Origin of the sequence: Fluctibacter halophilus (genome assembly GCF_020687825.1) — a bacterium.
Lineage (GTDB): Bacteria > Pseudomonadota > Gammaproteobacteria > Enterobacterales > Alteromonadaceae > Fluctibacter > Fluctibacter halophilus.
In genome coordinates, this window is sequence record NZ_JAJEWP010000001.1 from 575778 (window position 1) to 633448 (window position 57671).

General features: G+C 53.3%; 52 protein-coding genes (2 of these 52 cut by a window edge). 31 read left to right on the forward strand and 21 right to left on the reverse strand.

The annotated features are described in order from the left end of the window. From LJ739_RS02685 to flhB, 9 genes are all read left to right on the forward strand, one after another. Positions 1 to 894, forward strand: partial view of a flagellar hook-length control protein FliK gene (locus LJ739_RS02685; protein ID WP_229157060.1) — the 3' end only. The gene continues 1020 nt to the left of window position 1, outside the view; the window shows 894 of its 1914 coding nt (coding positions 1021–1914); its start codon lies off the left edge, out of view; its stop codon occupies positions 892 to 894. Positions 895 to 975: 81 nt separating this feature from the next. After that, complete coding sequence (gene fliL, locus LJ739_RS02690; protein ID WP_229157061.1) at positions 976 to 1506, forward strand: flagellar basal body-associated protein FliL; 531 nt, start codon at positions 976 to 978, stop codon at positions 1504 to 1506. Between the two features lie 12 nt (positions 1507 to 1518). Beyond that, positions 1519 to 2586 carry a flagellar motor switch protein FliM gene (fliM, locus tag LJ739_RS02695; protein WP_229157062.1) on the forward strand — a complete coding sequence of 356 codons (1068 nt, stop codon included), beginning with the start codon at positions 1519 to 1521 and terminating at the stop codon, positions 2584 to 2586. A 20-nt stretch (positions 2587 to 2606) separates the two neighbouring features. Then, positions 2607 to 3041: a flagellar motor switch protein FliN gene (gene fliN / locus LJ739_RS02700; RefSeq protein WP_229157063.1), complete on the forward strand. Its 435-nt coding sequence runs from the start codon at positions 2607 to 2609 to the stop codon at positions 3039 to 3041. Next, positions 3001 to 3486: a flagellar biosynthetic protein FliO gene (gene fliO / locus LJ739_RS02705; RefSeq protein ID WP_229157064.1), complete on the forward strand. Its 486-nt coding sequence runs from the start codon at positions 3001 to 3003 to the stop codon at positions 3484 to 3486. Before fliN ends, fliO begins: the two co-directional genes overlap by 41 nt. A gap of 35 nt (positions 3487 to 3521) precedes the next feature. After that, the gene (gene fliP / locus LJ739_RS02710) at positions 3522 to 4247 is read left to right on the forward strand and encodes a flagellar type III secretion system pore protein FliP (protein ID WP_407646757.1); all 726 of its coding nucleotides are present in this window, start codon (positions 3522 to 3524) and stop codon (positions 4245 to 4247) included. 9 nt (positions 4248 to 4256) lie between these two features. Next, positions 4257 to 4526: a flagellar biosynthesis protein FliQ gene (gene fliQ, locus LJ739_RS02715; protein WP_229157065.1), complete on the forward strand. Its 270-nt coding sequence runs from the start codon at positions 4257 to 4259 to the stop codon at positions 4524 to 4526. A gap of 8 nt (positions 4527 to 4534) precedes the next feature. After that, entirely contained in the window at positions 4535 to 5317 is a 783-nt protein-coding gene (gene fliR, locus LJ739_RS02720) for a flagellar biosynthetic protein FliR (protein ID WP_229157066.1), read from the forward strand. A gap of 9 nt (positions 5318 to 5326) precedes the next feature. Next, a complete protein-coding gene (flhB, locus tag LJ739_RS02725; protein ID WP_229157067.1) occupies positions 5327 to 6454 on the forward strand; it encodes a flagellar biosynthesis protein FlhB in 1128 nt (375 codons plus the stop codon). Positions 6455 to 6461: 7 nt separating this feature from the next. Here the strand turns inward: flhB and LJ739_RS02730 are convergent, their stop codons facing one another. The 10 genes from LJ739_RS02730 to LJ739_RS02775 all read right to left on the reverse strand — a co-directional run bounded on the left by LJ739_RS02730 (position 6462) and on the right by LJ739_RS02775 (position 18552). Then, positions 6462 to 7175 (reverse strand): DUF3379 family protein, encoded by a 714-nt coding sequence (locus LJ739_RS02730; RefSeq protein WP_229157068.1) that lies wholly within the window; start codon positions 7173 to 7175, stop codon positions 6462 to 6464. Next, positions 7168 to 7725 (reverse strand): sigma-70 family RNA polymerase sigma factor, encoded by a 558-nt coding sequence (locus LJ739_RS02735; protein WP_229157069.1) that lies wholly within the window; start codon positions 7723 to 7725, stop codon positions 7168 to 7170. Before LJ739_RS02735 ends, LJ739_RS02730 begins: the two co-directional genes overlap by 8 nt. A 126-nt stretch (positions 7726 to 7851) precedes the next feature. Beyond that, positions 7852 to 9705 carry a DUF885 domain-containing protein gene (locus LJ739_RS02740; RefSeq protein ID WP_229157070.1) on the reverse strand — a complete coding sequence of 618 codons (1854 nt, stop codon included), beginning with the start codon at positions 9703 to 9705 and terminating at the stop codon, positions 7852 to 7854. Positions 9706 to 9725: 20 nt separating this feature from the next. Continuing rightward, positions 9726 to 11429 (reverse strand): BatD family protein, encoded by a 1704-nt coding sequence (locus tag LJ739_RS02745; RefSeq protein WP_229157071.1) that lies wholly within the window; start codon positions 11427 to 11429, stop codon positions 9726 to 9728. Further along, positions 11429 to 13276, reverse strand: coding sequence for a vWA domain-containing protein (locus LJ739_RS02750; protein ID WP_229157072.1), 1848 nt, complete (start codon positions 13274 to 13276; stop codon positions 11429 to 11431). Before LJ739_RS02750 ends, LJ739_RS02745 begins: the two co-directional genes overlap by 1 nt. Then, a complete protein-coding gene (locus LJ739_RS02755; protein WP_229157073.1) occupies positions 13269 to 14276 on the reverse strand; it encodes a vWA domain-containing protein in 1008 nt (335 codons plus the stop codon). Before LJ739_RS02755 ends, LJ739_RS02750 begins: the two co-directional genes overlap by 8 nt. Beyond that, positions 14269 to 14769 (reverse strand): DUF4381 domain-containing protein, encoded by a 501-nt coding sequence (locus LJ739_RS02760; RefSeq protein ID WP_229157074.1) that lies wholly within the window; start codon positions 14767 to 14769, stop codon positions 14269 to 14271. The genes LJ739_RS02755 and LJ739_RS02760 overlap by 8 nt, the downstream gene beginning before the upstream one ends. Then, the gene (locus tag LJ739_RS02765; RefSeq protein ID WP_229157075.1) at positions 14766 to 15713 is read right to left on the reverse strand and encodes a DUF58 domain-containing protein; all 948 of its coding nucleotides are present in this window, start codon (positions 15711 to 15713) and stop codon (positions 14766 to 14768) included. The genes LJ739_RS02760 and LJ739_RS02765 overlap by 4 nt, the downstream gene beginning before the upstream one ends. 12 nt (positions 15714 to 15725) lie before the next feature. Then, positions 15726 to 16682, reverse strand: coding sequence for an AAA family ATPase (locus LJ739_RS02770; RefSeq protein ID WP_229157076.1), 957 nt, complete (start codon positions 16680 to 16682; stop codon positions 15726 to 15728). 643 nt (positions 16683 to 17325) lie between these two features. Then, the gene (locus LJ739_RS02775) at positions 17326 to 18552 is read right to left on the reverse strand and encodes a threonine/serine exporter family protein (protein ID WP_229157077.1); all 1227 of its coding nucleotides are present in this window, start codon (positions 18550 to 18552) and stop codon (positions 17326 to 17328) included. Positions 18553 to 18903: 351 nt separating this feature from the next. Between LJ739_RS02775 and fadI the strand changes: the two genes are divergently transcribed. The 3 genes from fadI (at position 18904) to LJ739_RS02790 (ending at position 22747) form a co-directional block, all read left to right on the forward strand. Continuing rightward, entirely contained in the window at positions 18904 to 20214 is a 1311-nt protein-coding gene (fadI, locus tag LJ739_RS02780) for an acetyl-CoA C-acyltransferase FadI (protein WP_229157078.1), read from the forward strand. A 10-nt stretch (positions 20215 to 20224) separates the two neighbouring features. Beyond that, positions 20225 to 22363, forward strand: a complete 2139-nt coding sequence (gene fadJ, locus LJ739_RS02785) for a fatty acid oxidation complex subunit alpha FadJ (protein WP_229157079.1) — start codon at positions 20225 to 20227, stop codon at positions 22361 to 22363. A gap of 186 nt (positions 22364 to 22549) precedes the next feature. Next, complete coding sequence (locus LJ739_RS02790) at positions 22550 to 22747, forward strand: hypothetical protein (protein WP_229157080.1); 198 nt, start codon at positions 22550 to 22552, stop codon at positions 22745 to 22747. A 104-nt stretch (positions 22748 to 22851) separates the two neighbouring features. Here LJ739_RS02790 and LJ739_RS19020 read toward each other — a convergent pair whose 3' ends face one another. After that, entirely contained in the window at positions 22852 to 22986 is a 135-nt protein-coding gene (locus LJ739_RS19020) for a hypothetical protein (RefSeq protein ID WP_267494135.1), read from the reverse strand. A gap of 169 nt (positions 22987 to 23155) precedes the next feature. On the opposite strand from LJ739_RS19020, the gene LJ739_RS02795 reads away from it, so the two are divergent. After that, a complete protein-coding gene (locus LJ739_RS02795; protein ID WP_229157081.1) occupies positions 23156 to 23566 on the forward strand; it encodes a hypothetical protein in 411 nt (136 codons plus the stop codon). Here the strand turns inward: LJ739_RS02795 and LJ739_RS02800 are convergent. Both LJ739_RS02800 and LJ739_RS02805 read right to left on the reverse strand, forming a co-directional pair. Then, on the reverse strand, positions 23563 to 28011 hold the full coding sequence (locus LJ739_RS02800) for an EAL domain-containing protein (RefSeq protein ID WP_229157082.1): 4449 nt from the start codon (positions 28009 to 28011) through the stop codon (positions 23563 to 23565). The two genes, LJ739_RS02795 and LJ739_RS02800, sit on opposite strands and share 4 nt — an antisense overlap. 243 nt (positions 28012 to 28254) lie before the next feature. Continuing rightward, positions 28255 to 31014: an insulinase family protein gene (locus LJ739_RS02805; RefSeq protein WP_229157083.1), complete on the reverse strand. Its 2760-nt coding sequence runs from the start codon at positions 31012 to 31014 to the stop codon at positions 28255 to 28257. Positions 31015 to 31286: 272 nt separating this feature from the next. On the opposite strand from LJ739_RS02805, the gene sixA reads away from it, so the two are divergent. Then, on the forward strand, positions 31287 to 31766 hold the full coding sequence (sixA, locus tag LJ739_RS02810; protein ID WP_229157084.1) for a phosphohistidine phosphatase SixA: 480 nt from the start codon (positions 31287 to 31289) through the stop codon (positions 31764 to 31766). A 71-nt stretch (positions 31767 to 31837) separates the two neighbouring features. Then, entirely contained in the window at positions 31838 to 32023 is a 186-nt protein-coding gene (locus LJ739_RS02815; protein ID WP_229157085.1) for a hypothetical protein, read from the forward strand. Here the strand turns inward: LJ739_RS02815 and LJ739_RS02820 are convergent, their stop codons facing one another. Continuing rightward, positions 32024 to 33319: an HlyC/CorC family transporter gene (locus LJ739_RS02820; RefSeq protein WP_229157086.1), complete on the reverse strand. Its 1296-nt coding sequence runs from the start codon at positions 33317 to 33319 to the stop codon at positions 32024 to 32026. Positions 33320 to 33407: 88 nt separating this feature from the next. Then, positions 33408 to 34199: a cytochrome C assembly family protein gene (locus tag LJ739_RS02825; RefSeq protein ID WP_229157087.1), complete on the reverse strand. Its 792-nt coding sequence runs from the start codon at positions 34197 to 34199 to the stop codon at positions 33408 to 33410. A gap of 242 nt (positions 34200 to 34441) precedes the next feature. Here LJ739_RS02825 and ffh point away from each other — a divergent pair, with 242 nt between their 5' ends. The 8 genes from ffh (at position 34442) to LJ739_RS02865 (ending at position 40596) form a co-directional block, all read left to right on the forward strand. Beyond that, complete coding sequence (ffh, locus tag LJ739_RS02830; protein WP_229157088.1) at positions 34442 to 35821, forward strand: signal recognition particle protein; 1380 nt, start codon at positions 34442 to 34444, stop codon at positions 35819 to 35821. 129 nt (positions 35822 to 35950) lie between these two features. Beyond that, positions 35951 to 37144 carry a hypothetical protein gene (locus tag LJ739_RS02835; RefSeq protein ID WP_229157089.1) on the forward strand — a complete coding sequence of 398 codons (1194 nt, stop codon included), beginning with the start codon at positions 35951 to 35953 and terminating at the stop codon, positions 37142 to 37144. Between the two features lie 11 nt (positions 37145 to 37155). Next, entirely contained in the window at positions 37156 to 37566 is a 411-nt protein-coding gene (locus LJ739_RS02840) for a type 2 periplasmic-binding domain-containing protein (protein WP_229157090.1), read from the forward strand. Positions 37567 to 37746: 180 nt separating this feature from the next. Then, on the forward strand, positions 37747 to 37998 hold the full coding sequence (gene rpsP / locus LJ739_RS02845) for a 30S ribosomal protein S16 (protein WP_229157091.1): 252 nt from the start codon (positions 37747 to 37749) through the stop codon (positions 37996 to 37998). A 25-nt stretch (positions 37999 to 38023) separates the two neighbouring features. After that, positions 38024 to 38548 carry a ribosome maturation factor RimM gene (rimM, locus tag LJ739_RS02850; RefSeq protein WP_229157092.1) on the forward strand — a complete coding sequence of 175 codons (525 nt, stop codon included), beginning with the start codon at positions 38024 to 38026 and terminating at the stop codon, positions 38546 to 38548. Continuing rightward, positions 38548 to 39327: a tRNA (guanosine(37)-N1)-methyltransferase TrmD gene (gene trmD, locus LJ739_RS02855; RefSeq protein ID WP_229157093.1), complete on the forward strand. Its 780-nt coding sequence runs from the start codon at positions 38548 to 38550 to the stop codon at positions 39325 to 39327. The genes rimM and trmD overlap by 1 nt, the downstream gene beginning before the upstream one ends. Positions 39328 to 39346: 19 nt before the next feature. Beyond that, a complete protein-coding gene (gene rplS, locus LJ739_RS02860) occupies positions 39347 to 39706 on the forward strand; it encodes a 50S ribosomal protein L19 (protein ID WP_229157094.1) in 360 nt (119 codons plus the stop codon). A 260-nt stretch (positions 39707 to 39966) separates the two neighbouring features. Continuing rightward, complete coding sequence (locus tag LJ739_RS02865) at positions 39967 to 40596, forward strand: OmpA family protein (protein WP_229157095.1); 630 nt, start codon at positions 39967 to 39969, stop codon at positions 40594 to 40596. 42 nt (positions 40597 to 40638) lie between these two features. Here LJ739_RS02865 and LJ739_RS02870 read toward each other — a convergent pair whose 3' ends face one another. Together LJ739_RS02870 and LJ739_RS02875 are read right to left on the reverse strand one after the other, a co-directional pair. Beyond that, on the reverse strand, positions 40639 to 40863 hold the full coding sequence (locus LJ739_RS02870; RefSeq protein WP_229157096.1) for a hypothetical protein: 225 nt from the start codon (positions 40861 to 40863) through the stop codon (positions 40639 to 40641). A gap of 22 nt (positions 40864 to 40885) precedes the next feature. Beyond that, positions 40886 to 41794: a hemolysin E gene (locus LJ739_RS02875; RefSeq protein WP_229157097.1), complete on the reverse strand. Its 909-nt coding sequence runs from the start codon at positions 41792 to 41794 to the stop codon at positions 40886 to 40888. Positions 41795 to 42004: 210 nt separating this feature from the next. On the opposite strand from LJ739_RS02875, the gene LJ739_RS02880 reads away from it, so the two are divergent. Together LJ739_RS02880 and LJ739_RS19115 are read left to right on the forward strand one after the other, a co-directional pair. Then, entirely contained in the window at positions 42005 to 42808 is an 804-nt protein-coding gene (locus LJ739_RS02880) for a class I SAM-dependent methyltransferase (protein ID WP_229157098.1), read from the forward strand. Next, entirely contained in the window at positions 42805 to 43350 is a 546-nt protein-coding gene (locus LJ739_RS19115; RefSeq protein ID WP_324254893.1) for a sugar O-acetyltransferase, read from the forward strand. Before LJ739_RS02880 ends, LJ739_RS19115 begins: the two co-directional genes overlap by 4 nt. 6 nt (positions 43351 to 43356) lie before the next feature. Here LJ739_RS19115 and LJ739_RS02895 read toward each other — a convergent pair whose 3' ends face one another. Beyond that, positions 43357 to 45147 (reverse strand): patatin-like phospholipase family protein, encoded by a 1791-nt coding sequence (locus LJ739_RS02895; protein WP_229157099.1) that lies wholly within the window; start codon positions 45145 to 45147, stop codon positions 43357 to 43359. Positions 45148 to 45426: 279 nt separating this feature from the next. Between LJ739_RS02895 and LJ739_RS02900 the strand changes: the two genes are divergently transcribed. From LJ739_RS02900 to LJ739_RS02925, 6 genes are all read left to right on the forward strand, one after another. Beyond that, the gene (locus tag LJ739_RS02900) at positions 45427 to 48120 is read left to right on the forward strand and encodes a leucine-rich repeat domain-containing protein (protein ID WP_229157100.1); all 2694 of its coding nucleotides are present in this window, start codon (positions 45427 to 45429) and stop codon (positions 48118 to 48120) included. A gap of 157 nt (positions 48121 to 48277) precedes the next feature. Then, positions 48278 to 49813, forward strand: coding sequence for an AbgT family transporter (locus tag LJ739_RS02905; RefSeq protein WP_229157101.1), 1536 nt, complete (start codon positions 48278 to 48280; stop codon positions 49811 to 49813). A gap of 16 nt (positions 49814 to 49829) precedes the next feature. Further along, complete coding sequence (locus LJ739_RS02910; RefSeq protein WP_229157102.1) at positions 49830 to 50420, forward strand: DNA-J related domain-containing protein; 591 nt, start codon at positions 49830 to 49832, stop codon at positions 50418 to 50420. Between the two features lie 236 nt (positions 50421 to 50656). Beyond that, the gene (locus tag LJ739_RS02915) at positions 50657 to 51748 is read left to right on the forward strand and encodes a 3-deoxy-7-phosphoheptulonate synthase (protein WP_229157103.1); all 1092 of its coding nucleotides are present in this window, start codon (positions 50657 to 50659) and stop codon (positions 51746 to 51748) included. Between the two features lie 69 nt (positions 51749 to 51817). After that, positions 51818 to 52957, forward strand: coding sequence for a bifunctional chorismate mutase/prephenate dehydrogenase (tyrA, locus tag LJ739_RS02920; RefSeq protein ID WP_229157104.1), 1140 nt, complete (start codon positions 51818 to 51820; stop codon positions 52955 to 52957). Between the two features lie 98 nt (positions 52958 to 53055). Next, positions 53056 to 55377, forward strand: a complete 2322-nt coding sequence (locus LJ739_RS02925) for a methyl-accepting chemotaxis protein (RefSeq protein WP_229157105.1) — start codon at positions 53056 to 53058, stop codon at positions 55375 to 55377. 24 nt (positions 55378 to 55401) lie between these two features. Here the strand turns inward: LJ739_RS02925 and pheA are convergent, their stop codons facing one another. The 3 genes from pheA to yciH all read right to left on the reverse strand — a co-directional run. Next, on the reverse strand, positions 55402 to 56589 hold the full coding sequence (gene pheA / locus LJ739_RS02930) for a prephenate dehydratase (RefSeq protein WP_229157106.1): 1188 nt from the start codon (positions 56587 to 56589) through the stop codon (positions 55402 to 55404). Between the two features lie 199 nt (positions 56590 to 56788). Beyond that, positions 56789 to 57589, reverse strand: coding sequence for a response regulator (locus LJ739_RS02935; RefSeq protein WP_229157107.1), 801 nt, complete (start codon positions 57587 to 57589; stop codon positions 56789 to 56791). Positions 57590 to 57616: 27 nt separating this feature from the next. Further along, positions 57617 to 57671, reverse strand: partial view of a stress response translation initiation inhibitor YciH gene (gene yciH / locus LJ739_RS02940; RefSeq protein ID WP_229157108.1) — the 3' portion only. It continues 266 nt past the right edge of the window; the window shows 55 of its 321 coding nt (coding positions 267–321); its start codon lies beyond the right edge, outside the window — the gene reads right to left on this strand; the stop codon is at positions 57617 to 57619.

Consider the following 57671-nt stretch of genomic DNA (forward strand, 5'->3'; position numbering starts at 1 on the left):
GCACAGTTACCGAAAGAAACCCGTGACAACCTGATCACACAAGTCACCGCGATGCTGGAAAAGGGTGATACCACCAAGGTCAGCGATGAAACAGCGAAAGGACTGGCCAATGTGGTCGGGCAAATGAACGAACAGCAGCAAAAACAGTTTCTGGCCTCATTGAGCGCAGGACTGGATGAAATCAGTGCCCAGCGCAAGCAGGGCCATGAGCCGGGTATTGATCTGCAGGCATTGATTGGCGCCAGTCTGGCCAAAGCCGGCGTCGAAGGTGAGTTGGCGATTCAGCAGCAGGCCAAGGCAGTCGAAGCCCTGACCCAGGTACTTGAGCGCGCTCAGCATGCCCAACATGCGATGACACAAGGGATGGAACATGCCCTTAACGTGGTACGCCAGGAGCGTCACGCGCCGGTGTCAGCGATGGATGCACAAATGAGCGCGAGTGTAGATGCGCAGCGTCAGCAGGCGTTTGACAAAGCGGTCGCTCTGCACAAGCCCGAAGGGGCCCAACAGATGGCCGACAAGGTGCGCTGGATGGTGAATGCGCAGAACATGCAAGCGGATATTCGCCTGGACCCACCAGAGCTGGGCAGCATGAAGGTGCGTATCAATGTGAGCGGTGAATCGGCCACGGTGAATTTTGTGGTGCAGTCTCAGCAAGCCCGAGAGGTGCTGGAACAGGCAACACCGCGGCTGAAAGAATTGCTTGAAGAGCAAGGTATCCAATTAGGCCAGTCGTCGGTTGAACAAGAACAACAGGGCAATGAAGCCAATGAAGGACAGATGGCCGGTGGCGATGGATTGGGGCAGGGGGATGACGGCCTGGAAGAGGGCGCGGGTATGCGTGAACAATCCATTCCCCGGGTTCACAATGGCCTGATCGATTATTTTGTTTAGCGATTTAGACCACGCAATCCTTGGCGATTGGTCCTGACTTGAGGATAATGACGGTCTACAACGTTCTGACACGAGACAGTTATGGCTGAAGAAGAATTACAAATGGAAGAAGGTGGCGGCAAAAGCAAGAAGATGATGATCATCATCATTGTTGCTGTTGTGCTGGTCGCCGGTGGTGCTGCGGCGTTTTTCATGCTCGGTGGTGAAGAGCCGATGGCGGTTGATGCCAGCGACGGTGCCATGGCCCCCCTGGAAGATGGTGCTGCGCCAGCCGCCAGTAATGCCAAGGTGGGCACAGCCCTGTATGTGGCGATGCCCCGTCCTTTTGTGTTTAACGTGCCGGGTAGCGGCAGAGACCGGTTGGTGCAAATCAAGGTTCAGTTAATGGTCCGTGGTTCCGATAACGAAGAATCAGCCAAGATGCACATTCCAATGATTGAAGGCACCTTGTTACGGGTGTTCAGTGGTGCGAATGCCGATGATCTTGTCACCGAAGCGGGCAAAACCGCGTTGCGTGACCAATCGGTACGTGAAGTACAAAAGGCGATGCAGGAAATAGTGGGTAAGCAGGTGGTTGAGCAAGTGCTGTTTACCGGTTTTGTGATGCAATAAGCGAGAAGAACATTGAGCGATTTACTGTCCCAAGACGAAATTGACGCGCTGTTACACGGCGTCGATGAAGTCGAAGAAGAAGAAGTCGATTCCAGCGACGGCGATAGCAGCGCCCTGGAATACGACTTCTCATCGCAGGATCGTATTGTCCGGGGTCGCATGCCGACGCTGGAAATCGTCAATGAGCGTTTTGCCCGCCACATGCGGATCAGCCTGTTCAATATGATGCGTCGCTCGGCCGAGGTGTCGATCAACGGCATTCAGATGATCAAGTTCGGTGAGTACATTCACACCCTGTTTGTACCGACCAGCCTGAACATGGTGCGATTCCGTCCGCTGAAAGGGACTGGACTCATCACCATGGAAGCGCGACTGGTGTTTATCCTGGTGGATAACTTCTTCGGTGGTGACGGGCGTTACCACGCCAAGATTGAAGGCCGGGAGTTTACCCCGACCGAGCGCCGCATCATTCAGATGTTGCTGAAACTGATTTTCGAAGATTACAAAGAAGCCTGGGCACCGGTCATGGATGTGTCCTTCGAATATCTGGACTCGGAAGTCAACCCGGCCATGGCCAATATCGTCAGTCCCACGGAAGTAGTCGTGATCAGCTCGTTTCACATTGAGCTCGATGGCGGCGGTGGTGATTTCCACGTATCTCTGCCGTATTCGATGCTGGAGCCGATCCGTGAATTGCTGGATGCCGGTGTACAAAGTGACAAAGAAGACACCGATCTGCGTTGGTCTAAGGCCCTGCGTGATGAAATCATGGATGTGAATGTCAGCCTGACCACCCACATGATGGACATTGAATTGTCACTGTCCGAAATCATGGAGCTTAAAGCCGGTGATATTATTCCGATTGAAATGCCGGAACACATTACCGTACTGATTGAAGAATTACCCACGTTCCGCGCTAAGCTGGGGCGTTCGCGAGACAATGTGGCGTTGAAGATCACTGATAAGATCCCACGCCCGACTTCGGTGAAATCCGAATTACAGTTGTTAACCAAAGGCGGCCGCAGAATTGACAGTGACGCCGAACTGCAGGTCCTCGAGGAAGATCTTGATGACCTGTAAACTGACACGAGGTATCCATCATGAGTGATGAAGACGGAATGGACGATTGGGCCGCAGCGATGGCCGAACAGGCTGACGCTGAGGCTGGCGAAGACGAAGGTGGTGATAAGCCCGATCTTGGCGCCAATGAAATGGACGTCGAAGTGGCTGAGCTGGATGAGCTACAGGAAGACAAGCCCATCACCGCTGAAGAAAAGCGCAAACTTGACACGATTCTGGACATCCCCGTTACCATCTCCATGGAGGTCGGGCGTAGCCAGATCAGTATCCGAAACCTGCTGCAATTAAACCAGGGCTCCGTGGTGGAACTCGACCGGGTTGCCGGTGAACCACTGGATGTTCTGATTAATGGCACGTTGATTGCTCATGGTGAAGTAGTAGTGGTCAACGACAAGTTTGGTATTCGGTTAACCGATGTTATTAGTCAAATCGAAAGAATTAAAAAGCTCAGATAAAAATACTTCATTTAAAACATGGGGTTACGTTGCATTTGTAACCCCATTCCTTACCTCCCAAACAGCCTTTGCCGAGACAGATTCGCTGTCTAATCCGGCCTCAGTAGTGTCAATTTTCCTGTCTTTATTGCTGGTGATCGGCGTGGTTTTCATGCTGGCGTACCTTGCGCGTCGGTTTAATGTCACTCCCGGTCAGGGTGGACAGATGAAAGTGGTCGCCTCGATGATGGCTGGCACCAAGGAGCGTGTGATGGTGTTGCAGGTAGGCGATGAGCAGCACCTGATAGGCGTTACCGCACACAACATTAACCATCTTGCCAAACTTGAGACACCGCTGGCTGCAGCAACGCCTGCCGCCAGTGGCGCCCAGTTCAAAGACAAGCTGACCCAGGCATTGGCCTCAAAGATGAATCCTAATCTCACTAACGGCAAGGAGAAGCAATGATGCGTAGCGTAGGACAGTGGGGAATGTGGTTGTGCATGGCCGTCATTTTATTGACTGCCGCTGATGTCCACGCCGCACCGGGATTGCAAGCGGTCACTGTTACCACCAACCCGGATGGGTCGCAGGACTACACCATGACCTTGCAGGTGCTGGCGATCATGACAGCGCTGAGTTTGCTGCCAGCGTTCATCATGATGATGACCTCGTTCACCCGGATCATCATTGTCTTGTCGATATTGCGTCAGGCCATAGGTTTGCAGCAATCTCCCTCCAACCAGATCCTGATTGGTGTGGCGCTGTTTTTGTCCATGTTCATCATGGCGCCGGTGTTTGAAGAAATTAACGAGAAGGCCCTGCAACCCTACCTGAATGAAGAAATGACCTCGTTGGAAGCGTTTGAGCAAGCCAAACAGCCGATGCGGGCGTTTATGCTGTCCCAGACCCGGGTCAAAGATCTGGAAACCTTCGTGGAACTGGGCGATTACCAGGGCCAGTTTGATGGCCCGGAAGACGTGCCGATGAATGTGCTGATCCCGGCGTTTGTAACCAGTGAACTGAAAACCGCGTTTCAGATCGGTTTCATGCTGTTTATCCCGTTTCTGATCCTCGATTTGGTGGTGGCATCGATACTGATGGCCATGGGTATGATGATGCTGTCGCCGATGATCGTATCACTGCCGTTCAAGCTGATGCTGTTTGTGTTGGTGGATGGCTGGAACCTGATCTTCGGCACACTGGCAACCAGCTTTGGTATGGGGTAGGAGGTCCGTATGAGCCCGGAAGTCTTTGTAGAAATCCTCAAAGAAGCACTGCAAATGGTAATTTTGCTGGTTTCGGCGATCATTTTACCCAGTTTGTTTGTTGGCCTTATCGTGGCCGTGTTTCAGGCGGCGACCTCCATCAACGAGCAAACCATGAGTTTTTTACCCCGTCTTATCGTGACCCTGCTGGCCCTGAGCTGGGGTGGTCATTGGTTGGTACAGCAAATCATGGATTTCACCTTTACCATGGTCGAGCGGATCCCTGAAGTGGTGGGTTAGACCGGATCATGGAATTCGCTGCCTCCACTATCACCCAGTACCTGGCTGACTTGTTACTGCCGTTTATGCGCATTTCCGGCATGTTTGCGGCCATGGTCGGGATCAGCGCAAAAACCGTTCCCACCAAAGTGCGTGCACTTCTGACCTTGTTCCTGACTGTATTGATCATGCCGGTGGTGCCGCCGGTGCCGCTTACCGAGGTGTTTAGTCTGGCGTCGTTTGTGATGGTGATACAGCAACTGATCATCGGTCTGGCGATTGGTTTTATCTCCACCATGGTATTGAATACCTTCGTACTGGCGGGGCAGGTGGTGGCGATGCAGACCGGTCTGGGCTTTGCTTCCATTGTGGATCCGGTCAACGGTATCAACGTACCGGCGGTGGGTCAGTTCTACCTGATCCTGGCGACCTTACTGTTCTGGGCTGTGGATGGACATCTGGCGATGATCCGTATGATTGTCATGAGCTTTGATGCGTTTCCGGTCGGCGCGCCGTGGTGGCAAGGGGAGCAGTTTCAGGCCGTGGCCCACTGGGGCGGATGGATGTTCGTCGCAGCGGTGACCTTGTCTCTCGCGCCGATTGTTTCACTGCTGATCGTCAACCTGGCGTTCGGGGTAATGACCAAAGCAGCACCGCAGTTGAACATTTTCAGTATTGGTTTCTCGATTGCACAAATCATGGGCCTGGTGATCATCTGGATCACCATGGATAACTTCACTCACCATTTCGAGTTGCAGTGGCAACGGGCGTCGCAGTTTATGTGCGAGCTGTTGTACATTTGCCCGCCGTAAGGACGTTGAATGGCAGCGGATACCCACGAAAAAACAGAAGAACCCACGGCGAAACGGTTACAACAGGCCCGCGACAAAGGCCAGATTGCCCGTTCCCGTGAACTGTCGACCACACTGGTGCTGGTGTTCAGTGCCGTGGCGTTTTTGTTGTTTGGCGGGTATATCGCGGAGTCACTGTTCACGGTGATGCAGCGGGCGTTCGCTTTGTCGCGGGATGAAACCTATGACTTTACCCACATGTTTCAGGCCATGGGTTTTGCCATTTCTGAGGTGAGTCTGCCATTGCTGGGCTATCTGATGTTAACCCTGATCGGCGGTGTTTACGGCAGTATCGCGTTGGGAGGCTACAACTTTACCTGGAAAAGTGCCGAGCCAAAATTCAGCAAAATGAATCCCATCAATGGCTTCAAGCGCATGTTCGGGGTCAACGGACTGGTGGAACTGCTCAAAGCGATTGGCAAATTTGTGGTGGTGGCATTTGCTGCCTATATCTCTTTGATTTGGTTTAAAGACGAAGCCCTGCATCTCGACATGGAGTTGTATCCGCGCAATATTTTTCATGCTCTGGATTTGATTGCCTGGGCGTTTCTGATCCTGTGCCTGGCACTGATCCCCATCGCGGCCATCGATGTGCCATATCAAAGCTGGAAGCACAATGAAGAAATGAAAATGACCAAGCAGGAGGTCAAAGACGAGCGCAAGAATGCTGAAGGTGATCCGCAGGTAAAAAGCCGTATTCGCCGTTTGCAATACCAGGCCGCGGCCCGGCGTATGATGCAGGAAGTGCCCAAAGCGGACGTGGTGGTCACTAACCCGACCCACTTCTCGGTAGCGATAAAGTATGATGAAAAAGGTAATCGTGCGCCGGTTGTGATTGCCAAAGGGGGCGATGAGCTGGCCATGCATATCCGTAAAATTGCCGCCGCTCACGGCGTGCCGCTGGTGGCGTCACCGATGCTGGCCAGGGCAATCTTCCACACCACCGAGCCTGACGAGGAAATCCCGGAAAAGCTGTTTATGGCAGTGGCGCAGGTGCTGGCCTATGTGTACCAGCTCAAAGCCTTCAAAGCGGGCAAGGGCAAGCGCCCTGTGCCACTCAAAAAAGACCTGCCGATCCCGCCAGAGATGCGCTACTGATCAGTTATCAGGCGGAAAATACCAATTGGCGTTTCACCCGGTTGGCAATGTCCGCCAACTGCTGGCTTTGCTCTGCAACAATGAACAGACTGGCTTTGCCAAGCTGAATACCCTGACCGTGTAACTGCTGGTCGGCAAATGAGGCGACAAACCGGCGGGTATCTTCATTGGGGACCACAAACACCGTGACCATGCCGTGTTCACCTTCCATCACAATGTGATAGCTGCGAATACCATCAAAGTTGCAATAGTTTGCGGTATATACGTGGCCGATGTTACCCACCAACTGGGCGCCGAGCTCGCTTAAATCTTCATTCATGTCACTCAGACTGGCCTGATAGCCAGTGCGGGGGGCGTAGCTGTCCCATTCGTGGTGAACGTGTGCCAGGGCATGTTGGCCTAAATCCACCGCCTGGGTTGAGGATTGCCACAGCGTGAAGCCAACACCGGCGACGATGGCCACGGATGCGGCAAGATTGAGGTACCAGCGGTTACGTCGTTGTTGATGGGCGTGGCGGTCCATTGATTGGCGCAGCAGCAGGCGCTCAGCCAATCCGTCAGGCACCGAGACAGTCGCTGCCCGTTGCAGTTTGGCCTCCATCGCTTTGATGTCATCCCAAAACGCTTGTTTTGCGGGATCGGCTGCCGCGGCGGCGATCAGTTCCGGCGACTTGCTGTTGGGGTCAGCGTAGACCGCGCGTCGAAATTGCAAATCATCCATTGTAAACACCTCTATGGTTGTCTGCAGCATCAAGGGCATCTTTGAGCTGGTTGCGGGCACGGAACAGCCTTGTCATCACCGTGTTCTTGTTCAAATTCAATTGTTCGGCGATTTCATCGCCACTGTAACCAAACACAATCTGCAGCATCAGCGGCTCGCGGTATTCGTCACTCAGGTCGGCCATCAGCCGTCGCAGTTCGCGGTGTTCCAGCTCGGTTTCATTGCTTGGGCCAGAGTCACTGAGCGCGACATCGTCCATGTCCACCAAATCAAATTGTTTGCGCTCGAAGCGGCGTGCATTTTCACGGCGCAGGATGGTGATCAGCCAGGATTTAGCCGCTTTTTCGTCTTTCAACGAATCCAGGGATTTCCAGGCCCGTAAAAAGGTTTCCTGCACAATGTCCTCGGCCACGGCGCGGTCTTTTACCAGCCAGTAGGCGTAGCGGAACAGGTCACCGTGCAGTGCCTTCACCAGTGCTTCGTATCGTCGTTGTTTGGTCATCATGCTGTCATTGACCGACGATGTGTCGCTTTGCTTTCGTAAAAACATACAAAATCTGCAATTAGACGTGATTCTGTCTGATAGTAAAACAGAAAGGGACGGGGTTGCGAAGGCTTTATGTTGGCTGAACAAAAAAACGCGGGCAATGCCCGCGTTTTGTTACCAACGGAGGGTTTAGCTTTGTTGCTGAGAAGCCACCCAGCGCTGAATTTTCTGTTCCAGAATGTTCAGCGGCACAGGACCGTCCTTCAATACTTCGTCGTGGAAGCCACGGATGTCGAAGCGATCGCCCAATTGCTCTTTGGCCCAGGCGCGCAATTCCATGATTTTCAGCTTACCAATCATGTAGGCGGTGGCCTGTCCCGGCATGGCGATGTATCGTTCTATGGCTTTGACCGCATCGTTGTGTGGGTTCGGTGTGTTATCAATCAGGTACTGAATGGCCTCTTCACGACTCCACTTTTTGGCATGGATGCCGGTATCCACCACCAGGCGGCACGCGCGCCACAGCTCCATGGCCAGGCGACCAAAATCAGAATACGGGTCCTGATAAAACCCCATGTCTTTGGCCAGCTCTTCCGTATACAAACCCCACCCTTCGGTGTAGGCGGTGAAGGACACGTATTTCTGGAATTCAGGTACACCTTCCAGTTCCTGGGCGATGGCCCGCTGCATGTGGTGTCCGGGAATACCCTCATGGTAAGCCAATGCTTCCATCTGGTAGGTGGGCATATCGCGCATGTCATACAGGTTGGCGTAATAGGTGCCCGGACGTGAGCCGTCTTTCGACGGGGATTGATAGAAGGCTTTACCGGCTGACTTTTCACGGAACGGTTCAACCCGCTTGACGATCATGTCGGCTTGAGGGATGAGGCCGAAATACTCGGGGATCTTCTCTTTCATGGTATCGATCAGGGCTTTTGCGTCGCGCATGTACGCTTCACGGCCTTCGTCAGTGTTTGGGTAATAGAACTGATCGTCATTACGCATGAACTCAAAGAAGGCGTTCAGATCACCGTCAAAGTTGACCTGCTGCATGATCGCGCGCATTTGCTCGTGAATACGGGCCACGTTGTCCAGTCCAATCTGGTGAACTTCGTCTGCCGTCAGGTCGGTGGTGGTAAACCAGGCCAGACGGTTCTGATACCATTTGTCGCCATCGGGCAGACGCCACACACCATCACCTTCCGGGGTCAGTTCACGTTGATGTTCCAGCGCTGCAATCATCGCGTCATAGGCCGGTTTTACCGAGCTCAGCAATGCTTCACGGGCACGACTACGCAGGCCCTGTTTTTCGGCATTGGAGATTTCAAGTGCATCCAGTTTGGCGTTAAAGTCCTGCCAAATGGTTGAGTCTTCGGGGCTTTCTTCGAAGGGGTTACCCTTGATGACATTATGAGACGCCTGGATCATCTGATCGTAAGACCAGCGTGGCGGGAACACGCCCAGCTCTTCACGGATCTTCAATTGGTCGATAACCTGCGCGAACAGTGCATCCACTTTCTCCAGCCGGCTGACATAGGCTTCGGCATCGGACAGGTCAGAGACCCGATGGATATTGATCATAAAACTGGGGATCAGGGTATGGAACGCGCGGAACTGGTGCATGATGTAGGTGTGATGACGGTACTCATCGTTGGCCAGTTCACGTTTCAATGCGGTCTTGGCAATGGTTAGACTCAGGTTTTCCTGTTCGCTCAACTGGGTGGTGTCAAAGCCGTTCAGGGTTTCGAGTCGCTGCTCGGCGATGGCCCGGTCTTCGTCAGCACGGGCTTCACTCACATCGTTCCATTTGTCGTAGTCCCATTTGTAGCCAAGATAGCTTTGTGACAGGGGCGAACGTTTCAGATCCTGTTCAAAGCTGTCGGCAAAAAACGTTGCCAACCGTTCAGATTCGGTTTGGGTCGCAGCGGCTGTTTGCGCCGCCGGTTTGTCAGCGGCGCTGGTTTCGCTGGCCGGCGGTGTGGCTGGATTACATGCGCTGATGGCCAGTGCCAGTAGAGTCAAAGAGAAGTGTTTTGTGTTCATCTGCTGAGGGTTCCTGTTGCTTATTGTATCAGGTGCAAGGGGCGCAGGCCGCTGTGCGGTTGCGTCTTGGCACTGATTTGTTGTTGTACGTCGTTAAGGTGTTTCTGCAGTGTAGCACTTTGCCACTGCTGTGGGGCATTGCCATAACGGCTGGCCAGCATGTCATTTACCGCCTGCTGCAGCCCTGCGTGACCCAAGCGCTGTAAACTCTGGGGCAAGGATTGCTGCGGCTGACCGGTCAGTTGGGCCAGGTGCTCGGTTAATGCCGGAATGATGTGTTCAATATCATTATTGGCCAACGCCTTGGACAGGTTGGGTTGGGATACCTGTACCGTTGTCTTATTCTCCTTCGCCACGGCTGTTGGACGTTTTGTCGCGTGCACGCGCCAGGCGAAGAGGGTTACCAGCCACAGGGCCAGCAGTGCCCAACTGCTCACTGACCACCACTGTGGTGCCGGTGGCACTGCCGTGTGCGGGGATGCTGCGTTATCGGGTTGTGCGGGGGCTTGTTGCGCCGGGGCGGTCACATCGATGCCGGGTAGAGCCGGGGTATTGTTATCTACCAGTGCCGGTTCGATGGTCAGGGTACGCGCCGGCAGGGTGGCATATTCGGTTTGTTCGGTCACCACATTGAACCAGGGTACGGTCACTTCTGGCAACGTTATGGTGCCAGGCTGACTGGCAATCAGGGCAATGTTTTCAACCCGCTGCGCGATCAGGGTATTGGCCCGCTCGACCGTTGCTGTGGTTGCCTGGTCGGGGTAGGTTTTTACCGAGTCCGGATAGTGGCTTTCGATGGCCGGCAACTGCTCTTCGACCAACCCTTCAGCAGTCAGTGTCAGTGTTCGGGTAATGGGATCGCCGACCCGATACACGGTGTTTTGTGGTTGCCACTCCTCGTGCAATTGCACCGCTGCGCTGGGTAGCCAGTGGCCGGTCACATCGTTGGGGATGGGTTTAACCGTTACGTCAATCGCAGGACCGACCCGGTTGACCGTTTTTGTACGGTTAAAAAAGCCGAAACTGCGCTGGGCATTGTCGATGATTTCGCCTTCGAACAGCGGACCGTTGATGGTAAAGGTGCCGCTTTGTTGTGGAATGATGGCAAAGGTGCGTTCAATGATGCGGTAACGTCGGCCGTCAATTAAGTCGGAGAATTCGCGGTCTTTACCCACCTGTCGCACATCAGCGCCCTGCATTTGTGGTTCACTGAGGTTACCGCGCTGCAAATCCTGGGCAATGTGCAAACGCACAGTATAGTGAATTTGCTGTTGCAGATACACGCTGTTGTTTTCAACCGATGTGGTGACAAACAAATCCCGGCCTTTGGCTGCCTGATTGGCCGACACCGGCACGATCATCACATTGATGGGCTGGGTTTTTTGCCCTTCGATTTCAAATGAGGGAATGGTGTAACGGCCTTCCTTACGTGGGATCAAAATGGTCCGCCAGGTGGTACTGCGCTGGGTGTCGAAGTTGATGATCTGAGTCTGGCTGCTGACCGATGTGCGGCCGACCACAAAATCGTTCAGCAATGGGCTGGGATCAAACGCGTCCCGGTCTGCGTCGCCGTTGGCCGTGACTGTCAGGGTGATGGACTCGTCGATCATGGCGGGATTTTTGTCCACGGTTGCTGTCACTTCGGTGACGCTGGCCAAAGCATTGCCGACGACAGTCATACTCATCATCAGTACAATCAAAGGGAGCATGCGTTGTGCTATCACTACCAATTCCTCTGGGTTGGGGCGGGTAAACGCTGACGTTTGCGTTGCTGATTTTCAAGCAGCATTTTGCGTTTTAACAGGTAAGCGGGATCATCCGGTACCCGGCGCAACAGGTTTTCCATCCGTTGCAGGTTTTCCCGTTGTTCGTCGGTCATTTCCTGTGGTTGCGCCTGGGCAGCCTCAGCTTGTTGCTCGCGGGCCTCGTCTTCCTCTCCCTGCTGTTCAGCTTGCTGTTGTTCTTGTTGTTGCTGCTCTTGTTGATCCTGGCGTTGCTGCGTCTCGGATGAGTCCTGTTGCGGGTCCTGTTGTTGCTCAGGATCACTTTCGGATTGTTGTTGCTGGGATTGCTGTGACGATTGCCCGTCACTGTCATCCTGCTGCTGTTCGCCTTGTTGTTGATCCTGTTGTTGATCTTGCTGCTGTTGGTCGTTTTGCTGACCCTGTTGATTTTGTTGTTCCTGCTGCTCCTGTTGTTGCTTCATTTGCTCCAACAGGGCTTTGTTGGCAGCGGCATCGGCATGCTCAGGGTCTTGCTCAAGCACCTCATCATAGGCAGCGATAGCCTCATCTAGCTGGCCGAGTTGGGCCAGGGCATTGCCGAGGTTGTAGCGGCCTTCCAGGGTGTTTGCCTGGGCAAAGCTGTTGGCAGCGGCCTCAAAATCGCCTGCGCGATACTGGGCACTGCCGCGCCACATCGGATTGTCAAAATCGGCAGCAGCGTCATTGAACTGCTGTTGCTGGAAATGCTCGGCACCTTGCTGGTCGCCGGTTTTCCATAAATCGTCCCACACGTTAGCCGAAGCGGGTGGGGCACTCAGCGGTAAGCCTGCCAACAGCACAACACCGAACAATACCCCGCGGCGGAAACCATAGGCGGCGAGGGGCAGCAGCAGGAGCAGTAAATACGGCCCCATTTCCCGCCAGGTATCCCCTTGTGGTTTTTCCTCGTCCGGGTTTTTCTCGGTCTCACGGTCCAACAATTGTTGGGTGGTGAGATAGTCGATGTCACTGTCATCAGCCTGCAGTGGTGCATAGCGACCACCGCCCACATTGGCCAAGGTTTGCAGGCGATCAGCGTTAAGTTTCGGGATCACAATCGCGCCGGTGGCGTCTTTGAGTAATTCGCCGTTGGCCTGGCTGATGGGAGCACCATCCTGAGTGCCAACGCCCAGCACTGATAAGCGATAAGGGGCATTGCGCACCAATTGGGTCAGTTCCTTGAGTTGTGACATTTCAATCCCATCGGTGATCCAGAATATCTCACCTTGCTGGTATCCGGCATTTTCCAGCAGCGTCATGGCTTTTTGCAGTCCGCTGTAGGGATCGCTACCTGGCACCGGCATGATTTCGGGGCTCAGGCTGGGTAGCAGAGTGGTGAGGTTTTGTCCGTCAGCACTGAGCGGACTGATGGTAAAGGCATCACCGGCATAGGCCACAAGCCCTGTGTCACCCTCACTGATGGCGTTGATCAGATCAATGGCTTTGTACTTGGCACGGGTTAACCGGTCAGGACTGACATCGGTGGCCCGCATCGACAGCGACATGTCGATCACCACCACTTTGCCGGTATGCAACTGATACACCGGTTGGGGCAGTTTTTCCCAGGTTGGCCCGGCTAGTGCCAGCACACTGAGCAACCAACCCAGCGCCAACAACCCATAGGTCGAACGCTGTTGGGCAAATGAATGACGCTCTATCAGTGATGTGTAGAGGTGTTGTGCCAATACCCCTTGCCATCCGGTCTGTTGTCGTTGGACGCGGCGCAACAGCAGTACGATGATTAACAGCGGTAACAGGGCGAAAAACCACTCGGGTCGGATAAAGTGAAAAGCGCTCCAATCAGGCATGGGCAGCACTCCTTGTTGCACGACGCAGGGCTCGCCACACCATCGGCAGTGTCAGCAATGTGCTGAGCAGTAGCGCAAAGGCCAGTGGATAGAAGAACAGCGCCTGCAAGGGACGCATCTGACGGCTTTCCCGGGCAATGGGCTCCAGCTCATCCAGACGGGTATAAATGTCTTCCAGTGCCTGAGCGTCGCGGGCTCTGAAATACTGTCCGCCGGTGGACTCTGCCAATTCGGTGAGCATGTTTTCGTCCAGATCCTGAGACGGGTTAATCATGCGGGTAGAAAAAAAGTTCTTCACCATCATCTGATCGGCGCCAACACCGATGGTATACACGGTAACGTCATGATTAATCGCAAGTTCGTTGGCCTGTTCTGGGGTGATGTTCCCGGCGGTATTCTGCCCGTCGGTAAGCAATATCAAGACTTTGTTACTGTTTTCTCGGGTGTTAAAGCGCTTTATCGCCAGACCAACGGCATCACCAATGGCAGTCTGTTCACCCACCAGACCAATCACGGACTCGTCGAGGAGGGTTGCTACTGTACTGCGGTCATAGGTTAATGGTGCTTGCAGATAAGCGGTGTCGGCGAACAGGATCAAACCCAGACGATCTCCAACCCGACGGGTGATGAAATCATGCAGTACACTTTTGATCATGGTTAAACGGTCTACCTGACGGCCATTGACCACCATGTCATCAATTTTCATACTGCCGGACAAATCGACCGCGATCATCAAGTCTCGACCCTCGGCCGGAATACTGACCGGGTCGCCCAGCCATTGAGGACGCGCTGCGGCCAGCACCAGCGCCAGCCAAATCAGTGACACCAGGCTGGCCCGTCGTTTGGACGTGGCTTGCGTGCGAGATACCTGCTCAAACTCGCCTTGCAGATGCGGTACCCTGAGGGCGGCCTGTTGGGCCTTGCGTTTGGCCGGCAACAGACGGACCAGTAAGGGCAGGGGAAGGGCAAACAATACCCACCACCAGGCAAACTCAAACATGTTCACCTCCTGCCAATGGCGCTTGTTGCAGGGGGTGTTTCACCGCCCGTTTACACCAGCGTTGAAGCTGAGCAATGGTGGATGGGTGATCCACCGGCTGAGTGGAACGCTGGTACTGAGCATTGCCCAACTGTTCCATGGTCGATATAAATGTGGTCTGTTCGCTACCGGGCAGGGCACTGGCCAGATAACGGTACCACCTGGCGCCATACAATCCGGCCACTTCCTCCCGCGCGTAGTAGCTTAAGGCCAGTTGTTTCACCAACTGGTAGGCCTGCACTGGCCAGTCGTCCTGTTCTGGACGCAGGGCCGACAGTGCAGCCAGCGCCTGGCGCAGTGCGCGACGGTGGCGGTAACGGCGAACCTGCCAAACGATCAGTGCCACGATGCTCAGCACAAGGATGGCCAACAGCACCCACCACCCCGGTGCCAGCGGCCACCAGGAAACGTCGGCGGGTACATGTATGTCTTTAAGCTGTTCCATCGGGTTCATCGCCGTCTCCCCTGCACACGCAATTGGTCTGACAGTGGTTGTGCCGCGCTGATCGGGATCACCTGGGCCCGGCATTGTTGCAAATGATCCTGAATGCGGGCGAAGTGGGCACGATGCTGCTGTTGGTAGGTTTCGGCCGTGTTGCTTTCCCCCAACATCAGTCGCTGACGCACCTTACCGTCGGTGACGGCCACTTCGGTGGGAACGGGAACATCGGGTAGGCGATGTTCGAACGGATCACTGACCGGATAGGCAATCAATTCACAATGGCGACTTAATTGTCCCAGGTGCTGGCGTGCCGCGTCACTCAGGTAATGAAAATCGCTGAGCAGGAACACCAGGCTGCCGGGTCTTGCCAGGCGGCGCAGTCGGGCACAGGCATCGGTGAACACATCACTGGCTGTGTCTGCATGATGCGCGGGGTCGTGTAAGTCCAGTAAACCATGCAGCATGGATAAGACGGCTTTTTGCCGGGTCAACGGCTTGTATTCGCGGTGTTGGTGCTGATTGAAAATCAGACCGCCAATGCGATCGCCCCTGGCCCGTGCCGCCCAGGCAATCAGGGCGGTCAGGTGAGCGACCTGAACGGACTTGAACAACAATTGGGTGCCAAAGTGCATGCCGGCGCTGAGGTCGGCAAGCACGAAAATGGGACGCTCTTTCTCTTCGCGGTAAAGCTTGGTGTGGGTTTTACCGGTACGGGCGGTGACTCGCCAGTCAATCGCCCGAATGTCATCGCCGGGTTGGTAATGGCGTGCCTCATCGAATTCCATTCCCCGGCCTTTGGTTTTGGCCAGGTAGCTACCCGCCAGTTTGGCTTGAATGGTTCGCCGCGGGCGCAAATCCAGCAATGCGGTTTTGGCCTGGTAATAGACCAGTTGCTGGATATTTAAATGCACACCATCGGCATGAAGCTGCGATAGCCAGGTTGCCGTATCCTGCATCGAGACCTCCGTTTACGGTACGGCAACAAGCTGCAGAATGCGGTCCAGTACCTGGTCCGTGGTGATCCCTTCCGCTTCTGCTTCATAGGATAACAGCACCCGGTGGCGCAATACGTTATGGAATACCGCCTGAATATCGTCCGGACCAACAAAATCCCGTCCTTGTAGCCAGGCATTGGCGCGGGCGCATTTGTCCAGTGCGATGGTGGCGCGAGGGCTGGCACCAAACTCAATCCAGCGGGCCAACTGGTCGTCGTACTGCAGGGGCTCGCGGGTCGCCATGATGAGCTGAACGAGGTAGGTTTCCAGGCTATCGGCCAGATGGATTTCCAGCAGGGCTTTACGGGCAGCAAAAATGTCCGCCTGACTGATCGGAACGGGCGAGGTGCTGTCGTTGCCCAGCGCTTCATTGCGGGTCAGTCGCAATATTTCCAGCTCTGTCTGCGCGCCGGGATAGTCAATGTTGAGGTGCATCAGGAAGCGGTCAAGCTGGGCTTCTGGCAACGGGTAGGTGCCTTCCTGCTCAATCGGGTTCTGGGTCGCCATGACCAGAAACAGTTCTGGGAGCGGATAGGTGGTGTTACCGACGGTAATTTGTCGCTCCGCCATGGCTTCCAGTAATGCCGATTGGACCTTGGCTGGTGCCCGGTTGATTTCATCCGCCAATACCAGATTGTGAAACAACGGGCCTTTCTGAAACACGAACTGGCCGGTTTCCGGTCGGTAAATGTCGGTACCGGTCAGATCGGCAGGCAGCAAGTCAGGGGTAAACTGGACACGGTGAAAGTCGCCTTCCAGGCCATTGGCCAGGGCATTAACGGCACGGGTCTTGGCCAGTCCGGGAGGACCTTCAACCAACAAGTGACCGTCGGCTAACAGGGCAATAAGGATATTGTGTGTCAGGGTGTGTTGTCCCAGCACCTGGCTGTCCAGATACGCTTGCAATCGTTGAAATGCTTGAGCTGCCATATTGTTGTTATCTATCCTCTTTCACTGCGTGGTTACAACGTCTGCGGTTACAGACCATGCTACCCTATATAGGGTTCCCCGTACGAAAAACAATGTTACAAATTTCGAACAAATTGATCGTGTGTCTTATCGCGACAATTTGTTCTCCTATCTAACGTGTAGCCTCGTAGCAAAGGAAAACATTCGCCTTATCGCGACGTTTTGTTCCCTGCTGTGCGGGCTCAACGCGATGTATGGGCAGTTCATCGTGTCTTATCGCGACAATTTGTTCTCCTATCTAACGTGTAGTCTCGTAGCAAAGGAAAACATTCGCCTTATCGCGACGTTTTGTTCCCTGCTGTGCGGGCTCAACGCGATGTATGGGCAGTTCATCGTGTTTTATCGCGACAATTTGTTCTCCTATCTAACGTGTAGTCTCGTAGCAAAGGAAAACATTCGCCTTATCGCGACGTTTTGTTCTTTGAAGTTGGAGAGATGCAGTGCTGTTCGGCGCTAGCGGCGCAAAAAGACCGCTCAAAGAGTGATAACAACACATCGTGGATGATGTGGCTGGTACCAAGCCACACGGTCGTGTTATGTCAATAGCACTGTGTGGGCCAAAGGGCGCCTCAGCCGGACAAGTACAGTCGAGAAAGCCCTTGCGTTATAGCGCCTTCTTGGTCGGCATCACCACATTGGCAAAGATTAACCCGGCCACCAATGACATAAAGATCAGGAAAACCTCCTGACCAACGTGGTCGGCCTGGACAAAATCCTGTCCTGAGATAAAGGAATTCAGCCCGATGTAGGTTTTTGAGCCCGGCACCAGCACAATCAAACCGTGCATAGCAACAATGGTTGATGGCTGATTGACTATGCGGGTAAAGGCGTTGGCAAACACACCCAAGGCAAACGCCCCGACAAAGGCACCGAGCCCCTGATCCAGGTACTCCGAGCTCCACGCGGTGGCACTGTAGGCGATAAACGCGGATGCCATGGCCCAGGGGAGGTGCTTCAGACGGGTACGGAAGATGGCAACCAAGGCAATACACAACAGAAATACTGACAGCCAGGTGGCCCAATAAGGCAAGGATTCTGCCGGACGATAGACATTTTCGCCGAAGATACTGAACCCTACCGAAACGCCCAGAAATGCGCCGAAATACAGTTTAAATAACTGCATCAACGCGTCCATGACCCGCGCAGTGCCGGAAACCATGTTCCGGGATGACAGTTCCGCCAGTCCCATGGTCAGCGCCAGGCCGGGCACGAACACGATCACCGAGGACAGCACAATGAGCGGGATATTGATCCCCGGATCCAGGTAACGGCTGATGGCGCAGGCCAGAACGCCGGCAAAAAATGCCGTCACCGGCTCCAGCATCAAATGGACCCGTTTGGAACGCATGGACCACAGTGTCCACAGATAGGCGACCAGCCCCAGCAATCCGGACCACAAAATTTCCGGCCAGCTGGCCCCCATCAACATGGCGAAGGCACCGGTCGACAAACCAAACGCACCGCCGGTGATCCACTTGCCGTATAAACTGGGCATGGCATCAATTTCAGACAACCGTGCGTCGGCATCGGCCAGGGTCAGCTTGCCAGCCAACAGCGAACTGGCCAGCTCATCGGTGAGTGACAACGCGTTCATGTCCAGATCGCCGGGCTGTAAGCGGGCAGCGTGGGTGTACTCGTCCTCGTGTTTGTCACTCCAGATAACAAAGGTTAATGACGTCGGCGTTGAAATAAAGGAAGCGTGCACCCCCAGATAGGTGGCCACTTCGGTCAGGTAGGCTTCCAGACGAAAAGCCGGGGTCCCATACTTGTGGAGCATTTTTCCCAGCTTCACGATAAATTTTCGGATCTGGATAAATTCGGCGGTGTTCAACGCGCAGTACCTTATTCAACAACAAAACCAAGATCACGGATTTTGACCATGACCTGCTTAAATAGTGCGCGGATTGTAGGGACTGTGCAAGGCTGATGCAATGCACAATTTCTAGCCCTGTGGGATAAGTTTTATTCATCCATTGATAACCGTTCGACGGGGTGTCCGTTACGGGATTTCAAAGCATGCCGGTGTGCGAACGCACGATGGTCTACACTCCTTTTTCAGGACTGAGGTTGCCAGCGACTGACGGGCAGGGCGTGAAGAAATTTGAAATTTCTTTAACAGTCTGTAAAATCCACAGTCATCTAACAGGTCAGACCACTCTGACAAAACCATAGAGGACCGCGAATGTCGGCTAAGCAAACAGTGACAACCCGAGACGGAGACCGCATTGCCATTGTGGCAGGTCTGCGAACCCCGTTTGCCAAAATGGCGACCTATTTCCACGGTGTACCGGCCGTTGACTTGGGCAAAATGGTCGTCAACGAAATGTTGACCCGCAATAACCTTGACCCTAAGTTGGTTGACCAGCTGGTGTACGGTCAGGTTGTACAGATGCCTGAAGCCCCGAATATCGCCCGTGAAATCGTATTGGGCACCGGCATGAACGTACACACTGACGCTTACAGTGTTTCCCGCGCCTGTGCCACCAGTTTCCAATCGACCGTCAACATTGCTGAGTCGATGATGGCCGGCAACATTGAAATTGGTGTAGCCGGTGGTGCAGATTCCACCTCCGTGTCACCCATCGGTGTTTCCAAGAACCTGGCCCGGGCATTGGTTGATTTGCAAAAAACCAAGACCCTGGGGCAAAAGTGGCAAGTGATCAAAAAGCTTGGCCTGAAAGATTTGTTACCCGTCCCCCCAGCCGTGGCCGAATATTCTACTGGCCTGTCGATGGGACAGACGGCAGAGCAGATGGCCAAATCTCACGGCATCAGCCGGGCTGATCAGGATGCCCTGGCGCACCGTTCTCATTCTCTCGCGGCGCAAAACTGGGAAGCCGGTCATCTGAGTCACGAAGTGATGACTGCCTATGCAGAACCGTTTAAAGGTGCGTTGGATAAAGACAACAACGTTCGTTTTGACAGCAAGCTGGAAAGCTACGCTAAATTGCGTCCGGTGTTTGACCGTAAGCACGGTACCGTGACCGCGGCGAATGCGACCCCATTGACCGACGGTGCGTCGGCAGTATTGATGATGACCGAAAGTAAGGCCAAGGCATTGGGTTACAAGCCCCTTGGCTTTATCCGCAGCTACGCGTTTGCTGCCATTGATGTGTGGGAAGACATGTTGATGGGACCATCCTATGCCACACCGATGGCACTGGACCGCGCCGGTATGACGCTCAACGATCTGACTCTGATCGAAATGCATGAAGCCTTTGCTGCCCAGACCCTGGCCAACATCAAGATGTTTGCCAGTGACAAATTTGCCCAGGAAAAACTTGGCCGCAGCAAGGCGACCGGTGAAATTGACATGGACAAATTCAACCAGATGGGCAGCTCCATTGCCTATGGTCACCCCTTTGCAGCAACCGGTACACGGATGATCACCCAGATGCTGAATGATTTGAATCGCCGTGGTGGTGGTACGGGTCTGTTGACCGCCTGTGCTGCCGGTGGCCTGGGTGCCGCCATGATCGTTGAAACCGAATAAGGAGAACTCCATGACAGAACAAACGACAAACAGCGCGTTCTCCCTGGACGTATTGGACAATGGCGTGGCCGTGTTGACCATGGACGTGCCCGGTGAGTCCATGAACACCCTGAAAATTGAGTTCGCCGAGCAGATCGGTGAAATGCTGGATAAAATCGAGGCGGATAACGCGATCAAGGGTGTGGTGCTGATCAGCGGCAAGGAAAGCTCATTTGTTGCCGGTGCCGACATCTCCATGTTGGCAGCGTGTAAAACTGCGCAGGACGCCGAAACCATCTCTAAAGGTGGTCAGGACATGTTCCAGCGCATTGAAGACATGCGCATCCCAGTGGTAGCCGCAATTCATGGCCCGGCGCTGGGCGGCGGTCTGGAACTGGCGCTGGCTTGCCATTATCGGGTCTGTAGCGATAGCGACAAAACCCAATTGGGTCTGCCTGAAGTGCAATTGGGTCTGCTACCCGGTAGCGGTGGTACCCAGCGACTGCCACGTCTTATCGGCGTGCAGCAGGCGATGAAAATGATGCTGACTGGTGCGCCGGTACGCGCCAAACAAGCGCGCAAATACGGCATTGTCGACGACATGGTGCCACACACCATTTTGCGTGACGTGGCGATTGAACTGGCGGCCAAAGGTAAGAAGCCTGCTCCTCGTCAGCCCAAGCTGAACCTGATGGGCAAGTTCCTGGAGAAAACCCCGGTTGGGCGTAACGTGATGTTCAATCAGGCGCGCAAACAAACCCTGAGTAAAACCAAAGGTAACTATCCGGCGCCGGAAAAAATCATCGACTGCATCGAAACCGGTCTGAGCAAAGGGCTGAAAAAGGGCATGGCCATTGAAGCTCGCCATTTTGGTGAGCTGGTGATGACCCCGGAGTCGGAGCAACTGCGCAACATTTTCTTTGCCACCACGGAAATGAAAAAAGAAACCGGCGTTGAGGGCGTTGAACCTGGCAAACTCAGCAAAGTGGGTGTGCTTGGCGGCGGCTTAATGGGCGGCGGTATCGCCTTTGTGACCGCGACCAAGGCGGGCCTGCCGGTACGGATCAAGGACATTCGTCCTGAAGGCATCGCCAATGCGATGAAGTACTCCTATGATTTGCTGATCAAAAAGGTCAAGCGCCGCTTTATGCTCAAGTCGCAAATGCAGAAACAACTGGCATTGCTGACCGGCAGCACCGATTACAGTGGCTTTGGTGACGCCGACATCGTGGTTGAAGCGGTGTTCGAGGATGTGGGTCTGAAGCAGGCCATGGTTGCTGATGTGGAAGCCAACTGTCATGAAGGCACCATTTTCGCGTCCAACACCTCGTCGATCCCAATCTGCCAGATCGCAGAGAAAGCCAAACGCCCGGAACAGGTGATTGGTCTGCATTACTTCTCGCCGGTGGACAAAATGCCGCTGGCTGAAGTTATTGCCCACGAAAAAACGTCGGATCAAACCATTTCTACCACCGTCGATTTTGCCCGCCGACAAGGCAAGACGCCGGTCGTGGTCAAAGACGGGGCCGGTTTCTACGTTAACCGCATTCTGGCGCCTTACATGAACGAAGCCGCCAATGTGTTGTTGACTGGCCAACCCATCGAGCATATTGACAAGGCGCTGGTGAAATTTGGTTTCCCGGTTGGCCCGGTCAAGCTGTTGGATGAAGTGGGTATCGATGTGGGTACCAAAATCATTCCAATCCTGATGGAGCAGTTTGGTGACCGCTTCAAGTCAGCGGACGCGTTTGACAAAGTGCTGGCCGACGATCGTAAAGGTAAGAAGAACAAAAAAGGTTTCTACGACTATAGTGGCAAAAAGCCGGGTAAAGAGGTCGATGCTACCATCTACACCCTGCTGGGTATCAGCCCCAACAGCTCTATGTCGGGTAAAGAGATTGCCGAACGCTGTGTGATGATGATGCTTAATGAAGCGGCCATGTGTCTGGAGGAAGGGGTTATCCGTAGTCCTCGCGATGGCGATATCGGTGCTATTTTCGGCATTGGTTTCCCACCGTTCTTGGGCGGTCCGTTCCGTTACATGGACAGCCTGGGGGCCAAGCACATGGTTGAGCGTCTGGAGCATTACGCAACCACGTTGGGAGACAAGTTTACGCCGGCAAAAATCCTCCGTGATATGGCAGAAAATGATAAGCGTTTCTATTCGTAAGCCACGGATGACGTGAGGTTTGTTAGTAAGATGTTAAAAAAGCCGGGTTTTCCCGGCTTTTTTGTCTGTGCGGCATAAAAGTTCTGGTTATTTGCCGTTCAGTGGCTATAATTTGCCCCCCTTGACGGATCAGTACATCGTCGTTGCAGTGATGCTAACCAGAAGCAGTAAGAGGTAGGTAGTCGCATGATTGTTGCCCTGATAATCGCCAGTTTGAGCAGTTTGTTTTTTTACGTACAAGCATTTCGCAATGCCATGCCCGCCAAAAAATGGGCGCTGGCAGGATTCTTGTGTGGCCCATTCCTGCTACCCATGTTCGGCATCAGCCAACAGGTCCGTTTGCGTCAATCGATTGGCTTTCAAAACGGCTATCTACGCGCCTGACGCGGCATAAAAAAAGAGAGGCAAAGCCTCTCTTTTGAAAATCCTCGAGCAACCTGTGCTCATGTATCATCCTTAATATTGTCCGAATCGTGGGCCGCAACGGCTTAGAAACGAATTGGCTTCCAGCGCTCAGTCACAACAGGCTTGTTTTGCTCGGGAGCTTTAGCACTATCAGCTTGCTTGTCCAATGTTGGAGTCGTGTTGCTTAACACCAGTGCTACTGCAAAAGCTTTCAACATGATTGGTTACCTCTGAATTTTATTAGAATATTGACCGACAATAAATTGTCAGCGCTCAGTAGGTTGCGAAGAGCGTGCCAGAGTGAACAAAAAGCAGAAAAAAATTATCCAATCCTCGTTTGAGCAGGAAAGCGCCTATACTTTAGCCGGTTACTCAAGGAGAACGGCGATGATCATCGATGCCATATTGTCGATTGGCAAAACCCTTTGGGATGTAGGGGTTGATGTAAAAGGGCAACAGCAGCAACAGCGTGAACGCAGCGCTGACTATTTAAACAGCGTCGCACAGGTGCTGGTGGATGCAGCAGACAGCCTGCAAAAGCGCGAAGTGCCGCATGGCAAATGTGAAGAGTTATTTCACCATGCACAGGATTTTGACGCCGTGATGGAGGGTTTGCTGGACGACGAACAACGTCATGCATTGGCGCAACGGCTGCAGGAAACCTGGGAAATTGAGCGGGCCTTTGCCGAGCTGGAGCAACTCAAGTTCGACCAGCAGGCGGATGCGCAGATCATTTTATTGCGTAAAGCGGCAGGGTATTTCCGGGCGGTGTCGGCAAAACTGCTGATTGGTGGTTAGTTATAGTCGTTCTGGGTGATGAGTGTCGACAGGTGTTGGTTTTCTGACAGCAGGCGCTCGAAGCGAGGAGAGCTGAGGGGCTTGCTGTACAGGTAACCTTGCAACATTTCACATTCATAGCGGCGCAGAATGGCCAGTTGCTTCTCTTGCTCAACCCCTTCAGCGACAACTTTCAGGCCCAGGTTATGGGCAATGTTGATGATCGCGGCCGTCATGTGTTTGTCGACACTGCTGTTGGCAATGTCATCGATAAAGGCTTTATCGATTTTCAGCGTGTTAAGCGGGAAACGCTTCAGGTAGGCCAGTGACGAATAGCCGGTACCGAAGTCATCCAGCGCCAGATGGATGCCACGCTCACGCAGACGCTGCATCATACGCAGGGCTTGATCCGGGTTCTGCATCAATGTGCCTTCGGTGATTTCACACTCCAGGTGCAGCGGCGATAAACCAACCCGCTTGAGGATCCGGTCAATGCGATCATCAAGGTCGGGTAATTCAAACTGTCGGGCCGAGATGTTAATCGCGACCCGCCCGGTGAACAGTCCCATGGCGACCCAGCGCTTGGTGTCCATACAGGCTTTTTCCATGACCTTTTCGCCGATGTCAACGATTTGACCGGTTTCTTCTGCCAATGGGATAAATTGCGACGGGCTGACGATGCCCTTGTCAGGGTGTTCAAAACGTACCAGCGCCTCCATGCTCACCAGTTTACCGGTCGCGATGTCCACTTTGGGCTGGTAGAACACGGTAAACAGGTCTTCTTTGAGGCCATGTCGGATCAGGTTTTCAATCTGTAACTGACGTACTGCTGACTGGTTCATCTCGCCGCTGAAGAACTGGTACTTGTTGCCGCCGGCGTTCTTAGCGAAATACATCGCCGTGTCGGCGTTCTTGAGCAGCTCCTGCGGGGTATTACCATCTTCCGGGTAAAAGGCGATACCGACACTGGCTCCGAGGACAAATTCCTGTTTGTTGATCACAAACGGGCGCGCCATGTTGTCGAGGATTTGCTGGGTGAAATGGGTAATGCGGTGCATTTCGCCAGGGTTGTCCACCAGGATACTGAACTCATCGCCGCCCAGACGGTAACAGGTCGAGTGGGTGCCTGACAGCTTCTGCAACCGCTTACCGATCTGCTTGATCAGTATGTCACCGGTCTGGTGGCCTAGGGAGTCATTGATTTTCTTAAAGTTATCCATGTCCAGGCAAATCAGCGCGTGGGGAATACCTTTGCGCACAAGGTTGCCGTGGCTGCCCTGGAAGAACGAACGGTTGGGCATTTCTGTCAATGGGTCGGTGTTTGCCAGTTTGAGCAATTCTTTCTCGGTGCTCTTACGGGTGGTGATGTCTGAGAACACGCCCACATAATGGGTCACCCGGCCATTGTCGCTATGGATGGCGTCAATGTTGAGTTCCATTTCATACTTCTCACCGTTGGTGCGGCGAGACTCTACTTCACCAAACCAGTTGCCTTTTTGCTGCAGGGTCTTTTTGACTTCTTCGGTGAAGGCATCCGGGTACTGGTGGAACTTCAGATAGCTGGCCAATGCCTGCTCACGGGTTTCGCCGGTGCACTGGCAGTAAGCCTGATTGACTGAAATAAATCGGAAATCGGTATCGGTGATAAATACGCCGTCTGAAATGGTCTCAAAAGACCGTTTAAACAGCTTGAGCTGTTCTTCTGCCTGCTTCAAATCACTGATGTTTTTCAACGTGCCGGTCATCCGCACCGGTTGTTGGTTACTGTCCCGTTTTACCACTTTGCCGCGGTCCAGCAACCATACCCAGTTGCCTTTGAATGTTTTGGCGCGGTAGGTGACCTGGAAATGGTCGGTTTTGTCGTCCAGATGCTCACGTAACGCCTGTTGCACCCTGGCAATATCGTCAGCGTGGATATTGGCCTGATAGGAACTGTTGGCGCGGATGTCGTCCTGAGGAAAATCGAGGGTTCCCCAGGTATTGGCACGAAACACCTGACCGCGGTAGATATCCCAGTCCCACAGCTCATCACCACTGCTCCACAGGGTCAGTTTCAGCCGTTCTTCAGACTCCTGAATGGCGATCTGGTTGTTGCGGCGACTCTTGTATTGTTTAAACCAGTACGCCAGCAGCAAAAAGGCGAAGAACCCATACATGATAATGGCATTGCGGTGCAGCCAGATGGGCGGGTTAATCACGATGTTCAGTTCGCGTACCGGTGACCAGCTACCGTCCCCGTGGCGGCTTTGTACCTGGAAGGTGTATGAACCGAACATCAGGTTGGTGAATGTGGCCTGCCGGGTGCGGGGATCAGCGTCTAACCAATTGTCATTCAGACCCTCTACCCGGTAACGGTAGCTTTGCGCTTCAGGTACCAACGGGTTTACCTGTGAAAAGGACAGGCTGAACGGTGAGTGATGGCTTTCAAGGTAAATCTTATCGGTCAGGTAAATGGGGGTTGTGAGCGGCGACTTTTCGCTACGCAGTGTGACCGGTCGGTTGTATATGCTCAGGCCGGTGATCAGCGGCGCTTCTGCGGTGTGTATCGCTTTGGTGTTCAAACGCTCGGCATTGATGACGTGAAAACCATCGGTGCCACCAAACAAGATCAGGCCATTGCGGGTTGCCAATGCTGCCCCTTCATTAAGGGTGTTTTGTTCCAGCAGGTCGCTGCCGATGTTGGTTTTAACCGCGCCACTGCCCAGATCGACTTCAATGATAGAGCGGGGCGCTGCCAGCCATACACGTCCGTCTTTGTAAACCGCATTAATAAACCGGTGACGAGCGGTTTGTGGCCAGTCATTGATGACGGTTTTGACTTTATACGTTTGTGGATCGAGACCCAGAATACCGTCTTCCGAGGTTGCTACCCAGATGGTGTCTTGTTGTTCAAACACCCCCAGATAGATGGTTTTTTCCGTATTGGTACTGATGATCAGTTGGTTGAACTGATCGGTCTTGGCGTTGTAAGTCGCCAGCCCCAGGTTGGTACGTACCCACAGGTTATGTCGGGAGTCCATTGCCAGCGGCTGCATTTCAACCACGTTGGTGTTGGGCATTGCCACTGAGCGGGGTGACAGGGTTTGGGTGTCAAACACGGTCATGCCGCCGTCTTTGGTAGAGATCCACACATGGTTTTCGAAGTATTCCAGGTAGTATATGACCTCGCCCCGCAGCATGTGGGCCACTTCGACCAGTTTGTCGCCGTGACGTTCGTACAGGTATACACCACCGGTTGCGCCGACCCAGAAACGTCCCTGATCGTCGATGGCAAAGTCCCAGATATTGTGTTTGGTATCCTGCAGGAAGTGACGAAAGATCCCCGACTCGGGGAAAAACTCATTAATGCCACCGTTTTGGGTGGCGATCCAGATGTTGCCTTCAGCCCCTTCTTCAATGGCCCAGACGATATCGTCTGACAGGGCGTTGGGGCTATTATTGATGCGCTGGTGATGGCGGATCAGTGAATACTGTTGGTTGTAGTGCAACACCCCTTTGGCATAGGTACCCAGCCACAGGGTGCCATTCGTGTCCACATAGGTTTTTATCACAAACCGATCACTCAGCCCGACATTGACATCGTTACTGTCGTCAATCGACAGGCTGCTGTTGAGGGAAGGTTGAACGATGCTCAGGCCCTGGGTCGTTCCGAGCCAGATCTCACCGTCAGGGTGTTGGGTAATGCTGCGCACATTGTCGCCGGCGATGGCGACATCACTGTTGCTGTGCAGGTGACTGACCAGACGGTGTTCATCGTCAATCACGAACACACCTTGTTCGGTGGCCAACCAATATTGGTCGTTGATACGTTTCAGATCGAACAGGAACTTGGCCGTGAGGTTGAGACCCCAGGGGTTTGGCCGACTCAAATCGTACAATTGGGTTTTGTCTTCATTGAGCATGAAAATGCCATTGCCGTTGGTGCCCAGCCAGGTGCGTTTGGGCTCAGCCAGGATCTGACGGATGTCGGCGGGCATGTCCTGATTGGTAGCTGAGATGGCGACAAAACGATCATTGGCCGCTTGATAAGCGTACAAGCCCTCGGCATCCGCCACCAGTATGCTGCCATCCTGTGCTTCGGCAATGGTCCAGACCTGACCATTGGTCAGTGCGCTGTTGGATGTGGTGTAGGTGACAAAATCGTCGGTCTGCGGGCGATATCGACCAATGCCTGCAAATGTACCCACCCACAAACGTTGCCTACTGTCGATGAACAGCTTACGCACAAATTCATCTGGCAGACTGTTACTGTCGTCAGGGGCGTGGTGGTATTGAACGATGTCATAGCCGTCAAAGCGCTTTAGCCCTTCCATGGTCGCAAACCACATAAAGCCATGCTTGTCTTCGGCAATGTCAATGATGGCGGTTTGTACCAAACCCTCGGCATCTGAAAGGGGCTTGAACTGGATATCGGAGACGTTGGCGTGTGCAGTTCGGAGCAGCGATACGGACAATATGCCCAGCATCAAAGCGATGCCAAGCCAAACGCGGTATGTTGTCGAAACCGAGAGTTTGCGCACGTGTTCCTTATGTGGCAGTAAGCTGCCTTCTTATTCTTTATCTGGGCAGGAAGAAAAATACCCATGCTAAGCGGTACAATATGCCCAATTTCAGTGCGCTCTACAAGGGTATTTTAAGCCCAGAGGGGATATTTTTGCCGATGTCGGCAAGAACTGCACAAATCGTCGCCAGTCAGCGACATTCGTGGCCTACAACATGTAACGTGCGTTGCTTTTAAATGCCCGGATATCGGTGATGGATTGCCCTTCAATCGGGCTGGCAAGTTGCTTGTTGCCGCGACAATACAGAACCAACTCACCAAACTGTTCATCGCTGAGCAGGTGCTCACAATAGCGTGTGATGTCGTCAAAGGTCAGTGAACGTACAGCCTCTGCCAGTTCATTTTGCCGTTCGAAACTGAGCTGAGGGTTGCCAATGGCCATCCATAAACGTTGACTCTTCATACTCAGTGTGGTGTCAGACTCGAGTAGCTGTCGATAAACGCTTTCCTGTACTTTGGGCCAAATGTCGACAAATTGACGGGGATCTTGCAGACATTCGCGGACAAACTGCTTGATTTCCATCTGCAGTGTCCAGGCATCGGCGACCGGTGACTGGATGTACAACGCCAGTCCGGGGTGCTGGTTAAACGGCATGTAACCACTGCCGACCAGATAGCCCAGTTGCTTTTCGGTACGAATGTGGTGAAAAAACGGTGCTGTTACCAACTGTTCGGCTATGATCGTCAACGCGACATCTTTCAGGCTTTGCCCGGGAGGCTGATAATACACGACCGCTGCTGCATCATCCTGCTGGCAGTCTACTTCATGCACATAGCGATGCTGGGCACGCAAATCAACCACATCGCGGGGCACCCGTTGGCCGGTGGCGACACCGTCCCAATCTTGCTGCAACGACTGACCGAAGGCGTTGGCTTCGTGACTGGACCAGTCGCCATGAACAAAGCTTTCGATGAAACTGGCGCTGAATAGTTGCTCATGGACTTGCTGTATATCCGCCAGTTGCAAACGTTCAACCTCGGGTAATAAATCCGCCGGGGCGTAGCTGTTGCGTTGCAGCAGCACCGACAGGCGGGTAAACAGACGGTTGATGGGTTTGTTCAGTAAGCTGTTTTTCAGCGCCTGTAAATGACGACGTTTGATCTGTTCAAACGCCAGCGGCGTTGTGTTGAGTTGACGCAGGTCGTTCAACAGCTGTTGATGAAAGCCCAGTTGTTTATCTGCGAAGCCACTGGTGTGTAGTGAGAACCCCGCCTGGTGGGCATACAGGTGGAAATTCAGGCCGGCGATTGCGGCCTGATAATAGCGCTGGGTCAATGACTCCATCTGCAACGCAACCCAGACCTTTTTGGCGGTTGTCAGTGACAGAGAGGCCGCGGTCGTGGCGTTATCAAAGGACACATAGCAATCCCCCTTTGGCAAGCCGAAATCATGATCCTGGGCAAACCACAACGCCATGCCGGACGTGTCGATCAACTGATGGGGAGAACCGTGTTGCGGTTCCTGCTCAATGCAGGTGGTACGCTCGACCAGATAGGGGTTCTTACGTGGTAAGCACAGCGTGTCAACGGTGCGCGGATGGCGAAACCGTTGACGTTGTTCATCGCTTAGCGGTGAAACGCGATAGGGGGTGTTATACCAGCGCGCGTGTTTATCGCAGTTCGCATCCGGATCGATCAGCTTGATGCGCATGTTGTCGGGGTTCATCTGGCTGAGGAAATAGCGTACCAGTGGAATATCCGGTTGATCGAGCAGACAATCGGCAACCAGCACATGCTCTGCGCTGACGGTAAACAGTTGCTCAGCAATGTGCGCCACTTCATCGATGGCTTTGCCATGCTCACCAAATTCCAGTGCTAACTGGTTTAGTCGTACCTTTTCATCATACCGCCAAGGCTCGTCGATATGTTTGTCGAGCAACGCGAGGTAAGCAAACACACACTCAATAATGTCATCAACGTGTTGCAGTCCTTCTTCGGTCAGCTGCAGGTTGAGGTTAAAGTCTTTGAAATTGTGCCCCTGTATGCCACCACCGGCGCTCAGGCTGGTTGCCCAGTTGCTGGCTTTGAAATGTTCCAGCAGTGAGCCGGGGCCTTCGTCACCAATGATATGGCTGAGCAATGCAACCGGTTTGCTGCGGTAGCTGGATTCTATTTCACTGAGGGCAAAGCTGATGATCAGACGTCGAGCCTGAACGATCGGCTTGATGGCAATATTGATACCCAACTGTTCGGGCAGGTACAGCGGTGGCCAGTCGGTGTGCCGGATAAAGGTACTGTCTGGCAGTGCAGCAAACAGACGATGCACCCATTCGCTGACCGTATCCAGGGATTGGGCGGTCAGTAAACACAGCTTCATGTTGCTGGCAACATAGTGACGTTGATGAAAAGCCCGCAGTTTATTCTGCAGGGTTTCGATGTCATCCTTGGCCAGGGTTTCCAGGTTCCCGACCGAGAACTTGCTGAACGGGTGCGCCGGGTTACAGGTTTCTTTGTGGACCTGATACAGACGACGCAGATCGTCTTTTAGCTTCAGTTTGAATTCTGCATCAATGGCCTGGATTTCTTTGCTTAACCGCTCAGCATCAAACAATGGCGTCATCAGCATGGCGGCCAGTTGGGCAAGGCCCAGTTCAAATGCTTCGTTGGAGAGGTCAAAATGAAAGTTGGCAAACTCGGTGCCGGTCCAGGCATTGACATGACCACCGTGTGCACTGACCAGCGCATCAAACCCATTCGCCTGGGGAAAGTGTTCGTTGCCCAGAAACAACATGTGTTCGAGCAGGTGAGCCAATCCCTGGGTGTCTTCCGGATCGTAAAAATGTCCCGCGCCGATGGTCATCGATGCGGCACTTTTGTTGGCGTGCGCATCATGGATCACAACGACTTCCAGACCATTGTTCAGGACAATGTGGCGGTATTGGCGAGGATCATTGTTGCTGGTTAACAACCCGAAGCTTCCTTTAGACGCGACGATAAAAGTCTAGCATAACGCATATTTTGTTAGCTGTTACCTGAACTTAGTATTAATTGTTGGAAAAAATCAGTGGTCGGATTTTTGCGCTGGTAAAAAGATTTACCGGTGCGATCGTGGGGGTATTTTTTCGCTGTGTTTGTGTTCACTCACACGGGTATATCACGTATGCTTTGGCACTCAGAACGCTCTGGCACGATAGACGATGTTGTCCTAGGCTGAGAGTAAGCGAACGTGAGTTGCTGTACATGCATATCTACATCATGCGTCATGGTGACGCAGAGCCCAGTTTTGAGAATGATCAGGGACGACAACTGACCGAGTGGGGCCAGCATCAGGCCTGTCAGGGAGGGCGCTGGTTAAAGCGCCAGTTGCGCGAAGGTAACAGCGCGCTGTCTCTGGCCTTGGTAAGCCCCTACACCCGAGCCCAGGAAACCTACCAACAATTGACCCGGCATGTGCAGGCCGTTGAGGTTCAATCCTGTGTTGATTTGGTGCCGGGCGCAGATCCCCGCACCACCCACGATTTTCTGGATACCGTACTGGCAGACCTGGATACCAATGCGCACGTGCTGTTGGTCAGTCATTTGCCACTGGTCAGCTACCTGCTCGATGAGTTGTGCCATCAGCATGTCAGCCTGTTGTTTGGTACCGGTGATATTGCGGTGGTGGAATATGACCTCGACAAGGGGCGCGGCACATGGCGGGAAACCTACTCGCCAGAGTGAATTTACCCTGCTGAAAAATCCTTCAGCTTTCGTCTTGTTGTCCGATAAAGACACAAGAGGAGAGAGGTACCATGTCAAGCAAAAGCCTACCGGCGTTTTTACAACAAGCGTTAGAGGATCATGTGAACGCCAATGAGTTGTCCAATGATCCGGAATTGCAGCGCATTTTCGATCGCTTATCGCGATTGAATGACAACGTCGAAAAGATCAAACGCGACATTCTGCTAAACCGCGCAAAGCGCAATGGCATCGACTGATCAGTTGTCAGTCGTGTCCGTTGATGGTGTCACGTAATAATCGGGCATAACGCGCACGGTTTTTACCATGTTGTCTTTGATTTCGACGATTTCTATCGGGTAACCGGCGACCCGCAGACTGATGTTGGCATCCGGGATGTCTTCAAGGTGCTCCAGGATCAACCCATTCAGGGTCTTGGGACCTTCGGTGGGGAACTGCCAGTCCATTTCCTTGTTCAATTCACGAATGTTGGCGCTGCCATCCACCAACACCGAACCGTCCTGCTGAATATGGGCTTCTTTGGAATGATCCGGCAGCATGCTGGTGGTGAAATCACCGATGATTTCTTCGAGGATGTCTTCCAGCGTTACCAGCCCCTGAATATCGCCATATTCATCCACCACCAGGCCAATACGCTCTTTGGAGGCCTGAAACTTGTACATTAGCGTGTGCAGTGGCGTGGATTCAGGGGTGTAATAGATCTCCCGCACGGCGCGCAGCAAACTGGCTTTGGTGAACTGGTCTTTAGATAACAGCCGCAGGGCATCGCGGACGTGTACGAAGCCCACCGCATCATCAATCGAATCCCGGTACAGCAAAACGCGGGTATGCTGGGCGTTTACCAGCTGTCTCTGAATGTCTTTCCAGTCATCATTAATGTCAATGGCCACGATATCGGTACGGGGGACCATGATGTCTTCTGCGGTGACCTGCTCCAGATCCAGAATACTGACCAGCATGTCCTGGTGCTTCTTGGGTATCAGCGCGCCCGCTTCGTACACCACGGTACGCAATTCTTCTCGGCTGAGGTTTTGTTCGTCGTTACCCATCGGGTTGATGCGTAGCAGCTTCAACAGGCTGTTACAGATGCCGTTCAGCAGCCATACGAAAGGGTACAGTATGGTCAGCATGGGCAGCAGGATAAAGGAGCTCGGAAAGGAGATATGCTCAGGATAAAGGGCGGCCAGCGTTTTGGGTGTAACTTCGGCAAAAATCAGGATCACAAAGGTCAGTCCAAACGTCACCACCACAGGTCCCCACACATCGCCGAATAAGCGTACACACAGGTACGTGGCGATCATCGTTGCGGCAATGTTGACCAGGTTGTTGCCAATCAGGATCAGACCAATCAGCCGATCGGGGCGTTGCAACAAGCGTGCGACACGTCCGGCACCGCGATGTCCTTCGTTTTCAAGGTGTTTGAGACGATACCGGTTGATCGACATCATGCCGGTTTCAGAACTGGAAAAATACGCCGAGAGCAGAATCAGGATTGCGAGTAACAGGAATAATGTTCCCGTCGATATGTCGTCCAACTAGGGATCCTTTGGGTTATTAATCAGGACTAAGACAGCCAGAATTTACGTGCTATGGCGGCGACTTGCAAGTTTTGCATGGTCAAACTTAGCCGCCCAGCAGGATGTCTTTGACGAATCGGCTGCCGAAGTAAGCCAGTGTCAGCAGGACAGATCCGGTAATTGTCGCTGTGATCACCGGCTTGCCGCGCCAGCCCAATCGTTGATGGCCAACCAGCACAATCACGTAGATAAGCCAGGCCAGCAGCGACAACACGGTTTTATGGGCTTGTTGGGTGGCGAACATGTTGTCGAGGAACACAAAGCCACTGATCAGTGACAGGGTCAGCAATGCGGTGCCGGTGACCAACAACTTGAAAAAGATGCTTTCTACCATCATTAAAGGTGGCAGGGGGGAATTCAGCAATGAGGCTTGTTTCTGTTTCAGCCGCTGATTGATGTAGGCCAGTTGCAGCGCGTATAGCAGCGCAATCATCAATATCCCATAAGCAAACAACGCCAGGGTAATGTGGATCAGCAAGGCTGGCTGAATGTCGATGTGCATGATGTGGGTGACCGGGATCAACAGGTTGATCAGCACTACCAACGCGGCGAAGCCGAGTACCACCGGCAGTAACAGCAGGTTCGGCATCCATAACGAGGCGGCAGTCATGGACAGGGCAATCAACCAGGCGATCAATGACGCAACATTGGTGAAGCTCATGTTCTGGCCGGGTTCAAGCAAAATGCCCTGGGTCAGCAGACTCAGGTGTAACCCCATGGCAAAGATAGCCAACACGGCCGCTACGCGATGATCGGGGCCTTGTTGGTGCAGCAGGCGACGACCAATCATTAACGCCGCGAGCAGGTACATGACGACAGTGCTGAGGGCGAGGATCATGCCGGACTCCGTGTAGTGCTGTGATCAGACCAGGGTAACACCCTTGAGGATGTCGCTCTCTGGATTGCAAAGGGTAGAATTATCATCGGTTTAGTATATCGACTCCGTGTCACTTTGAGTACTGTTGCGGTGTAAATAGTCGGCAACACTGTGTGCGGATAGTTGCATCGGGATGGTTCTTATCCCTACCGTGATCCGTTATACTGCGCCAGTTTAAACAAATACAACGTGAAGAAAAGACTATGTTTGAGAATCTGACCGAACGACTGGGTAAAACGTTACGCGATATCAGCGGACGTGGTCGCCTGACCGAGGACAACATCAAGGATACCCTGCGAGAAGTGCGCATGGCGTTGCTTGAGGCCGACGTGGCATTGCCCGTTGTGCGTGAGTTTGTTGCCCAGGTAAAAGAGCGGGCAGTAGGCACCGAGGTCAGCAAGAGCCTGAAACCGGGACAGGTTTTCATCAAGATTGTTCAGTCTGAACTGGAAGCGGTGATGGGGGAGGCCAATGAGCGCCTGAACCTGGCATCGCAACCGCCGGCCGTGGTCATGATGGCAGGTCTGCAAGGTGCGGGTAAAACCACCAGTGTGGGTAAGCTGGCCAAATACCTGCGTGAGCGGGAAAAGAAAAAGGTCATGGTGGTCAGTGCCGACGTGTATCGTCCGGCGGCGATAAAACAGCTCGAAACCCTGGCTGAAGAAGTGGGGGTCGAATGCTACCCGTCGACCGTGATGCAAAAGCCGGTCGATATTGTCAACGGCGCGATTGAGCATGCCCGCAAGCAGTTCTTCGATGTGCTGCTGGTGGATACAGCCGGTCGTTTGCACGTCGACAATGACATGATGGACGAAATCAAAGCCCTGCATGCGGCGGTGAAGCCGGTCGAAACCCTGTTTGTGGTGGATGCCATGACCGGTCAGGATGCTGCCAATACTGCCAAGGCGTTTGGTGACGCGCTGCCACTGACCGGGGTGATCCTGACCAAAGCAGACGGTGATGCCCGTGGTGGTGCGGCACTGTCGGTGCGCAAGATCACCGGCAAGCCAATTAAATTCATGGGGATGGGCGAAAAAGTCGATGCATTGGAGCCGTTCCATCCAGACCGTGTTGCTTCCCGTATCCTCGGCATGGGTGATGTACTTAGCCTGATCGAAGAAGTTGAGCGCAAAGTCGACAAAGACAAAGCCCAGAAGCTGGCCAAGAAAGTCCAGAAAGGCAAAGGTTTTGATCTGCAGGACTTCAAAGAGCAGTTGGAGCAGATGCGCAACATGGGTGGCATGATGGGCATGCTGGACAAACTGCCCGGCATGGGCAACATGTCTGCACAAATCAAAGACAAAGCCAATGACAAGCAGTTTAACCAGATGGAAGCCATCATTAACTCCATGACACCGGCTGAGCGTCAGCGTCCCGATATCATAAAAGGGTCACGCAAGAAGCGCATTGCGGCGGGATCAGGTACACAAATTCAGGATGTGAACCGGTTGCTGAAGCAGTTCATGCAGATGCAGAAAATGATGAAAAAAATGTCCGGTGGGGGCATGAAGAAAATGATGCGCAATATGAAAGGCATGATGCCCCCTGGCGGCATGGGTGGGATGTTTCCCCCGGGACGTTAGTCCGTCGCTGTAAAACACCGCTAATTAAAAACCGCCGAACGGCGGTTTTTTTATGCTTGCAAGCCTTAACTCATTGTATTTCCACGGCTTGAACTATACTTGCTGGGAACACACAACGAGGACGCAATCATGAATAAACGTCGTACGGCGTTGCTGGTGTCAGCCCTTTGTCTGACACTTCCGGCATCGGCCAATACATCGGATTTTCATTTTTCGGGGTTCGCAAGTCTGGTTGGCGGTACTGTACTGGATGGCGATGGTTACTGGGCCCGACTGCCCGAGGGGGCCGGTCAGTATGACGGCGGATTGGAACTACAGACGGAATCCCGGTTGGGGTTGCAGGCCCGTTACAAAGCCACTCAGGAGTTATCCGTCACCGGCCAGGTGATGTTTCGTGGGATCAATGACTTTGAACCCAAGATGGAGTGGCTGTATGCCACCTACTATGCCACCCCGGATTTAAGCATTAATGTGGGGCGGATGCGCCTGCCGGTCTACCACTATTCGGATTACATGGATGTGGGGATTGCCTATCCGTGGCTGCGGGTGCCTTCCGATGCCTATTCACTGGCGGTGACTAACTATCACGGTGTGGCGCTGCGATATGGCTGGGATTGGGATATCGGTACCACCACGTTCAAGTTGTATGCCGGTCAGCAGAATACCGATCCGAACGATTTGATCACCACCATTGAGCAATACAAAACCGAGCAGTTGTACAATCAGAGTGGCCAGTTCACGGGGGTTCGGGGTATTCGTACCACCAAAGACTACGAGGACATGAAAGGGATTGTCATCGATACGCAAATTGACTGGTTCAACCTGCGTCTGTCGTTTTTAGACGGTAAGGAAAAGTTCACCTTCTATGCCGAAGGGGACTATCCGTCCACACCCTTGTTCGGTGGCACCTGGGCCGACACCCGGTTTGTCGATGTGTCGGTGTCGATGGACTACAACGGCGTGTTTGCCATCGCTGAATGGAATGACTACGACACCATCTATACCTCATGGTTTACATCGTTAGCGTATACCACCGGTAAATGGACACCGTACATCTTCTATTCGGAGTTTGAAGGTACGTTACGTTTCATTGCGCCGGGCGGTATTACCGCAGGGTTTGAAGACGGTGTGACCGGTTCTCTGGATGATGCCTACAACTCGATTGGTATCGGCGTACGTTACAACATCAATCCGCGCACCGCGATCAAAGCGGAAATTACCGACTTTAACGACGATGGTGATGCGGCCGTGTTTATCGACGAAGACCGTGACGGTCGAACCGATGCTACTGCGTTCGCCGTGTCGCTGGATATCGCGTTTTAAGGAGAACAGTCATGAAAACTTTACTTGTTATGATGGCTTGTCTGTTGTGCGCGTCGCCAGCGTTTGCGGGCTATGTGGTGATCGTGAATGCGGGCAACGGTGCTGAGGTGTCGATGAGCGATGTGAAAAAGATATACCTCGGTAAAAAGGGCGCCTTCAGCAATGGTGAAAATGCCATCCCGATCACCTTGAGCGAAGGAGATGCGGTGCGTGGTCAGTTCAATGACGGTGTGCTGAATAAAAACGAAGGGCAGTATGTGGCGTACTGGTCAAAAATGGTGTTTACCGGCAACGGGGTTCCTCCACGAGAAGTGGCGACCATGCAAGAGGTCAAAGATTTGGTCGCCAAGAACCCTTCCACCATTGGCTTTATTGACGAATCCCTGGTGGATGGGTCGGTCAAGGTTGTAGGCTCGTTCTGATCGCTGCCGTCAGTGATACATGATAAAGCCGGCCACAGGGCCGGCTTTTTTCAAGCCATTTGTGTATTTCACTTGCAATCCCTTGTCATATCCGTATAATTCCGCGGCCTTTTATCTGGCACTCGTGCCAAATAAGGGCATTAAGTTAACAGTAACGCTACAACGAGTTTGAGGCATTTTATGGTTACTATTCGTTTACAGCGTGGTGGCGCTAAAAAGCGTCCATTTTATCAAGTAGTGGTTGCAGACAGCCGTCGTGCACGTAACGGTCGTTTCATTGAAAACGTAGGTTTCTTCAACCCAACTGCACAAGGCCAGGCAGAACGTCTGCGTTTGGACCTTGAGCGTGTTGAACACTGGGTAGGACAAGGTGCAGGCCTTTCTGACCGTGTTGCAAGCTTGGTTAAAGAAGCGAAAAAAGCAGCGGCATAAGCCCTGCGACACGATTGAGGTATAGATGAGTCAAGCGTCTGACACTGTTGTGATTGGCAAAATCGGTGCACCTTATGGTGTTAAAGGTTGGGTCAAAATCAACAGCTATACCGACCAGCGTGAAGGTGTTTTTGACTACTCACCGTGGTTGGTGGGGGAAAACGGTCAGGAGTACCGGGTTGACCACTGGAAAACGCACAGCAAGAGCGTCGTTGCGAAACTGGAAGGGGTGGACAATCGGGATCAGGCAGACAGCCTGAAAAATCTCGATATTGCCATTAAAGCGTCACAGCTGCCTCAACTGGCCGACGATGAATATTACTGGCGTGATCTGGTCGGCATGCAGGTGGTAACTGAAAACGGTTACGATCTGGGTGTGGTGAAAGACATGTTCGAAACGGGGGCCAACGATGTCATGTTGGTCAAAGCCAAGTCGAATGATGCTTTCGGTCAAAAAGAACGTATGCTGCCTTTTTTGTTTGATCAGGTGATTAAACACGTGGACAAACAACAAAAGGTCATCAAGGTAGACTGGGATCCGGGGTTTTAATGACCTCGACATCGCCGCAGTGTCGTCACCAATTTAGTGTGGTGACATTGTTTCCGGACCTGTTTACACCGTTTGTAGAGCAAGGGGTGTTCGGACGGGCCGTGAAGAGCGGGCTGATTGACGTGAAGTGCTTTAATCCAAGGGACTTCACCCATGACAAGCACCGTACGGTGGATGACCGACCTTATGGCGGTGGCCCGGGTATGTTGATGATGGTGCAGCCGTTAACTGACGCAATCCATGCGGCCAAAGCGGCGGCAGGGAAACAGTCCAAAGTGGTGTATTTGTCACCTCAAGGACGCAAGCTGGACCAGCAAGGGGTTCAGGAATTGTCACAGTGTGACAGCCTGATCCTGGTGGCGGGCCGATACGAAGGTATCGACGAGCGGGTCATTCAGGCCGAAGTGGACGAAGAGTGGTCAATTGGCGACTACGTCCTCAGTGGCGGTGAACTCCCGGCGTTGATCCTGATGGACGCCATTTCCCGGTTTATACCCGGTGTGTTGGGGCATGAAATGTCAGCGGAACAAGATTCCTTTACGGATGGTCTGTTGGATTGCCCACACTATACACGCCCGGAAACCTTAAACGGGGAGCAGGTGCCGCCGGTGTTATTGAGTGGCAACCACGAAAAAATTAGGCAGTGGCGGTTAAAGCAATCGCTGGGGAGAACCTGGCAGCGTCGCCCTGAGTTATTAAACGACCTAGCTCTGACTGAGGAGCAACGCCGTTTGTTGAACGAGTTTCAGCAAGAGGCGGTGCAGCAAGATGACAGTTAATCTAGGATGAGAGGTTCTGATGAGCAAAGTCAATCAAGATATCATCAAAAAAATCGAACAAGCCCAGCTGAAAACCGATTTGCCAACATTTGGCCCCGGTGACACAGTTGTGGTGAAAGTACGCGTTAAAGAAGGCGAAAAAGAGCGTCTTCAGGCATATGAAGGCGTTGTGATCGCCAAGCGTAACCGTGGCCTGCACTCTGCATTCACAGTACGTAAGATCTCCAGCGGCGAAGGTGTTGAGCGTGTATTCCAAACGCACAGCCCAGCTATCGATTCTATCGAAGTGAAACGCCGTGGTGCAGTACGTCGTGCTAAGCTTTACTTCTTGCGTGAGCGTTCAGGTAAATCTGCACGTATCAAAGAGAAGCTTAACTAAGAGTTTAATTCCTGCGTTATTGTTAACTTGTGAAGAACCCGCCAAATGGCGGGTTTTTTATTGCCTGAAACGGTCGTGACATTGCGTATTTAGCGCTATGCTGTGCAACGTTACGCAGATTCATCGACGGTTAAGATTCTGGCATCTATCCTGCTAATAGGATCTGGTGATGTTGAAGCGCATTTGTGAGCGGTTCCTCGCAAATTGGCAGTAAACCTGCAAATTGACGCCCGGTGGCGACGTGTAGTTAAGGAGTATTCATGAAAAAGACATTGGTAGCACTAACCCTTTCCAGTTTTATCCTTGGTGGTTGTGCCGCCAACAGCAGCAACACCCAGAAGGGCGCCGGCATTGGCGCGGTAGTGGGTGCGCTGATTGGCAAGGGCACCGGTGATCACGACAAAAGTCGCTATGTGTGGGGTGCAGCGCTGGGTGCGCTGGCGGGTTCTGCGATCGGCAGTTACATGGACAAGCAGGAAGAAGAGTTGCGTGAAGAGCTGTCCGATACCGGCGTGGAAGTGTATCGGGATGGCGACACCATTCGGCTGTATATTCCGGGCAATATCACCTTTGCTACCGGTGAGTCGCGCATAGTGTCGGGCTTTTACCCAGTGTTGGATGACGTTGCTAAGGTGCTGAAAAACTACGAGAAAACCCGTCTGAGCATTACCGGTCATACCGACAATGTTGGCGAGGCGGCGTACAATCAGCAACTGTCGGTAAATCGCGCCAACAGTGTGGCGGACTACCTGGCGCAGTCCGGGGTAAATCCGGCCCGGTTGCAGACCCAGGGATTTGGTGAAAGCCAGCCGATTGCCTCTAACCAGACCGTTGAGGGGCGCCAGCAGAACCGCCGCGTGGAGCTGAGCATCCTGCCAATTCGCGGTTAATCCGGTTTAAAACACAGCGGCGCCTACCGGCGCCGCTGATGACTATTGTTCCACACGCAAGGTGCTATTGCCGCTGTTTCTGATCTCATCATTGCGATGCAGCATCAGGGTTATTGGATGGCCGGTGGTCACGGCCGTACTGTTTCCCCAGCCAGACACGCCATCGTCACGTCGTTGATAGGATGTCGACAGTGACGGCGCGCTTAAGCGCACGGCGGTGTCGTCTTGAGGTGCCACAAAGGTATTGCCCGGTGCAAGATCTGACATGATGTGATTCTCCTTTTGGGGCTTATGCCGCCTGTGATGCGGGTGAACGGGCTTTACCGTGACGGTGCATGTAATCCTGACATTGCTGGATCAGCTTGCTGGCAGCCCCTTTCAGTTGTTTGAGCATCAAATCGTCGTACTCAACAAAGAACTGGGTGGTCTCGGTGCTGGCTTTCATATCGCCAATGACCTGAACTTCTTCTTTGAGTTTGCTCTTGGCATCGCTGATTTGTTGATCGGCGGTTTTCACCAGCGCAGTGATGTCGGTAAAGAAGCCCTGTACTGATTTGAGTTGCTTTTGCAGCTCAGGGATCAGTTTACCTTCCACCACACCCGCCGCGATGCTGTAGCTGATGATCAAGCCGAAAGGACCTGCAATTGCGCCGGCGGCAGCACCGCCATAGGCTTCCTTGCGGATCTTGTCGACCTGAGCCTGGAAGTAGCTGCTCTTGGCATCAAAATCGTTCGACAACTGGGTGTTCAGCGTGATCAGCTCACCGGCTGCGGCATTAAAGTGTTGCGACGCGGTTTGCAGGGCATCCTGTGCAACGCCCATCTTGGTGATCCCTTCACCGAGCACTTTGAGCAGAATGTGCTTTTGAGCGGCGGCTTTTTCGGCATCAAACTGCTCAAACAGCTCCAGATAAGCACTGAGCAGACTGGCTGCCATGCTGCTCCACTCGTAGATCGACTGGGTGGATTTGAAGTAGGCATCTTCGCTGTCCATCAACAGTGATTTGACTTTGCCGACCATTGCACCTGCTGCTTTGGAGTAGTGGTCCTGATACTCGGCCAGGTTGTTGACCGTTTCTTCAAAGGTCTTCCAGGGGATTAATTGATCCAGTCCCTTGTTGTAAAGGTCGATGGCTTTGTCCGCTGCGGTCAGGCTTTTGTCGATAACGGCAACGGCGGTTTCTGCTTCTGTAGGCATGATCATATTCCTTGTTGGTTAAAAAATGACACATTACTTGTCATTGTTCTGCGCCACCGACGGCGTTGCTGGTAGCTGCCACTAGTCTAGGAATGACGGCAGTAGAGTGTTATTACACGGCATTACAGGCCCTTTACGTGAATACGCGAAGTGCCACTGGATCAGTGATTGTGGTACTCTTGGCGCCGGTTTATGCAGGGGAAAGAGCGAGTGAAGGTAGGAGCACAGTGGCGATTGCTGACGGTGGGGGACGGCGATTTGTCGTTTTCCCATGCCTGGGTCACTGACCGACAGCATCCCCATCTGGTAGCCACTGTGTTTGATGATGAGCGTGCGCTGACGGAGAAATATGGCGGTGCCAACATCACCGCTTTGCGCGGCGCGAATATCCCACTGCACTTCGGTGTGGATGTGACCGAGCCCGAAACGTTCGACAAATTGCCTGAGCGGGCGTTTGACGCAGTGTTGTTTAATTTTCCCTTACTGCCCAATGACGGCAGTGCAGCCAATCGTCAACGTCAACAACGCGTTGGCGACAGCAATCTGCGCCACCGACGACTGTTGTGGTACTTTCTGCACCACTGTTCCCGCTACTGGCTTGACCCTGATGGCGCAGGGCTTGCGATGATCACCTCTAAAGCGGTGAAGCCTTATGATCACTGGAATCTTGAGGGCAGCGTCAGTGATCACACGGGCATGCAGTTTGTGGGTTGTCAGTCGTTTAATCCGCAAGATTTTCCCCGTTACACGGTGCGTAATGTCGATCGCCAGGGCGCCGTTAAGGCCACGGCGTCCGTGTCTTATGTTTACCGACTACCCGGTAGCGCAGAGCCCGTGGATGTGTTTCAGCCGCCCCGTTGTCGCGAGGCCCATTGCCGGTTGTGTGGTAAAGGGCCGTTTCAGCACCCCAATGAGCGTCGTGAACATGAACAATCCGCCCTGCACCAACGGATGCTGGGGTATGAGCATGCCTGGCAACAGTGGCTGGCCTTGCAAGTACAGGAGACACAATGAGCGAACAGGCACAAAAGCAAGCCCGTGGTGAGTGGTATGTGGCCAGTGACAAGCCGCTGCGTCAGGCGCGCCTGCGCGCCAAAACCCTTTGTCATCGGTTCAATGGCCTGTCACCGGAGGATAGCAATGCCCGGGGCAGGGTGCTCAAACAGCTACTACCTTACGCGAAAAAGCCTCACATTGAGGCGCCGTTTTATTGTGACTATGGTGATCGCATCGTCGCACCCCACGGCGTTTTTCTGAACCATGGCGTGATTATCCTTGATGCTGCGCCGGTGACCTTCGGCGACAACGTGTTGATAGGGCCGGGGGTGATCATTGCCACCGTTACCCACCCCAAAGATGCCGGGCAGCGAGCTCAGGGCCTCGAGCAGGCAAAGCCTGTTACCATTGGCGACAACGTGTGGATTGGCATGGGCGCGAAAATCCTGCCCGGGGTGACAATAGGCGAGGGCGCCATTATTGCGGCCGGTGCCGTGGTGACCCAGGATGTGGCGGCAGGTAAAACGGCCATGGGAGTTCCTGCACGGGCCCAACCCTGAGCTGTTTCAGGCCCAGAAACGTTTCCACCAGGACTCCTTGAGTCCCAATTGCTCTTTTAGGGGACCCCGCAGCACCAGCCACGCCGCGGTGCGCTTTACCCGGCCGAGGTTTTGCGCTTTCAGGGTGGTGCTGAACAAGGCATGGATCTTGTTGTAAAACACCTCAACCTGACGGCGATCCATGTCCTGCATGGTGAAATCGGCGATGTCTTTACCATGGCTCTTCCTGGCCTGTTGTTTGATCGCTTTGAGCGATTGCTTGATGGCGGCTGCATCGGATTTCAGTTGCGACAGATCGAGGTTCAGCGGCAGTTGGGTATCGTCACCGGCCTCACGTTTATTGATGATCTGCTCAATCAATCGTATGCCATTGTAGCGGCCCACCAGATAGTCGTGCTCACGCAACTGTTCGCTGAAAAAGCCCATAAACGCCGACAACTGATCGCTGGCCAGTTCCTCGTCTGAGGAGGTGACGGTGTACACCCGCATCAGCTCTTTGTTGCGCAGGTTGCCGGTCAGTTCCAGCACGCATATGCCGTCAATCCAGGCGTTGACCAATGCGTCGTTTGCTTGCTGCTCCGCGCTCAGATCGCCAGCGTAAGCCGCGCGCAGGCGCTTTCTTTGCTCCTCGAACTCTGCAGGGGCTTTGGCATGCAGGGCAACTGCCAACTGTTCGAAGGTGGCCCGGCTGTCGGCCAGTGCTTGTGGCGCTAGTTGCTCCAGAACATCCAGCAGATGGGCGGCGGTGTCATCCAACTGATCAACCCGCTGGTTAACTGAGTCGGCGCCCATCCACTCCTGAAAGCGAGCTTGCCAGAACACCGCTGAGGCCATGCGTCCGGCCAGGGTAGACAGGGGCGTTTGGCTATCGACGGAGAAGGCGTGATCGGCGGCTGTCTCCCGCGGGCTTGGCGAGATATACACAAAGTAGCGATTGGCAAAATCTTCCGCCGTGTCATCCACCTGGCGGCTGAGTTTCACTGCGGTTCCGAGGGGGTAGTTGTTAAACGCGCCACCGTCCATGTAGACAAAGTCAGTGTCGGCAAAGGCCACGGCATTGCGATTCTGGTAATCGTAGGCATCGATACCCCCGTGACTGCGTCGCAGTGCGACCGGTGTAAAGGCAATCGGAAAGGCGCCACAGCCGGCGGCAGCGACAATGATTTGCTGCCATTGCGCCGGGTCAAAATCCGCCTGAGTATTGCCCTGTGGGTTTTTCTTGCTGGCCGTGAGTGTGCGGGTAAAACGGTCCTGAAAACGGGTTTGGGTAAAGGTACCTTTGCCGAGATTGCCGGTGCCGGCACTGAAGGTCGCCACTTCATAATCCACGCCGTTCAGGTTGGCCATCGCCAGACCCAGATGAATTGTGGGGGCGGCAGCGGGGTGGGGGCCTTGCCAATTTGTCGACGCTGAGGTGTGCCAGTCGTCAATGATCAACTGGTTAGCGATAGACATTACACAATCGGTGGACAACAGCGACACGTTAGCCAGGCTCTTACCGGTCATGTCAGGCTGCATCAACCGTTCAATGTTCACTGCTTTAACCCAGGCCTGATAGCCCCCGTACGATTTGCTGTCGGAAAGACTGTCTGGGGAATACAACAGGCTATAGGTCAACAGGGCGGCCGTCATGCCACCGGCCGACGCGCCAGTCATCACATCGATGAGGATTTTGTCCTCATCACTGGCACTGCGGTTATGCTGTTCAAAGGCGCGGATGATTTCAAATACACAACCGGCCTCATAGGTCCCCAGGCTGACGGCCCCTGAGATGGCCATGGCAACGCGTTTTGGCATGCTTGTCTCTCCAATTCCTGTCCTTTTGAATCACGCATACGCCCCATGATCCGGTGTTAAAAAAGACTATAGACCAATTTTGTTTACCCGGTTATGCGTCTGCTTACACCGCTAGCGGCTGGTGCGCAAAAAGACAAATGACTGCCGTTCTGGCATCGTCTATGGTAGAGTCAGCACCGAAATGATTTGGCGTAAAGGACTACACCAAACTGGTACAGGAAGTACAGGGTCCTTTGCGTCTGATTATCTTCAGGAATCAGTCAACAGGAACCGTATATCATGCAATTTAGCAAGTTTTCTCAAGCCTCTGTTTTGGCTTTCACTACCGCCATTTTATCGGCGTGCGGTGGTTCAGGAGGCGAGTCGACACCGACTCCGACGTCAAACAGCAAACCGACCATTTCCCCGATGTCTGCGCAGTCCGAAACCGAGCGTGGTGTGATCACGATCACCGCATCAGCCAGTGACAGTGATGGCAGTGTTACCGATTATCATTGGGTGCAGGTGAGCGGCCCCGATGCCAGCCTTGAAAACGCCGAAACGTCGTCCGTCAGTGTAGTGCTTCCAGCTGTTGATGAAAGCCAAACCATCGTTTTGGCTCTAACGATAACCGATAATGATGGGGCGACGGCGCGGGAAGAAGTAAGCCTGACTGTTGAAGCTGCAGATGCATTGACCAGCAGCGCTTTTACCGACGCTGGACTTGCGGCCTGTTTTAGTGAGCTGGCGATCGCAGATCAGGACGTTGGGCTAACGGAACTTGTCTGTGACGGAAAAACCGTAGGGTCGCTGGACGACCTATCCGCGTTACCCCGCCTGCAGCGTTTTGAGATGCATAATGGTTACACCTCAGCGGGACTCGAGTTTCCAGCCCTCTCCGAGTTGACCCATGTTGTCATGCGCAGCAATGAAATGGACATTTTGCCGGATGTAAGCGAGCTGGCGTTAGAGTATCTGGACCTGTCCGATAACAATATTTACCCCTATTACAGCACCTTCAATGTGCCCCAGAAAATAGGCGACCAACCGACACTGAAAACTCTCCTGCTGGAGAACGCGTTCATAACCTACAGCAATGTGCCATTGGCGCCTTTCAGTGTGTATACCTCATTGGAAACGCTAAGATTTTCACATGTTTATCTTGACTCCACGACTGACTTAAAAGCGTTGACTCAGTTGAAAACATTGCAATTGAGCAATATGCGAGGTGGATTGGTTGACCTGAGTATTTTGAGCAGCATGCCGCAGTTAGCATCGCTGGATGTGAGCAGCACCAAGGTGGTCGATTTGACCGTGTTAACACAGTTGAGCGCGCTAAAAGAGTTGGATATTTCGAACACCGACGTTAGCAACCTTGATCCTGTGTATCAGTTATCGGGGTTGACCAAATTGACTATGTCCCACCTCAATGCTGAAATCGATTTTGACAAGCTTGGCACGTTGACAGAACTGACCGACCTTGATCTGTCCAGCAGATCCCTGTCGTCGACAGCGGGCATGTCTTCGCTGACCGGTCTGGAGCGGTTGAACCTGAGTGGGACTAATTTATCCACGCTGGGTTTTGTTGAAACGATGTCTGCATTGACGTGGCTGGACATCAGTAACAACGGCCGTATCAGTGATCTTTCAGCAGTCTCAAAACTGACTGCGCTAAACGGGTTAGATATTTCGGGCCTGAGCAACCTCAGCGATCTGACACCATTGCAGACGTTGACCCAGTTGGAAACATTGTATGCGTCAGATTTATACACCAGCTACTACAACCCTATTGATGTGTCGGCCTTGTCAGCACTGACATCGCTGAAATTTCTGGATCTGCATGACAATCAGTTGGTCAATGTTGACAGTCTGTCGTCATTAGCCCAATTGGAGACACTGGATTTATCCACCACCGGATTATCAAACTTGTTTGATATGTCCGGCATGACCGCGCTGACAACCTTGTCGCTGAGACGAAATTCGTTGATCGTTGATTTATCGCCATTGGCTGATGCAACCTCGCTAACTTCGTTGGATATCATCGAACTGTCGAATCTGACATCGTTAGACGGACTGGAAACACTCACAGCCCTGACAACCCTGTATGCCGGGTACACCGATCAACTCAGTGATATTTCGGCACTCGGACAAATCAGTGGCTTAACGGTGCTGGACTTGTCACGGGCTAAGGTTGCTGACCAACTTGACATCATCACCGCACATACCGGATTGCGCCGATTGTCGTTGAGTAACACCGGCTTGACTGACGTATCACCGTTACACAGCCTGACCGAGTTGCAGCACCTGAACCTTCAGTACAACACCAACATTTTGTGTGATGATTTTCCTGCGTTGGAAGCTGCGTTGTCAGGCACCCAAATAGCGAAATCAAGCGATTGCCTGGAAAAACCCATTGACTTGTCGCTGTTTACTGACCCGAATTTGCACGCCTACATCAGTGATCGAAATTTCAAAGATGCTGCGGATGTGGACTATTTGTACATCAGTAATAACGGTATCAGCAGCATTGCAGGACTTGAGCAGTTCTACAACCTCTATCGTTTGCAAATGAACAGCAACCAAATCAGCGATTTATCGCCATTGAGTGGGATGTCGAATTTGCGCTATCTGAATGCCAATGACAACCAAATAAGTGACTTGTCACCGCTGTCGTCATTGACTCGTTTGTATGATTTGAGTGTCGACAACAACCAGATTACCGATATGTCGCCGTTGTATTCGCTGACTTATCTGGACGACCTGAGTATAAGTAACAACCGGATCACTGCGTTAGATGGCATCAGTGGGATGAGTCGACTGTGGCATCTGAATTTGCAAAGTAATCAGCTATCAGACATCAGTCCATTGCTCGATATGAATCGCGTGCGGTATTTGTTTTTGGGCGGTAATGAGGATATTCAGTGTGCGGACGTCGACGATCTGGAAGCCACTAACTATTACTACACTCTGGATAAACCGGAACACTGCCTGTAGCGTTGTTACTCAACGCGACATCGCTGTCTAGGTGTAAAATAGCCTGCTGTTCGCAGGCTTTTTTTACGCTCAATCAATCGCTGTTCCGATGTGATTTTGGCTGCGCTGTGGCATACTAGCGCCGGTCTTAACATAACGATAACAATCAGGAGTCCTCATGGAACAACGCGCCACCTGGACGACGCGTGCGCTGGATAAAGTGGAGAAGGTCGGCAACAAGCTACCGGATCCCGCCATCATCTTTTTCGTCTGTCTGCTTATTGTCTGGGGTCTGTCGGCCCTGCTGTCTAATTTCACCTTCTCCGCCATCGATCCCCGTACCGGTGAAGCGGTGGTGGTGAACAATCTGTTGACCGGTGATTCGCTGGCCGACTTCTTGTCACGCATGGTGAAAATCTTCACGGGCTTTGCACCGCTGGGCGTGGTGCTGGTGGCTATGCTGGGGGTTGGCGTTGCCGAACATTCCGGGTTTATCTCGGCGGGTCTGAAACGGATGCTGGATTCCACCCCTAAGGCGATGTTGACGCCGATGGTGATCCTGGTGGCGATTGTCAGCCACACTGCGACCGATGCTGGTTACGTGCTGGTTATCCCCCTTGCCGGCGTGATCTTCTACGCCATGGGCCGACATCCGTTGGCCGGTATTGCGGCGGCATTTGCCGGGGTCAGTGGTGGTTTCTGCGCCAACTTCATTCCGTCGGCCATCGACCCGTTGCTGCAAAGCTTCACCCAGAGTGCGGCACAAATCATCGACCCGGAAATCCAGATCAACCCGTTGAACAACTGGTTCTTTAACTCGGCCTCGACGTTACTGATCGTGGGGATTGGCTGGTACCTGACCGACAAGGTCATCGAGCCGCGCCTTAAGGACGTGGAAATCGACGGCGATCCGAACGAAATCCCCAAGTTTGACGAGCTTAACGAACAGCAGAGCAAAGCCCTGCGTTGGGCATCCTGGACCATGGTCGCCGGTATCGTGGCGCTGGTCGCTATCCTGTACCCGTCCGATTCACCGATGCGCTCCCCTGACGGTCAGCTGACCTCATTCGCGGCACCGGTGATGCAGTCGATTGTACCGTTGATCTTCCTGTTGTTCCTGCTGCCAGGCGTGGTCTACGGCTATGTCAGCGGCACGTTCAAAAGCACCAAGGACATGATCGATTGTATGACCAAAGCGATGCAGGGCATGAGCTACTACATCGTTATGGCGTTTTTCTGTGCCTTGTTCATCGATGCGTTTGGTAAGTCGAACCTCGGTGCGCTGCTGGCGATCGAAGGCGCACAAGTGCTTAAAGCACTGCAATTGCCGTCCATGGTCACCATCGTCGGGATCATCTTCCTGACGGCCTTCGTCAACCTGTTCGTGGGTTCATCGTCGGCCAAGTGGGCACTGCTGGGACCGATTTTTGTGCCGATGCTGATGCAACTGAACATTTCCCCGGATCTGACACAGGCTGCCTATCGCTTGGGTGACTCGTCTTCCAATATTATTACGCCGCTGATGCCGTACTTCCCGTTGGTGGTGGTGTACTGTCAGCGCTATGTGAAAAGCACCGGGATCGGCACGCTGCTGTCGATGATGCTGCCGTTCACCATCAGCATTCTGCTGTTGTGGACCGCCTTTTTGCTGATCTACTGGGGACTGGGTATCCCATTGGGCATTCAGGCCAGCTATGTGTATCCGGCCGGCTAATCTGACGAGGTAACGGTTGACAGCATTAGCGACCCTGACTCGTTACCTGGAAGGGATCCTGCTCAGTGAACCTGACGGGATCAGCGAATATGCACTGATCCGGCGTCTGCAACAAGCGCCGTATCAGTGTATTCCCAATAACGCCCTGCACAGTCAGGACGCCATGTTCCACTGCCATTTCACCCTGTTTCATGCGTTGTACGCACTGGATGCACGCTGGCAGGCACAAGGGCTGGGACAGCTCGACATCATTGCCACCTGCATTCGGGTCCTGGAGCCCGGACAAACCCTGCCCGATGATCCCAGCCGTGCCAAGATGCGTGCCTATTATCTGGACATTAGCAACCTCGATGCCATGGACAGTGACTCGCTGGACGAACTGTTGCGTCGTTTCTGGTCAGGAATAGCGGCGCCGCCTGTGGCGCACAGTGCCGAGGACATTGCCCGCGCCAGGCAGTTGCTGAAGGTGTCGCAGCCTTATACTGCACGTCAGCTTAAACAATGCTATCGGCAGCGCATGCACCAGTGCCATCCTGACAAAGGGGGCTGTGTTGAGGAGGCACAACGTCTGCAGTGGGCCTATCAGGTGCTGCTGACCGAGTGTTGATTGGTCGAAAAACCACCGTGCAACCGCGATAAAACCGGCTTTTTATGATTTTCTCTTGTGCTTGAAATTAAAGGCTGGTAAAAAGTCAAGCCTGTATTGTGAATTAGAGTTCAAATAAGGCGTAAATAATAATTTACAGTGGCAAGTCTGTACCCGACGAAGCCACCCATCAGGTTCTACGCACTTCATTCTGAGTCTTCTATTCTTCCTGTTAGCCCTAACTGTGAGAGTGCCCCATGTTGCGTGATCCCTTAAACAACATCCATATTTCGTCCGAGCAGGTGTTGATCACCCCGGATGAACTGGCCAAAGAATTGCCGGTCAGTGAGCATGCCTTGAAAACCATTCAGGCGTCCCGGCAAATCATTGCGGATATCATCCATCGCCGTGATCATCGACTGCTCGTGATCAGCGGTCCCTGTTCTATTCACGACATCGAGGCAGCCAAAGCTTATGCGCTGAAGCTCAAGGAACTACACGAAGGCTGCAAAGATACCCTTTACATCGTGATGCGGGTGTATTTTGAAAAGCCGCGTACGACTGTGGGCTGGAAGGGCCTGATCAACGATCCCCACCTGGACGGTACCTTTGATATCGAAACCGGTTTGCGTAAAGCCCGGGAGCTGCTGATCTGGCTGGCAGAGCTGGAGTTGCCGGTGGCTACCGAAGCACTGGATCCCATTTCGCCACAATACCTGGCCGAACTGTTCAGCTGGTCGGCGATTGGTGCACGTACCTCCGAGTCACAGACCCACCGGGAAATGGCCAGTGGCTTGTCGATGCCGGTCGGGTTTAAAAACGGCACCGATGGTGGACTGGATATCGCTATCAATGCCCTCAAGTCGGCGGCCTCCGGGCACAGTTTTATGGGCATCAACAAGTCGGGGCAGGTCAGTATCATTAAAACCCAGGGCAATCCCGATGGGCACATTATCTTGCGCGGTGGCAAGCAGCCCAACTATGATTCTGTGTGTGTGGCTGACTGCGAAGAGCAACTTGCTGCAGCGGGATTGTCGGCCGGTCTGGTCGTTGACTGCAGTCATGCCAACTCCAGCAAGGATTATCGTCGCCAGCCGCTGGTGGCCAAAAACGTGGTGAATCAAATTCTCGAAGGTAACCAGTCGATAATTGGCCTGATGCTGGAAAGCCACCTCAATGCCGGTAATCAGCCCAGTGACGGCAAAAAGGTTACTGAGTTGCTGCCGGGTGTGTCGATCACCGATGGCTGTATTGATTGGGACACCACCGAAGCGCTGGTCGATCACATGCGCGAAAAACTCATTACTGTGTTGCCGATGCGACAGAGCAAAATGAATATCGCCAGCTGAACCGTGTGAATTAAGCGGGTCTGGAGTGCTTGTTGCCAAGGTCTCCAGCGCCGCGCAAAGGAGAGAAGGGTGAACAGTCCGGACAATCATTTGGATGATCTGCGCGATCAGATCGACGAGCTCGACAGTGCCCTGGTTAAACTGCTGGCGCAACGGGCGGCGGTGACCCGTCAAGTCGGGGAATACAAAGCGAGTAAAGGCATGCCCATTTACGTGCCGAGTCGTGAAGCCGCCCTGATCAAAGCACGCCGACAACAGGCCCAGAGCCTCGGCGTGCCCCCTGCATTGGTGGAAGATCTGTTACGCCGTATCATGCGCGAAAGCTACCAGACCCAGCATCAACAATATCACTGCCTGGCACCGGATGTAGGCACCGTGGTTGTGATCGGTGGTGGCGGTGCCCTGGGGCGTATTTTTGTCGATATGTTCGAACGCAGTGGATATCAGGTCAGTATCCTGGAGCAGGACGACTGGCCGCTGGCCGATCAGATTTTCAAGGATGCAGGCCTGGTCATCGTGGCGGTACCGATCAAAGTCACCGAAGCGGTGATCGCGAAACTGAACCAGTTACCTGCCGATTGCGTATTAGCGGATATTACCAGTACTAAAGCACGCCCCCTACAGGCCATGTTGGATGCCCATAAAGGCCCGGTTGTAGGGCTTCACCCGATGTTCGGACCAGACGTGCAAAGCCTGATCAAACAGGTGGTGGTGGTGTGTCATGGTCGGCAGCAAGATTCCTACCAATGGCTAATTGAACAGTTGCGCTCCTGGGGGGCAGTATTACACGCCAGCACCGCCGAGCAACACGATGACGCCATGGCGTTTATCCAGGTGATGCGCCATTTCAGCAGCTTTGTGTACGGTGCGCACCTGGCCGGTGAAAACCCGGACCTGCAACAGTTGGTGGCGTTCAGTTCGCCGATCTACCGACTGGAGCTGGCGATGGTGGGGCGTTTGTTCGCCCAGGATCCGGAGTTGTACGCCGACATAATTTTCAACAATGTCGAAAGTATTGCGTTGTTGAAGCGCTTCAGGGATCGCTTTGATCAGGCCCTGGAACTGCTGGAAGCCGGTGATAAAGGGACGTTCGTTAAACAGTTTTTCCGCATTGGCCAATGGTTTGGTCCGTATGCCAAAGAATGTCTGGTCAGCAGCAAGCAGCTTTTGCTCAAGGCCGACGATGACCGCGTGATTAAAAACGAATAAGGTCAATAATTTGCGCTATGGCCGGGCTTGTCCAATAGTTAATGGCACTGCGGCCTGGCGTTGATGCTCGGTTGCTGTTGTGCAAAAGGAATCGAGTCATGTCATTGAAGTTACGCCTGCTAGTCTCTGTTATTTCATTGGTTGTGGTTACCATCCTGATGATGGCTGTGGTTTCGGTGAATGTGGCGGTCGATGCGTCGACAGAAGCGTTGGAAAATGCTGCCAGAGAGCGATTATTGGTGCAGAACGTGCAAACCTCTGAAAGCCTCTCGGAATATTTCGCCACCATCGAAAAGCAGGTGCGCTCCAAGTCTTTCAGCCTGGATACTCAACAGGCAGCACAAGCGTTCGTTCAGGCTTATCAGCAGTATGCCAACCAGCGTGGAACCCTCTCCAGTGCGGAACGTAACCGCTTGGCGGACTATTATGACAACGATTTCAGCCAGCACTATGCGTCACTCAATCCGAGGACGCTACAAGGAGCGTCCCAGGTTTTGTCCAGGCTTTCGGACGCGGCGTTGGCATTACAGCATGACTTTATCGCCGCATCGTCTTTTCCATTGGGTGGCAAAGATGGTCTGGTGGCGCTCAACAATGGGTCAGCCTACGACCAGGCCCATCAGCGCTATCATCCCTCATTACAGCATTTTCTGAATGAGTTTGGTTATTACGACATTTTTATCGCCGACGCCCAGTCTGGCGACATCGTGTACAGCGTGTACAAGGAACTGGATTTTGCCACCAACATTGTGACCGGCCCGTATGCTGGCAGCGGCATTGGTGAAGCTTTCAAACGGGCGCGTCAACTGAATAACCCTGATGACGTGGTGTTCAGCTCCTTTGAAGATTACCGGCCCTCCTATGATGCCCTGGCCGGGTTCGCCGCATCGCCCATTCAGGTCGATGGGCGTACGGTCGCCATTCTGATCTTCCAGATGCCGATGGATCACATCAGCGCCATCATGACCCACAGCAACAAATGGCAGGAAAAAGGCTACGGCGCGTCTGGGGAAACTTACCTGGTCGATGAAGACAGTGTACTGCTCAGTGAAAGCCGTTTTTTTGTCGAAGACAAAGCCAATTATCTGGCCGCGATTCGGGGCAAATACCCGGCCGAAGCCAAGCGTATCGATGAGCGGAATACCTCCGTCGGCATTCAACCGGTTCGGTCAGAGTCATCGCGCCGTGCGCTGGAAGGCAACAGCGGCTTTATGCTGGTCAAAGACTACCGCGACGTAGAAGTTTATTCAGCCTATTCTCCAATCTCGTTGGGAAAACATCGATTTGCTTTGCTGGCAGAGATTGATGTCAGTGAAGCGCTGGCGCCTGCTGAGGCCCTCAGTCGTGAATTATTTGTCTCCGCGTTATTGGAAACCATTGTGTTATTAACCATCGCCGTTGTTGTCGTGTTGTGGCTGGCAAGGCTACTAACGCAACCGCTGGACAGGCTCGGCGAGATGTGCGAGGCATTGGCGCAAGGCGAAGGCGATCTGACAGTGCAGTTGGAAGCGTCCAAGATCCCCGAAATCAACCGCATCAGCCATGCCTTTAACCAGTTTATTGGCCAGGTGCGCGACATCATCAGTATGGTGAAAAGCGATGCGGATACACTGGCATCCAGTGCCGAAGAGCTGAGTGCCATCACCCTGCAGTCTGAAAACACCGCCACCCAGCAGCGCGATCAGACCGCAATGGTGGCGACCGCAATGGAGCAGTTTTCTGCCTCCATTAATGAAGTGTCCCGTTCGATGGTCGACACCCGCGACCATTCATTGAATGCCCAGAAAAGCCTGCATGAAAACATGGAGCGGGCAGGCATGGCGGCCCAGAACATCAAATTGCTGGTGCAGTTGATTGGCGACTCGAGCACGGTGATTTCAAGCCTCAAATCTGAAGTGGAACAAATAACCTCGGCACTGAATGTGATCACCAGCCTGGCAGATCAGACCAACCTGTTGGCGCTGAATGCGGCCATTGAAGCGGCCAGGGCGGGGGAAGCCGGACGTGGATTCTCGGTGGTGGCCGACGAAGTACGGGCCCTGGCGACCCGCTCACAGGAAAGTACTGTGGAGATCTCGCGCATTGTGGATGGGATGGTTAAGTCGTCAGAGCGATCAGTCGAACGGATGGAGCGTGCATCGCGGGCCGCCGATGGGGGGATTCATCTGGTGGATCTGGTCAATACGGCGATGAACGAGCTGGAAGCCAACCTTAAAGTGGTACTGGAAATGGCTGAAACGGTTGCGGCCGCCTCGGAACAACAAAATACTACCAGTGCATCGGTGTTAGAGAACGTAAATAATATCAATGAGTTAGCGACTGATGCCCAACAGGGCGCCAGTCAGACCAGCGCCTCGTCGAATGAATTGTCACGGATTGCATCCCGTACCCAGGAATTGGTCGCCCGCTTTAAAGTCTAGGGGCTGTGACAGCCCCATTGTGGGTTATTGCGGGGTAGATAACGCATCCACTGCGGCGACCTTGGTCGGTGCCACTTCTTCGCTGGGGTAGCAACCCAGTACCTTAAAGTACCGAGTGGTGGCTTTAAGCTCTTCCAGGGCATGCTGCATGGGGCCGTCCTGGATATTGCCTTCTACATCCAGATAAAACATTTCTTCCCAGGGGTTGCCGGTGATCGGGCGGGACTCCAGCTTGGTCATGTTGATATTATTGTTTTTCAGTACCAACAAGGCTTCCACCAACGCACCAGGCTTTTGCACCGTCGACATCACCAAGGTGGTTTTGGCCGGTACCTGCAATGGCACGTTGACCCGGTTGCGGGCCACCACGATAAAGCGGCTGTGATTTTCTTTCTGGTTGGCGAGGTTGGATTTGATGGCTTTCAGGCCATAGAGCTGACCGCCTGCTTCGCTGCCAATCGCTGCAACATGGGGTGAATTCAGCTCATTTACCTTCAGCATCGCTGCAGATGTACTGTCGCAAGGCTTCACCTCAATATTACCCAGATCGGCCAGGAAGTGGCTACATTGGGCGAATACCTGTGGGTGGGCGTAAAGGGTCTTCAACGACGAGATATCGGTATCTACCGCCACTAGCAACGCATGTTTGATCGGGTGGGTGAGCTCACCGATGATGGAAAGGCGGGTGTGCTGCAACTGATCATAGACTTCGTTGATACTGCCGGAGCTGGTGTTTTCGATTGGCAGCACCGCGTAGTCGGCTTCACTGGACTCCACTTTGTGCACAATGTCGGCGAAACTCTGGCAACCTATCTCCAACAACTCACCGGGTCGACGGGAGAAATACCGTTGGGTGGCCAGATAGCTGTAAGAGCCTTTGTCACCCAAAAAGGCCACACGGTTCAGTGGCGCACTGCTGTCCGGGTTGGCACGTTCGGCCAGTAGGGCTTGCTGATTAAGTACAGAGTCTTCGATGATCACGTGATACAGCTGGGTGATGTAGTGGGGATCGAGGCCGTGCTCAACCCCTTGCTTAAGCAGACGCACCAGCAACTGTTCTTCCCGTTGCTGATCCCGGACCGGAATGTGGTGTTTAATTTTGGTTTCTGCCACAGCATTGGTCAATTGTTGCCGCTGTGCCAGCAACCCCAGTAATTGACCATCAAGGGCGGTAATTTGATCCCGTAGCGTATCCAGTTCCTGTACAGCCATCGTTGTTTTCCATCAGTTGTCGGTTGAAAAAAGCAAAAAAAAACCTCCCGGTTGGGAGGTTTCTGCGATTCTTGTTCACGCACGCATTTACCTCCCGTCAGGGTGAGGTAAAAAAGCCAAAGAAGCGTGCGATATTCATGTTCATGCCTCGAATCTAGTCATTTGCACCGGAGGTGTCAACGCTTTTGTGCACTTCGGCTCATTCACCGAGTAACGCCGCCAGCATTTTTCGCACTTCGGACGCTTCAAACGGTTTGTCGCACAGGGCATTGACCCCGGTTTGCTGAATATTGGCCATGTGCAGGCTGTCGGTTGATTCAGACGTCACCATGATGATCGGAATGTGCGCCGTTTCAGGGTTAAAGCGGATGAATTCAGACAGTTCTCGGCCGTCCATTTCCGGCATGTTGTAATCGGTTACCACCAAATCGTAGGTGTTGTCTTTGATGAACGTCAGCGCCATGGCGCCGTTCTCCGCTTCCTGAATTTTTTTCAGTCCCATGCCTTCGAGCACCCGACGAATGTGGTTGCGCGCCAGACGACTGTCATCCACCAACAAGACACGCACATCCTGGATATCAAACAATTCGAGCTCCAGCTCTTCAGTATTGATCAGATCCAATGACGCCCGCAGGGCGCGGGAAAGGTGGACCGGCTTAAACGGCTTGGGCAGGATTGCTGCAACACCGGCTTGCTTGAACTCTTCCAGCTTTGATACGCGGTTTTCGCTCGACACCAACATAAAAGGAATACTGTCGGTTTCTTCCGATTCTTTCATCGTTTGCAGCAGATCCAGGCCGGTGCCGTCTTCGAAATACATGGCACTGACCACCAGATCAGAGGAATGGGAGCGCAGCGCACTTTTCGCTTCCGCAATGGTGGATACCGCATCGATTTCACCGACGTTTTCTTTGATCAACAACGATGAAATGATTTTACGTTGCGTGTCCGAGGGTTCTACCAACAATATGTTCAGTTCACTGAGGGCAATGTGTTCCATGTCGAGGACCTTTTTGTCAGATGTGAATTAGCCGCCTGCCAGTTTGACGGTGTAGCCGCGTTGTTCCAGCGCGTCTTTAATG

Excerpts from the sequence above, each read along its gene's own strand:
- LJ739_RS02925 (WP_229157105.1), top strand. The coding sequence starts at position 53,056 with ATGTCATTGAAGTTACGCCTGCTAGTCTCTGTTATTTCATTGGTTGTG.
- rpsP (WP_229157091.1), top strand. The coding sequence starts at position 37,747 with ATGGTTACTATTCGTTTACAGCGTGGTGGCGCTAAAAAGCGTCCATTT.
- LJ739_RS02915 (WP_229157103.1), top strand. The coding sequence starts at position 50,657 with ATGTTGCGTGATCCCTTAAACAACATCCATATTTCGTCCGAGCAGGTG.
- LJ739_RS02895 (WP_229157099.1), bottom strand. The coding sequence starts at position 45,147 with ATGCCAAAACGCGTTGCCATGGCCATCTCAGGGGCCGTCAGCCTGGGG.
- LJ739_RS02935 (WP_229157107.1), bottom strand. The coding sequence starts at position 57,589 with ATGGAACACATTGCCCTCAGTGAACTGAACATATTGTTGGTAGAACCC.
- LJ739_RS02730 (WP_229157068.1), bottom strand. The coding sequence starts at position 7,175 with ATGGATGATTTGCAATTTCGACGCGCGGTCTACGCTGACCCCAACAGC.
- flhB (WP_229157067.1), top strand. The coding sequence starts at position 5,327 with ATGGCAGCGGATACCCACGAAAAAACAGAAGAACCCACGGCGAAACGG.
- fadI (WP_229157078.1), top strand. The coding sequence starts at position 18,904 with ATGTCGGCTAAGCAAACAGTGACAACCCGAGACGGAGACCGCATTGCC.
- fliL (WP_229157061.1), top strand. The coding sequence starts at position 976 with ATGGCTGAAGAAGAATTACAAATGGAAGAAGGTGGCGGCAAAAGCAAG.
- LJ739_RS19020 (WP_267494135.1), bottom strand. The coding sequence starts at position 22,986 with ATGTTGAAAGCTTTTGCAGTAGCACTGGTGTTAAGCAACACGACTCCA.
- LJ739_RS19115 (WP_324254893.1), top strand. The coding sequence starts at position 42,805 with ATGAGCGAACAGGCACAAAAGCAAGCCCGTGGTGAGTGGTATGTGGCC.
- LJ739_RS02875 (WP_229157097.1), bottom strand. The coding sequence starts at position 41,794 with ATGCCTACAGAAGCAGAAACCGCCGTTGCCGTTATCGACAAAAGCCTG.
- LJ739_RS02750 (WP_229157072.1), bottom strand. The coding sequence starts at position 13,276 with ATGCCTGATTGGAGCGCTTTTCACTTTATCCGACCCGAGTGGTTTTTC.
- fliN (WP_229157063.1), top strand. The coding sequence starts at position 2,607 with ATGAGTGATGAAGACGGAATGGACGATTGGGCCGCAGCGATGGCCGAA.
- fadJ (WP_229157079.1), top strand. The coding sequence starts at position 20,225 with ATGACAGAACAAACGACAAACAGCGCGTTCTCCCTGGACGTATTGGAC.
- LJ739_RS02765 (WP_229157075.1), bottom strand. The coding sequence starts at position 15,713 with ATGCAGGATACGGCAACCTGGCTATCGCAGCTTCATGCCGATGGTGTG.
- trmD (WP_229157093.1), top strand. The coding sequence starts at position 38,548 with ATGACCTCGACATCGCCGCAGTGTCGTCACCAATTTAGTGTGGTGACA.
- ffh (WP_229157088.1), top strand. The coding sequence starts at position 34,442 with ATGTTTGAGAATCTGACCGAACGACTGGGTAAAACGTTACGCGATATC.
- pheA (WP_229157106.1), bottom strand. The coding sequence starts at position 56,589 with ATGGCTGTACAGGAACTGGATACGCTACGGGATCAAATTACCGCCCTT.
- LJ739_RS02835 (WP_229157089.1), top strand. The coding sequence starts at position 35,951 with ATGAATAAACGTCGTACGGCGTTGCTGGTGTCAGCCCTTTGTCTGACA.
- LJ739_RS02870 (WP_229157096.1), bottom strand. The coding sequence starts at position 40,863 with ATGTCAGATCTTGCACCGGGCAATACCTTTGTGGCACCTCAAGACGAC.
- LJ739_RS02795 (WP_229157081.1), top strand. The coding sequence starts at position 23,156 with ATGATCATCGATGCCATATTGTCGATTGGCAAAACCCTTTGGGATGTA.
- LJ739_RS02865 (WP_229157095.1), top strand. The coding sequence starts at position 39,967 with ATGAAAAAGACATTGGTAGCACTAACCCTTTCCAGTTTTATCCTTGGT.
- rimM (WP_229157092.1), top strand. The coding sequence starts at position 38,024 with ATGAGTCAAGCGTCTGACACTGTTGTGATTGGCAAAATCGGTGCACCT.
- fliQ (WP_229157065.1), top strand. The coding sequence starts at position 4,257 with ATGAGCCCGGAAGTCTTTGTAGAAATCCTCAAAGAAGCACTGCAAATG.
- rplS (WP_229157094.1), top strand. The coding sequence starts at position 39,347 with ATGAGCAAAGTCAATCAAGATATCATCAAAAAAATCGAACAAGCCCAG.
- fliR (WP_229157066.1), top strand. The coding sequence starts at position 4,535 with ATGGAATTCGCTGCCTCCACTATCACCCAGTACCTGGCTGACTTGTTA.
- LJ739_RS02760 (WP_229157074.1), bottom strand. The coding sequence starts at position 14,769 with ATGAACCCGATGGAACAGCTTAAAGACATACATGTACCCGCCGACGTT.
- LJ739_RS02900 (WP_229157100.1), top strand. The coding sequence starts at position 45,427 with ATGCAATTTAGCAAGTTTTCTCAAGCCTCTGTTTTGGCTTTCACTACC.
- LJ739_RS02755 (WP_229157073.1), bottom strand. The coding sequence starts at position 14,276 with ATGTTTGAGTTTGCCTGGTGGTGGGTATTGTTTGCCCTTCCCCTGCCC.
- LJ739_RS02905 (WP_229157101.1), top strand. The coding sequence starts at position 48,278 with ATGGAACAACGCGCCACCTGGACGACGCGTGCGCTGGATAAAGTGGAG.
- LJ739_RS02735 (WP_229157069.1), bottom strand. The coding sequence starts at position 7,725 with ATGTTTTTACGAAAGCAAAGCGACACATCGTCGGTCAATGACAGCATG.
- LJ739_RS02790 (WP_229157080.1), top strand. The coding sequence starts at position 22,550 with ATGATTGTTGCCCTGATAATCGCCAGTTTGAGCAGTTTGTTTTTTTAC.
- fliO (WP_229157064.1), top strand. The coding sequence starts at position 3,001 with ATGTTATTAGTCAAATCGAAAGAATTAAAAAGCTCAGATAAAAATACT.
- LJ739_RS02825 (WP_229157087.1), bottom strand. The coding sequence starts at position 34,199 with ATGATCCTCGCCCTCAGCACTGTCGTCATGTACCTGCTCGCGGCGTTA.
- LJ739_RS02740 (WP_229157070.1), bottom strand. The coding sequence starts at position 9,705 with ATGAACACAAAACACTTCTCTTTGACTCTACTGGCACTGGCCATCAGC.
- LJ739_RS02815 (WP_229157085.1), top strand. The coding sequence starts at position 31,838 with ATGTCAAGCAAAAGCCTACCGGCGTTTTTACAACAAGCGTTAGAGGAT.
- sixA (WP_229157084.1), top strand. The coding sequence starts at position 31,287 with ATGCATATCTACATCATGCGTCATGGTGACGCAGAGCCCAGTTTTGAG.
- LJ739_RS02800 (WP_229157082.1), bottom strand. The coding sequence starts at position 28,011 with ATGCTGGGCATATTGTCCGTATCGCTGCTCCGAACTGCACACGCCAAC.
- LJ739_RS02840 (WP_229157090.1), top strand. The coding sequence starts at position 37,156 with ATGAAAACTTTACTTGTTATGATGGCTTGTCTGTTGTGCGCGTCGCCA.
- LJ739_RS02770 (WP_229157076.1), bottom strand. The coding sequence starts at position 16,682 with ATGGCAGCTCAAGCATTTCAACGATTGCAAGCGTATCTGGACAGCCAG.
- fliP (WP_407646757.1), top strand. The coding sequence starts at position 3,522 with ATGGCCGTCATTTTATTGACTGCCGCTGATGTCCACGCCGCACCGGGA.